This window comes from Pseudomonas sp. P4_B4, from assembly GCF_056402255.1.
In genome coordinates, this window is record NZ_JBFUHS010000009.1 from 114236 (window position 1) to 171088 (window position 56853).

General features: G+C 60.2%; 52 protein-coding genes (2 of these 52 only partly in view). 24 read left to right on the forward strand and 28 right to left on the reverse strand.

Annotation, left to right across the window (positions count from 1 at the left end):
- Positions 1 to 800 carry the 3' portion of a LysR family transcriptional regulator gene (locus tag AC1DVE_RS12610; protein WP_223536046.1) on the forward strand. Its footprint begins 88 nt before the window's first position, so only the last 800 of its 888 coding nucleotides appear in the window; its start codon lies off the left edge, out of view; it ends in the stop codon at positions 798 to 800.
- A 29-nt stretch (positions 801 to 829) separates the two neighbouring features.
- On the opposite strand, the gene AC1DVE_RS12615 is transcribed toward AC1DVE_RS12610, so the two are convergent.
- The 3 genes from AC1DVE_RS12615 to AC1DVE_RS12625 all read right to left on the reverse strand — a co-directional run bounded on the left by AC1DVE_RS12615 (position 830) and on the right by AC1DVE_RS12625 (position 3129).
- A complete protein-coding gene (locus AC1DVE_RS12615) occupies positions 830 to 1696 on the reverse strand; it encodes a carboxylate/amino acid/amine transporter (protein WP_223456363.1) in 867 nt (288 codons plus the stop codon).
- 354 nt (positions 1697 to 2050) lie between these two features.
- On the reverse strand, positions 2051 to 2650 hold the full coding sequence (locus tag AC1DVE_RS12620) for an FMN-dependent NADH-azoreductase (RefSeq protein WP_046043697.1): 600 nt from the start codon (positions 2648 to 2650) through the stop codon (positions 2051 to 2053).
- 164 nt (positions 2651 to 2814) lie between these two features.
- Entirely contained in the window at positions 2815 to 3129 is a 315-nt protein-coding gene (locus AC1DVE_RS12625; RefSeq protein WP_223456364.1) for a 3-phosphoglycerate kinase, read from the reverse strand.
- Positions 3130 to 3178: 49 nt separating this feature from the next.
- Between AC1DVE_RS12625 and AC1DVE_RS12630 the strand changes: the two genes are divergently transcribed.
- From AC1DVE_RS12630 to aqpZ, 5 genes are all read left to right on the forward strand, one after another.
- Positions 3179 to 4102, forward strand: coding sequence for a PA3225 family LysR-type transcriptional regulator (locus AC1DVE_RS12630; RefSeq protein ID WP_095058943.1), 924 nt, complete (start codon positions 3179 to 3181; stop codon positions 4100 to 4102).
- 14 nt (positions 4103 to 4116) lie between these two features.
- Positions 4117 to 4920: an alpha/beta fold hydrolase gene (locus AC1DVE_RS12635; RefSeq protein ID WP_223456365.1), complete on the forward strand. Its 804-nt coding sequence runs from the start codon at positions 4117 to 4119 to the stop codon at positions 4918 to 4920.
- Between the two features lie 3 nt (positions 4921 to 4923).
- Positions 4924 to 5481 carry a peptidylprolyl isomerase gene (locus AC1DVE_RS12640; RefSeq protein WP_477783956.1) on the forward strand — a complete coding sequence of 186 codons (558 nt, stop codon included), beginning with the start codon at positions 4924 to 4926 and terminating at the stop codon, positions 5479 to 5481.
- Positions 5482 to 5575: 94 nt separating this feature from the next.
- Positions 5576 to 7408, forward strand: a complete 1833-nt coding sequence (locus tag AC1DVE_RS12645; RefSeq protein ID WP_223456367.1) for an ABC transporter ATP-binding protein — start codon at positions 5576 to 5578, stop codon at positions 7406 to 7408.
- A gap of 203 nt (positions 7409 to 7611) precedes the next feature.
- Positions 7612 to 8310 (forward strand): aquaporin Z, encoded by a 699-nt coding sequence (gene aqpZ / locus AC1DVE_RS12650; RefSeq protein ID WP_223456368.1) that lies wholly within the window; start codon positions 7612 to 7614, stop codon positions 8308 to 8310.
- A gap of 20 nt (positions 8311 to 8330) precedes the next feature.
- Here the strand turns inward: aqpZ and AC1DVE_RS12655 are convergent, their stop codons facing one another.
- Positions 8331 to 9455, reverse strand: coding sequence for a GNAT family N-acetyltransferase (locus AC1DVE_RS12655; RefSeq protein ID WP_223542962.1), 1125 nt, complete (start codon positions 9453 to 9455; stop codon positions 8331 to 8333).
- A gap of 281 nt (positions 9456 to 9736) precedes the next feature.
- On the opposite strand from AC1DVE_RS12655, the gene AC1DVE_RS12660 reads away from it, so the two are divergent.
- A complete protein-coding gene (locus AC1DVE_RS12660) occupies positions 9737 to 11068 on the forward strand; it encodes a putative porin (RefSeq protein ID WP_223456370.1) in 1332 nt (443 codons plus the stop codon).
- 337 nt (positions 11069 to 11405) lie between these two features.
- Here the strand turns inward: AC1DVE_RS12660 and AC1DVE_RS12665 are convergent, their stop codons facing one another.
- The 3 genes from AC1DVE_RS12665 to aceK all read right to left on the reverse strand — a co-directional run bounded on the left by AC1DVE_RS12665 (position 11406) and on the right by aceK (position 18572).
- Positions 11406 to 12527: a beta-ketoacyl-ACP synthase III gene (locus AC1DVE_RS12665; RefSeq protein WP_223456371.1), complete on the reverse strand. Its 1122-nt coding sequence runs from the start codon at positions 12525 to 12527 to the stop codon at positions 11406 to 11408.
- A gap of 277 nt (positions 12528 to 12804) precedes the next feature.
- Positions 12805 to 16716, reverse strand: a complete 3912-nt coding sequence (hrpA, locus tag AC1DVE_RS12670; protein WP_477783957.1) for an ATP-dependent RNA helicase HrpA — start codon at positions 16714 to 16716, stop codon at positions 12805 to 12807.
- 137 nt (positions 16717 to 16853) lie between these two features.
- A complete protein-coding gene (gene aceK, locus AC1DVE_RS12675) occupies positions 16854 to 18572 on the reverse strand; it encodes a bifunctional isocitrate dehydrogenase kinase/phosphatase (protein ID WP_223456373.1) in 1719 nt (572 codons plus the stop codon).
- Between the two features lie 159 nt (positions 18573 to 18731).
- Between aceK and AC1DVE_RS12680 the strand changes: the two genes are divergently transcribed.
- Positions 18732 to 19625: a DMT family transporter gene (locus tag AC1DVE_RS12680; protein ID WP_223456374.1), complete on the forward strand. Its 894-nt coding sequence runs from the start codon at positions 18732 to 18734 to the stop codon at positions 19623 to 19625.
- 78 nt (positions 19626 to 19703) lie between these two features.
- Here AC1DVE_RS12680 and AC1DVE_RS12685 read toward each other — a convergent pair whose 3' ends face one another.
- The 5 genes from AC1DVE_RS12685 to AC1DVE_RS12705 form a co-directional block, all read right to left on the reverse strand.
- Complete coding sequence (locus AC1DVE_RS12685; protein ID WP_223456375.1) at positions 19704 to 20567, reverse strand: DMT family transporter; 864 nt, start codon at positions 20565 to 20567, stop codon at positions 19704 to 19706.
- 478 nt (positions 20568 to 21045) lie between these two features.
- Positions 21046 to 21984 carry an aspartyl/asparaginyl beta-hydroxylase domain-containing protein gene (locus tag AC1DVE_RS12690; RefSeq protein ID WP_223456376.1) on the reverse strand — a complete coding sequence of 313 codons (939 nt, stop codon included), beginning with the start codon at positions 21982 to 21984 and terminating at the stop codon, positions 21046 to 21048.
- A 266-nt stretch (positions 21985 to 22250) separates the two neighbouring features.
- The gene (gene cysK / locus AC1DVE_RS12695; protein WP_150724362.1) at positions 22251 to 23225 is read right to left on the reverse strand and encodes a cysteine synthase A; all 975 of its coding nucleotides are present in this window, start codon (positions 23223 to 23225) and stop codon (positions 22251 to 22253) included.
- A 223-nt stretch (positions 23226 to 23448) separates the two neighbouring features.
- Entirely contained in the window at positions 23449 to 23949 is a 501-nt protein-coding gene (locus AC1DVE_RS12700; protein WP_223456377.1) for a DUF2442 domain-containing protein, read from the reverse strand.
- Positions 23937 to 24167: a DUF4160 domain-containing protein gene (locus tag AC1DVE_RS12705; protein WP_218432173.1), complete on the reverse strand. Its 231-nt coding sequence runs from the start codon at positions 24165 to 24167 to the stop codon at positions 23937 to 23939. The genes AC1DVE_RS12700 and AC1DVE_RS12705 overlap by 13 nt, the downstream gene beginning before the upstream one ends.
- Before the next feature lie 205 nt (positions 24168 to 24372).
- Between AC1DVE_RS12705 and AC1DVE_RS12710 the strand changes: the two genes are divergently transcribed.
- Entirely contained in the window at positions 24373 to 25218 is an 846-nt protein-coding gene (locus AC1DVE_RS12710) for an AAA family ATPase (RefSeq protein ID WP_007984829.1), read from the forward strand.
- A gap of 12 nt (positions 25219 to 25230) precedes the next feature.
- Entirely contained in the window at positions 25231 to 26409 is a 1179-nt protein-coding gene (locus AC1DVE_RS12715) for a vWA domain-containing protein (protein WP_056721361.1), read from the forward strand.
- A 117-nt stretch (positions 26410 to 26526) separates the two neighbouring features.
- On the opposite strand, the gene AC1DVE_RS12720 is transcribed toward AC1DVE_RS12715, so the two are convergent.
- The 4 genes from AC1DVE_RS12720 to AC1DVE_RS12735 all read right to left on the reverse strand — a co-directional run bounded on the left by AC1DVE_RS12720 (position 26527) and on the right by AC1DVE_RS12735 (position 30263).
- Positions 26527 to 27453: a 5-oxoprolinase subunit C family protein gene (locus AC1DVE_RS12720; protein WP_223536053.1), complete on the reverse strand. Its 927-nt coding sequence runs from the start codon at positions 27451 to 27453 to the stop codon at positions 26527 to 26529.
- On the reverse strand, positions 27450 to 28154 hold the full coding sequence (locus AC1DVE_RS12725) for a 5-oxoprolinase subunit B family protein (protein WP_477783958.1): 705 nt from the start codon (positions 28152 to 28154) through the stop codon (positions 27450 to 27452). The genes AC1DVE_RS12720 and AC1DVE_RS12725 overlap by 4 nt, the downstream gene beginning before the upstream one ends.
- The gene (locus tag AC1DVE_RS12730; RefSeq protein WP_223456380.1) at positions 28151 to 28903 is read right to left on the reverse strand and encodes a 5-oxoprolinase subunit PxpA; all 753 of its coding nucleotides are present in this window, start codon (positions 28901 to 28903) and stop codon (positions 28151 to 28153) included. The genes AC1DVE_RS12725 and AC1DVE_RS12730 overlap by 4 nt, the downstream gene beginning before the upstream one ends.
- Positions 28904 to 28976: 73 nt before the next feature.
- Positions 28977 to 30263, reverse strand: a complete 1287-nt coding sequence (locus AC1DVE_RS12735) for an MFS transporter (protein ID WP_223536055.1) — start codon at positions 30261 to 30263, stop codon at positions 28977 to 28979.
- Between the two features lie 146 nt (positions 30264 to 30409).
- Here AC1DVE_RS12735 and AC1DVE_RS12740 point away from each other — a divergent pair, with 146 nt between their 5' ends.
- From AC1DVE_RS12740 to AC1DVE_RS12755, 4 genes are all read left to right on the forward strand, one after another.
- Complete coding sequence (locus tag AC1DVE_RS12740; RefSeq protein WP_477783959.1) at positions 30410 to 31339, forward strand: LysR family transcriptional regulator; 930 nt, start codon at positions 30410 to 30412, stop codon at positions 31337 to 31339.
- 112 nt (positions 31340 to 31451) lie between these two features.
- Positions 31452 to 33374, forward strand: a complete 1923-nt coding sequence (locus AC1DVE_RS12745) for an IucA/IucC family protein (RefSeq protein ID WP_477783960.1) — start codon at positions 31452 to 31454, stop codon at positions 33372 to 33374.
- Positions 33364 to 34575, forward strand: coding sequence for an MFS transporter (locus tag AC1DVE_RS12750; protein ID WP_223456384.1), 1212 nt, complete (start codon positions 33364 to 33366; stop codon positions 34573 to 34575). The genes AC1DVE_RS12745 and AC1DVE_RS12750 overlap by 11 nt, the downstream gene beginning before the upstream one ends.
- Before the next feature lie 15 nt (positions 34576 to 34590).
- Positions 34591 to 36702 (forward strand): TonB-dependent receptor, encoded by a 2112-nt coding sequence (locus AC1DVE_RS12755; protein WP_223456385.1) that lies wholly within the window; start codon positions 34591 to 34593, stop codon positions 36700 to 36702.
- 44 nt (positions 36703 to 36746) lie between these two features.
- On the opposite strand, the gene AC1DVE_RS12760 is transcribed toward AC1DVE_RS12755, so the two are convergent.
- Genes AC1DVE_RS12760 through AC1DVE_RS12770 form a run of 3 tightly spaced genes read right to left on the reverse strand, consistent with a single transcriptional unit; the run spans position 36747 to position 38610 of the window.
- A complete protein-coding gene (locus AC1DVE_RS12760) occupies positions 36747 to 37289 on the reverse strand; it encodes a DUF2937 family protein (RefSeq protein WP_223456386.1) in 543 nt (180 codons plus the stop codon).
- Positions 37290 to 37303: 14 nt separating this feature from the next.
- Entirely contained in the window at positions 37304 to 38080 is a 777-nt protein-coding gene (locus AC1DVE_RS12765) for a class II glutamine amidotransferase (protein ID WP_223456387.1), read from the reverse strand.
- 32 nt (positions 38081 to 38112) lie between these two features.
- The gene (locus AC1DVE_RS12770; RefSeq protein ID WP_007993791.1) at positions 38113 to 38610 is read right to left on the reverse strand and encodes a hypothetical protein; all 498 of its coding nucleotides are present in this window, start codon (positions 38608 to 38610) and stop codon (positions 38113 to 38115) included.
- A 124-nt stretch (positions 38611 to 38734) separates the two neighbouring features.
- Between AC1DVE_RS12770 and AC1DVE_RS12775 the strand changes: the two genes are divergently transcribed.
- Together AC1DVE_RS12775 and AC1DVE_RS12780 are read left to right on the forward strand one after the other, a co-directional pair.
- On the forward strand, positions 38735 to 40789 hold the full coding sequence (locus AC1DVE_RS12775; protein WP_223456389.1) for a S9 family peptidase: 2055 nt from the start codon (positions 38735 to 38737) through the stop codon (positions 40787 to 40789).
- A 208-nt stretch (positions 40790 to 40997) separates the two neighbouring features.
- Entirely contained in the window at positions 40998 to 41471 is a 474-nt protein-coding gene (locus AC1DVE_RS12780) for a cyclic nucleotide-binding domain-containing protein (protein WP_223456390.1), read from the forward strand.
- Here the strand turns inward: AC1DVE_RS12780 and AC1DVE_RS12785 are convergent.
- Positions 41468 to 41758 (reverse strand): hypothetical protein, encoded by a 291-nt coding sequence (locus AC1DVE_RS12785; RefSeq protein ID WP_223456391.1) that lies wholly within the window; start codon positions 41756 to 41758, stop codon positions 41468 to 41470. The genes AC1DVE_RS12780 and AC1DVE_RS12785 overlap by 4 nt on opposite strands.
- Before the next feature lie 95 nt (positions 41759 to 41853).
- On the opposite strand from AC1DVE_RS12785, the gene AC1DVE_RS12790 reads away from it, so the two are divergent.
- From AC1DVE_RS12790 to AC1DVE_RS12805, 4 genes are all read left to right on the forward strand, one after another.
- Complete coding sequence (locus tag AC1DVE_RS12790; RefSeq protein WP_046043858.1) at positions 41854 to 42540, forward strand: spermidine synthase; 687 nt, start codon at positions 41854 to 41856, stop codon at positions 42538 to 42540.
- Positions 42541 to 42589: 49 nt separating this feature from the next.
- Complete coding sequence (locus AC1DVE_RS12795; RefSeq protein WP_007898702.1) at positions 42590 to 42961, forward strand: YajD family HNH nuclease; 372 nt, start codon at positions 42590 to 42592, stop codon at positions 42959 to 42961.
- A gap of 221 nt (positions 42962 to 43182) precedes the next feature.
- Complete coding sequence (locus tag AC1DVE_RS12800; protein WP_007993783.1) at positions 43183 to 43653, forward strand: RNA methyltransferase; 471 nt, start codon at positions 43183 to 43185, stop codon at positions 43651 to 43653.
- 82 nt (positions 43654 to 43735) lie between these two features.
- Positions 43736 to 44113, forward strand: coding sequence for a YgaP family membrane protein (locus tag AC1DVE_RS12805; protein ID WP_223456392.1), 378 nt, complete (start codon positions 43736 to 43738; stop codon positions 44111 to 44113).
- 113 nt (positions 44114 to 44226) lie between these two features.
- On the opposite strand, the gene AC1DVE_RS12810 is transcribed toward AC1DVE_RS12805, so the two are convergent.
- Complete coding sequence (locus AC1DVE_RS12810; protein ID WP_223456393.1) at positions 44227 to 45456, reverse strand: hypothetical protein; 1230 nt, start codon at positions 45454 to 45456, stop codon at positions 44227 to 44229.
- A 35-nt stretch (positions 45457 to 45491) separates the two neighbouring features.
- Positions 45492 to 45941 carry a YcgN family cysteine cluster protein gene (locus AC1DVE_RS12815; protein WP_095945369.1) on the reverse strand — a complete coding sequence of 150 codons (450 nt, stop codon included), beginning with the start codon at positions 45939 to 45941 and terminating at the stop codon, positions 45492 to 45494.
- Between the two features lie 164 nt (positions 45942 to 46105).
- On the opposite strand from AC1DVE_RS12815, the gene AC1DVE_RS12820 reads away from it, so the two are divergent.
- On the forward strand, positions 46106 to 46699 hold the full coding sequence (locus tag AC1DVE_RS12820; protein ID WP_007984791.1) for a nitroreductase family protein: 594 nt from the start codon (positions 46106 to 46108) through the stop codon (positions 46697 to 46699).
- Positions 46700 to 46723: 24 nt separating this feature from the next.
- Here AC1DVE_RS12820 and AC1DVE_RS12825 read toward each other — a convergent pair whose 3' ends face one another.
- From AC1DVE_RS12825 to AC1DVE_RS12850, 6 genes are all read right to left on the reverse strand, one after another.
- Positions 46724 to 47656: a D-2-hydroxyacid dehydrogenase gene (locus AC1DVE_RS12825; RefSeq protein WP_477783961.1), complete on the reverse strand. Its 933-nt coding sequence runs from the start codon at positions 47654 to 47656 to the stop codon at positions 46724 to 46726.
- Between the two features lie 119 nt (positions 47657 to 47775).
- On the reverse strand, positions 47776 to 48069 hold the full coding sequence (locus AC1DVE_RS12830) for a YcgL domain-containing protein (RefSeq protein ID WP_046043850.1): 294 nt from the start codon (positions 48067 to 48069) through the stop codon (positions 47776 to 47778).
- Positions 48066 to 49199, reverse strand: coding sequence for a ribonuclease D (rnd, locus tag AC1DVE_RS12835; protein WP_223456395.1), 1134 nt, complete (start codon positions 49197 to 49199; stop codon positions 48066 to 48068). Before rnd ends, AC1DVE_RS12830 begins: the two co-directional genes overlap by 4 nt.
- A 123-nt stretch (positions 49200 to 49322) precedes the next feature.
- Positions 49323 to 49973 carry a class I SAM-dependent methyltransferase gene (locus tag AC1DVE_RS12840; protein WP_223456396.1) on the reverse strand — a complete coding sequence of 217 codons (651 nt, stop codon included), beginning with the start codon at positions 49971 to 49973 and terminating at the stop codon, positions 49323 to 49325.
- Between the two features lie 72 nt (positions 49974 to 50045).
- Positions 50046 to 51695: a phosphoethanolamine transferase gene (locus tag AC1DVE_RS12845; protein ID WP_223456397.1), complete on the reverse strand. Its 1650-nt coding sequence runs from the start codon at positions 51693 to 51695 to the stop codon at positions 50046 to 50048.
- A 189-nt stretch (positions 51696 to 51884) separates the two neighbouring features.
- Positions 51885 to 53267: a glutamine synthetase family protein gene (locus AC1DVE_RS12850; RefSeq protein WP_223456398.1), complete on the reverse strand. Its 1383-nt coding sequence runs from the start codon at positions 53265 to 53267 to the stop codon at positions 51885 to 51887.
- A 472-nt stretch (positions 53268 to 53739) separates the two neighbouring features.
- On the opposite strand from AC1DVE_RS12850, the gene AC1DVE_RS12855 reads away from it, so the two are divergent.
- The 3 genes from AC1DVE_RS12855 to AC1DVE_RS12865 form a co-directional block, all read left to right on the forward strand.
- Positions 53740 to 54924, forward strand: coding sequence for a cyanate transporter (locus tag AC1DVE_RS12855; protein WP_223456399.1), 1185 nt, complete (start codon positions 53740 to 53742; stop codon positions 54922 to 54924).
- Positions 54925 to 54937: 13 nt separating this feature from the next.
- Positions 54938 to 55855 (forward strand): DMT family transporter, encoded by a 918-nt coding sequence (locus AC1DVE_RS12860; RefSeq protein ID WP_223456400.1) that lies wholly within the window; start codon positions 54938 to 54940, stop codon positions 55853 to 55855.
- Between the two features lie 114 nt (positions 55856 to 55969).
- Positions 55970 to 56853, forward strand: partial view of a LysR family transcriptional regulator gene (locus tag AC1DVE_RS12865; protein ID WP_223536057.1) — the 5' portion only. It continues 55 nt past the right edge of the window; only the first 884 of its 939 coding nucleotides appear in the window; it begins with the start codon at positions 55970 to 55972; its stop codon lies beyond the right edge, outside the window.

Sequence of the window (56853 nt, forward strand, 5' to 3'; positions counted from 1 at the left end):
GCTCGAAAGTCAGCAAACAGATTCAGGCGCTGGAAGAAGCCATCGGCGTGCAATTGCTGCAACGCACCACCCGCAGCCTGCACCTGACCGAGGCCGGGGCCGAGTATTTCGATGCAGCACGGGAGGTGTTGGCGGCACTGGACGAGGCCGAGCAACGCGCCCGTGACGGCATCGGCGAGTTACGCGGTGTGTTGCGGGTCAATGCGCCGATGTCGTTCGGTCTTCGGCGGCTGGGGCCGTTGATTCCGCTGTTTCATGAACAGCACCCGAACATCGAACTGCAACTGGTGCTCAGCGACCAGCAGGTCGACCCGGTGCGGGGCGGCTTTGACGTGACCATCCGCATCGCCAGCATGCCTGACTCGACGATGATCGCCCGGCAACTGGCGCCCGCGCCGCGCATCATGGTGGCATCCCCGGCTTATCTCGAGCGTGCGGGTGTTCCGCAGACTCCGCAGGATCTGCGCGCCCATCAATGTCTGAACTACGGGTATCTACAGAGTGGTGTCAGCCTGCAACTGTGCAATGGCAAGGAAACCCAGCGGGTGAATGTCACCGGGCCGTTGCACGCCAACAACGGTGATTTGCTGGCCCAGGCTGCAGAGGCCGGCATGGGCATCGCCCTGCTGCCCGACTTTATCGTCGAGGATGCATTGGCGGCCGGGCGACTGATGCCGGTGCTGTGCGAATGGCAGGCCCCGGCGATCACCATCAACGCGGTGTATTCGTCAGCCCGGCGGGTGCCGCAGAAGACCCGGGCGTTTATCGAGTTTCTGGTGGGGCAGTTAGCCCCGAAGTAACAGTAAGGCATCACACAATCCCACAGGGTTCAGCGTGCCACTATCGGCTTGCGTATACCCAACCGACTGATCCACACCGCCAGCAAAATCACCGAACCGCCGAGCAACAACCGCCCCAGTTCCTCATGCTGGTTCCAGATCAGCAGGTTGATCAGCAACCCCACTGGCACATGCAGGTTGTTCATCACCGCCAGCGTCCCGCCATTGACCAGGCACGCGCCCTTGTTCCACCAGTAGAGCCCCAAAGCGGTCGAGACCAGGCCGAGGAACAGCAGCACGCCCCATTGCAACGGCGCTTCAGGCAGGAAGTTCTGCTTGCCGAACAACAAAAACGCCGGCAACGCCACCGCCAGTGCGCCGAGGTAGAAGTAGCCGAAGCGACGGTAATGCGGCAGATCGCTCGGGTGGCGGGCGACCAGGTGTTTATAGAGCACCTGACCGGCGGCGTAGGTGAAGTTGGCCAGTTGCAGCAACAGGAACCCCATGAAGAAGTCCGGGTTGATCCGGTCAAAGCGAATCACCGCCGCCCCCGCCACCGCCACCAGCGCCGCGACCAGGGCCCAGGGATTGAAACGGCGATTGAGCGCATCTTCGATCAGGGTCACGTGCAGCGGCGTGAGGATGGTGAACAGCAGCACTTCCGGCACCGTCAGTACGCGAAAGCTCAGGTACAGGCAGACGTAGGTCACGCCGAACTGCAACGCACCGATCAGCAGCATGCCGCGCATGAACGCCGGTTCCACCGAGCGCCAGCGGGTCAGTGGAATGAACACCAGCCCCGCCAGTAGCACACGTACCAAGACTGCGAAATAACTGTCGACATGACCGGCCAGATACTCGCCGATCAAACTGAAGGAAAACGCCTGGATCAGCGTGACAAAAAGTAGATAGCCCATGCTCGCCTCATTTCGAATGGCGGCGACGATAGCGGTTTTCGCTTTGAATCGCGATCCCCGAAAGCTGTCGGAAAACACGCAAAACCTTGTGGGAGCGGGCTTGCTCGCGAAAGCGGTGTGTCAGGCAACAATAGTATCGACTGACACGACGCCTTCGCGAGCAAGCCCGCTCCCACAGGGTTTTGTAGGTGTTTGTCAGATCGCAGGCAAAAAAAAGCCCGATCTCGCTAAAGCGTTCAATCGGGCCAGGGCACTCAGGAGCAACCAGTGCGAAGGGAGGTTCGATGCGCGTACAGCCTTGAAGGGTTGCGCCAGGTCACTAGACCATCCAGCGATTATCTGGCGATTAACCGGTCAGGCCACTTGCGAGAGCTTGGCGTTCGCCTGGTTCAGGCCTTTCTCCTGGAAGTCACCGCCCAGGTTCATGCCTTCGGCGTGGATGAACGTCACGTCGTGGATGCCGATGAAGCCCATGACCTGACGCAGGTACGGTTCCTGGTGATCGGCGGTGCTGCCGGCATAGATGCCGCCGCGAGCCGTCAGCACATAGGCGCGCTTGCCGCTGAGCAGGCCTTGCGGACCGGTTTCGGTGTACTTGAAGGTCACGCCGGCACGCAGCACATGGTCGAGCCAGGCTTTCAGGGTGCTGGGGATCGCAAAGTTGTACATGGGCGCGGCCATGACCAGTACATCGGCGGCGAGCAATTCATCGGTCAACTGGTTGGAGCGTTCCAAGGACGCCTGTTCGATGTCGCTGCGCTGCTCGGCGGGTTTCATCCAGCCACCCAGCAGGTTGATGTCCAGGTGCGGCACCGGCTTGACGGCCAGGTCGCGGACGGTGATCTGGTCATTCGGGTGAGCGGCTTTCCACTGGCTGATGAAGGTCTGGGTCAGTTGGCGGGAAACCGAGTCTTGCTGACGGGCACTGCTTTCGATGATCAGAACGCGGGACATGGGATGTAGCCTCCATCTGAGAATGCGGTAGGTCGATGGAGTGAAGGTTAAACAGAGTCATATCGATGAAAAAGCGCAAATAACTGCTATAACCCATCAATAAATTCGTTTATAAGCAACCCATGCCTCTGTGGGAGCGGGCTTGCTCCCACAGGAGATCGCTGTCATTTCGGGGTGCAGGTCAGCTCGATGCGCAGCTTGATGATGCTGCGGGTGAACTTGACGGTGGCATTTTTGTGTTTGCCGGCCGATACGTCGATCTTGCGGGTACGCGGTGCTTCCGGGCCATTGATGAAAACGGCCTTGCAGCTGGCATCGACGTCGCCGTAGTTGGCCACCTGAATGGAGCCGATGTCGCTATCCGTGTCGTAGGTCTGGTAATCGATCTTCATGCCGTTGAGGTCTTTTTTCACATCGATCGGGTAAGCCATCGCCGTCAGCGGCAGCAGCGCCAGCAGCACACAACAGAATTTTTTCATTCAGCAGCCTCCAATAAGGGCTGCCAGCTTAGGACAAGAGGAGCTCAACATGAAAGCGCCCCGCGTGACCCTTGATCAATGGCGAACGCTGCAGGCCGTGGTCGATCACGGTGGTTTCGCCCAGGCCGCCGAGGCGCTGCATCGCTCGCAATCGTCAGTCAGCTACACCGTGGCCCGCATGCAGGATCAGCTCGGCGTGCCGTTGCTGCGCATCGACGGACGCAAAGCCGTGCTGACCGAAGCCGGCGGCGTGCTGTTACGCCGTTCCCGGCAATTGGTGAAACAGGCCAGTCAACTCGAAGACCTGGCCCATCACATGGAGCAGGGCTGGGAAGCCGAAGTGCGCCTGGTGGTCGATGCCGCTTACCCAAGCGCCCGCCTCGTCCGCGCCTTGACCGCGTTCATGCCGCAAAGCCGTGGCTGCCGGGTGCGGCTGCGTGAGGAAGTGCTGTCGGGCGTGGAGGAGGTCCTGCTCGAAGGCGTGGCCGACCTGGCCATCACCGGGTTCAGTATTCCCGGTTACCTGGGCGCGGAGTTGAGCGACGTCGAGTTCGTCGCGGTCGCCCATCCGGAGCATCCCCTGCACCGCCTCAACCGCGAACTGAACTTCCAGGACCTGGAAAGCCAGATGCAAGTGGTGATCCGCGACTCGGGCCGCCAGCAGCCACGGGACGTTGGCTGGCTCGGTGCCGAACAGCGCTGGACCGTCGGCAGCCTGGCCACCGCCGCGACCTTCGTCAGCAGCGGTCTGGGGTTTGCCTGGCTGCCCAGGCACATGATCGAACGGGAACTCAAGGAAGGTACGCTCAAGCTGCTACCGTTGGATCAGGGCGGTAGCCGTAACCCGAGCTTTTACCTGTATTCGAACAAGGACAAACCGCTCGGGCCGGCCACGCAGATTCTCATCGAACTGCTGCGTACGTTTGACACCGCACCACTGGACGCACCGTTCGCCGCCCCCGAACAAGCCTGACACGGAGTGTATGCATGGCCTATTTCGAACACGAAGGTTGCAACCTGCACTATGAGGAATATGGCCACGGCACGCCGTTGCTGCTGGTCCACGGTCTGGGCTCAAGCACCCTGGACTGGGAAAAACAGATCCCGGCACTTGCCACCCGCTACCGGGTGATCGTCCCGGATGTCCGCGGTCACGGCCGTTCGGACAAACCCCGGGAGCGCTACAGCATTGCTGGATTCAGCGCTGACCTGATTGCACTGATCGAGCACCTCAATCTCGGTCCGGCACATTATGTCGGCCTGTCGATGGGCGGCATGATCGGCTTCCAACTGGGCGTGGATCAGCCGCAACTGCTCAAGAGCCTGTGCATCGTCAACAGCGCGCCCGAGGTCAAACTGCGCAGCCGCGATGACTACTGGCAGTGGTTCAAGCGCTGGAGCCTGATGCGCGCCCTTAGCCTGGGCGCCATCGGCAAGGCGCTGGGCGACAAGTTGTTTCCGAAGCCCGAGCAGGCCGACTTGCGACAAAAGATGGCCAAACGCTGGGCAACAAACGACAAACATGCTTATCTCGCCAGCTTCAATGCCATTGTCGGCTGGGGGGTTCAGGAACGACTTTCGAAGGTCACCTGTCCAACCCTCATCGTCAGCGCCGACCGTGACTACACACCGGTGGCGCTGAAGGAAAACTACGTAAAACTGCTGCCCGACGCGCGGCTGGTGGTGATCGCCGATTCACGCCATGCCACGCCGCTGGACCAACCGGAACACTTCAACCAAACACTGCTGGAGTTTCTGACCGCAGTCGACACCACCACTCAGGATCACTGACCCATGCTGAAAAAAATCGCCCTCGCCGCAGGCTCCGTACTGTTTGCCGCCAACCTGATGGCCGCGACGCCGGAAAAGGCCCCCCATGTGCTGCTGGACACCACCAACGGCCGGATCGAAATCGAACTGGACCCGGTCAAGGCCCCGATCAGTACCAAGAACTTCCTTGAGTACGTCGACAGTGGCTTCTACAACAACACGATTTTCCACCGGGTGATCCCGGGTTTCATGGTCCAGGGCGGTGGTTTCACCCAGGCCATGCAGCAAAAAGACACCAAGGCACCGATCAAGAACGAGCACCAGAACGGCCTGGTCAACGTTCGTGGCACTTTGTCCATGGCCCGTACTTCGGTGCCTGACTCGGCCACCAGCCAGTTCTTCATCAACGTCAAGGACAACGACTTCCTTGACCAGGGCGACGGTTACGCGGTGTTCGGCAAAGTCGTCAAAGGCATGGACGTGGTCGACATCATCGTCAATTCGCCAACCACCGTTCGTGGCGGCATGAAAGACGTTCCGGCCGATCCGGTGTTCATCAAGTCGGCCAAGCGCATCGACTGAGACTAAGCTGGACAAGGATGTCCGAGCCGTTGCCGGTGTTTGCCGGCAACGCTCAAACCGTTAAAAGGAGAGCCCGCTCGCGGGCGAATAACCAATGCTTTATCGCCGCTTTGAAAAACTGATCGATGTTTTCCGTGAAGCACCGACGGCGTCTCCGCCGGACCGGGTTTTTCCTTTTTATACCTATTACCTCAAGCAGGTCTGGCCAAGCTTCGCCGCCCTGCTGATCGTCGGCCTGATTGGTGCATTGATCGAGGTGGCGCTGTTCAGCTACCTGAGCCGCATCATCGACCTGGCCCAAGGCACGCCGAACGTCAGTCTGTTCCAGGATCACGCCCTCGAACTGACCTGGATGGTGGTGGTTGCGCTGGTGCTGCGCCCGATCTTTGTCGGCCTGCATGACCTGCTGGTGCATCAGACCCTGAGCCCCAGCATGACCAGCATGATCCGCTGGCAGAACCACAGCTACGTGCTCAAGCAGAGCCTGAATTTCTTCCAGAACGACTTCGCCGGGCGCATCGCCCAACGCATCATGCAAACCGGCAACTCACTGCGCGATTCCGCCGTGCAGGCCGTGGATGCGTTGTGGCATGTGCTGATCTACGCCATCAGCTCCCTGGTGCTGTTCGCCGAAGCCGACTGGCGCCTGATAATCCCGCTGTTGACATGGATCTTCGCCTTCATCGGCGCCCTCTGTTACTTCGTGCCACTGGTCAAGGATCGCTCGGTGGTGGCCTCCGATGCGCGCTCCAAACTCATGGGGCGGATTGTCGACGGCTACACCAATATCACTACCCTGAAATTGTTCGCCCACACCAACTTCGAACAACAATACGCCCGCGAAGCCATCAAGGAACAGACCGAGAAGGCGCAACTGGCCGGCCGCGTGGTCACCAGCATGGACGTGGTCATCACCAGCATGAACGGCTTGCTGATCGTCTGCACCACCGGTCTGGCCCTGTGGTTGTGGACGCAGTCGTTGATCAGCGTGGGGGCGATTGCCCTGGCCACCGGCCTGGTGATCCGCATCGTCAACATGTCCGGCTGGATCATGTGGGTGGTGACCGGCATCTTCGAAAACATCGGCATGGTCCAGGACGGTCTGCAGACCATCTCGCAACCAGTCTCCGTCACCGACCGCGACCAGGCCAAACCCCTGGCGGTGGCCCGTGGCGAAGTGCGCTTCGAACAGGTGGATTTCCACTACGGCAAGCAGAGCGGGATCATCGGCGACCTCAACCTGACCATCAAGGCTGGCGAGAAAATCGGCCTGATCGGCCCGTCCGGTGCCGGCAAGTCGACCCTGGTGAACCTGCTGCTGCGCCTGTACGACGTGGAAGGCGGACGCATCCTGATCGACGGCCAGAACATCGCCGACGTCAGCCAGGAAAGCCTGCGCGAACGCATCGGCATGATCACCCAGGACACGTCGCTGCTGCACCGTTCGATCCGTGACAACTTGCTGTATGGCAAGCCCGACGCCACCGACGCCCAACTCTGGGAAACGGTACACAAGGCCCGGGCTGACGGTTTCATTCCGTCGCTGTCGGACGCTGAAGGCCGCACCGGTTTCGATGCCCACGTCGGTGAGCGCGGGGTGAAACTCTCCGGCGGCCAGCGCCAGCGCATCGCCATTGCCCGTGTACTGCTCAAGGACGCGCCGATCCTGATCATGGACGAGGCCACGTCGGCACTGGATTCGGAAGTCGAAGCGGCGATCCAGGAAAGTCTCGAAACCCTGATGCAGGGCAAAACCGTGATCGCCATCGCTCACCGGCTTTCGACCATCGCCCGGATGGACCGGCTGGTGGTGCTGGAAAACGGCAAGATCGCCGAAACCGGGACCCATGCCGAACTGCTCGCCCATGGCGGTTTGTATGCGCGGTTGTGGCAACACCAGACCGGTGGGTTTGTCGGGATCGATTGAGTATTGCGGCGGCCACAAGGATTGGCGCGACCGATAGCCCCCAAAAAACCGCCAGAGCCTGTCAACAACGGGTCCTGGCGGTTTTTTATGCCTGCTGGAATTCTGAAAAAACCGTGCTGTACTCACTTCAATGTTCTGGAGGTGGTTCTGCAGTCCATCGGCTGGATGCTAAAGGCAGCATAATCTCGAAAGGGCTCACTCTCATGTCTCTGTTAAAACGTTCGGCTACAGAGTTGGTAGGTACGTTCTGGCTGGTGTTGGGTGGTTGCGGCAGTGCGGTGCTGGCGGCGGCTTTTCCGGATGTGGGGATCGGTCTGCTCGGGGTGTCCTTCGCGTTTGGCCTGACAGTGCTGACCATGGCTTTCGCCATCGGCCATATTTCCGGCTGCCATCTCAACCCTGCGGTATCCCTCGGCCTGGTGGTGGGTGGGCGGTTTCCGGCCAATGAATTGCCGGCCTACATCATTGCCCAGGTCATTGGCGGCGTGATTGCAGCCGCCCTGCTGTATTTCATTGCCAGCGGCAAACCCGGTTTCGAACTGGCGGGGGGCCTTGCGTCCAACGGCTACGGCGAACACTCGCCTGGCGGCTATTCGATGGCGGCGGGATTTGTCTGTGAACTGGTGATGACCGCGATGTTCATCCTGATCATCCTCGGCGCCACCGACAAACGTGCACCGGCAGGCCTGGCACCGATTGCCATCGGCCTGGGGCTGACGCTGATCCACCTGATCTCGATCCCGGTCACCAACACCTCGGTCAACCCGGCTCGCAGCACCGGCCCGGCGCTGATCGTTGGCGGCTGGGCGATTCAACAACTGTGGATGTTCTGGGTCGCACCGCTACTCGGTGCAGTGGTCGGCGGCGTGCTGTATCGCTGGCTGGGCAAAGAAGAAAACTGACACGCTGCACGGTGTGAATGTCAGCCTTGTCGATAAGGCAAGGCTGACTTCGCATCCTCTGCATAAGCCAGCACCCCCAACCGCTCCTGCTCCAGAAAGTCTTTCACCGCAGCTTTCAACCCCGGATGCCGCAAGTAGTGCCAGGAATGGGTGATCACCGGCTCGAACCCGCGAATCAACTTGTGCTCGCCCTGTGCCCCGGCATCGAAACGCTGGAAACCGTTGGCAATGGCATAGTCCATACCCTGGTAGAAACAGGTCTCGAAATGCAGGCGATCAAACTCCGCCAGGCATCCCCAGTAACGGCCATAAAAGCTGTCGCCCCCCACCAGACTGAACGCCATCGCCACCGGCCGTGAACCCTGTTTGGCCAGCACCACGCGAATCGATTCCGGCATGCGTTCGGCCAGCAGGCTGAAAAACTCCCGCGTCAGATACGGCGCTTGCCGGCGCACCGCGTACGTATTGGCGTAGCAGGCATAGACGAAATCCCATTGCGCCTGACTCAGATCCCGCCCCTCCAGCCATTCAAACTCGAAGCCCTGCCCCGCCACCTGCTCGCGCTCCTTGCGCATCTGTTTGCGCTTGCGCGAACTGAGCACGTCGAGGAAGTCCTGGAAATCCCGGTAGCCGCGATTCTGCCAGTGGTATTGACAGCCAACGCGCTGCAGCCAGCCGGGCTGCTCACTCAATGCCGCGTCAGTGAACGGATCGGTGAAGTTGATGTGCGCGCTGGAGAGCCCTTCAAGCTCAAGGTAGCCCGGCAGGCTTTTCAATAACTCGAAGCCGTCTTCGACCGTGGCCGCCAACAGCCGCGGCCCGGTGACCGGACTAAACGGCACCGCGGTCAACAGCTTAGGGTAGTAGTCGATGCCGGCACGCTCACAGGCATCGGCCCAGGCGTGATCGAACACGTACTCGCCGTAGGAATGCCACTTGCGATAACCGGGCAGCGCGGCGATCAGTCGATCGCCTTCGACGTGCAATAAATGCTCAGGCTGCCAGCCGGTATGGGGTCCGACGCTGCCGCTGTCTTCCAGTGCGCTCAAAAAAGCGTGACGCAGAAAAGGCTGAGTCTCGGGCACCAGTGCGTCCCACTGCTGCGGGGCGATTTCTGACAGTTTTTGCAGGCGTTGCAACGGCATCACCATCCTCACTCTTCATGGCGTGAAAGCCCCGCGAGTATCGCCTATCGCTCTGCAATGCACACGAGCAAAACGACGACAGTGCTCTAACTCAATAGTTCACGGCGGCTTTGTATCGTCACGGACATGACATCACATTGCCACTGCTCTGTCATAAACCATCGCGATACTGGCGCCTGTTTTTAGAGCGCCGGGTTATACCCGGTCACTGTTTTCCGCCACTAAATGGTCGGTTGTGTCCCGGATGGCTCTGTCATCCCCTCTCATCTTCGGAGATTGATATGCGTCTTGCTTCCACGAAAACTGCGGCGGCCTTGTGCGGCGGCCTGTTGCTGGCCATGAGTGTTCCGGCCAGTGCCGCAGTCGACGCCAAACTGCTCGACATGCTCAAGGCTAACGGCTCGATCACCAACGCGCAGTACAGCGAACTGCAAGCCGAGCTGGCCAGGGATCAGAAAGACCAACAGATCGCCCGTCAGGCTCAGCAAGAGACTAACGAGCAAATCGCGGCAACCGCGAAGAAAACCGACGCACTGAGCACTTTCGACCAGAAGCTGGCATGGGCCGCCAAGACCCAGTTCAAGGGTGACGTACGCTTCCGTGAAGAAACCGTGCACAACGATGGCGTGCCAAACAACAAGGACCAGGACCGTCAGCGCATTCGTGCCCGCCTGGGTGCCTACAGCGAAATCAACCCGCAGGTCGACACCGGTATCCGTATCGCCACCGGCAACAACGACGACGCTCGCTCGACCAACCAGGACCTGAACAACTACTTCGACAAGAAGCAGATCTGGCTGGACCAGGGTTACATCGACTACCACCCGGATGCGATCAAGAACCTGCACCTGGTTGGCGGCAAGATGCCGCAACAATGGGTGAGCATGGGCGACATCATCTGGGATAGCGACATCAACCCGGAAGGTGTGGCAGTCACCTACAAGTACCCGCTGAGCGGCAGCACCGAGCTGTTCGGTAGCGCCGGTCACTACACCCTCAAGGACAACGTCGACGGTGAAGGCGTGCAGTTCAAACACGACCTGCGCCTATACGCTGGCCAGTTGGGTGGTCGCTTCGCCATCACCGACAGCATGAAAATGACGTTGGGCGGCAGTATCTACTCCTACGACAACGACAGCAGCAGTGCCTGCCCTACCTCCGGTACCGTCACCACGCCATGCGCACTGGCCGTCAACGGCAACAGCCCGGGCGAAACCTTCAAACTGTACGAAGGCTTTGGTCAGCTCGACTTCTCCAACCTGCCAGTTCCGCTGTCGATCTACGGTCAGTACGTCAACAACACCGATGCCAGCAACGACCAGGACACTGGCTGGTTGGCTGGTGTGAAGTCCAAGGTCTACGGCTTCAACCTGGACTACAACTACCGCGACGTGCAGCGTAACGCTGTGGTGGGTGCCTTCACCGACTCCGACTTCGCCAACGGCTTCACCGGTTCGCGCGGCAGCAAGATGAAAGTGAGCTACGATCTGGACAAGAACTTTGCCTTGGGCGCGACCTACTTCATGGCGACTTCGGACCAGACCAACGCCAACATCAAGAAAACCGATTCGGACATCAACACCCTGCAACTGGATGCCGAAGCGAAGTTCTGATTCACCCCGCTACACGACTCGGGCAAGGAAGCCCGGGTTCCTTTTACAGCCTGGCGTTGGTGTGTCGGCCCCCATCATCCTCCGATGCATCAACGCGAGACTGTTTTCTCTCCCCTCCCCATCGAATCAGCTTCATGTGGCGAGCGAGCTTGCTCGCGCTGGACTGCGAAGCGGTCCCAGAACCAGTCACCTCGATTTGCCAGACATGCCGCATCAGCCTGTTTTACGACGACTTCGTCGCCGAACGGGAGCAAGCTCCCTCGCCACAAAAGCCCCGCAAAAAAAATCGCAGCTTTCGGCTGCGATCTTTTCATCTGTTGCGACAGTTAATTCAAACTCAGCGCTTGCGCAGCAACACGCTACCAATCGAATAACCGGCGCCGAACGAACTGAGCACGGCCAGCGAACCGGCGGCCAGGTCGTCCTGGTTCTTGTGGAACGCAATCACCGAACCTGCGGAACTGGTGTTGGCGTAGGTGTCGAGAATCACCGGCGCTTCCTGTTCGGTGGCGTCGCGACCCAGCAGTTTCTTGACGATCAGGTGGTTCATGCTGAGGTTGGCCTGGTGCAGCCAGAAGCGCTTCACGTCGCTGACGTTGAGCTGGTTCTCTTGCAGATGCTCACTGATCAGCTCGGCAACCAGCGGGCAGACTTCCTTGAACACCTTACGGCCTTCCTGCACGAACAGTTTGTCCCTGGCGCCGATGCCCTCTTGCGCCGCGCGGTTGAGGAAGCCGAAGTTGTTGCGGATGTTGTTGGAGAACTTGGTCAGTAGCTTGGTGCTGACGATGTCGAACTGGTACTTGGACGTCGCCAGGTCAGCACGTTCGATGATCACCGCAGTGGCGGCATCGCCGAAGATGAAGTGGCTGTCGCGGTCACGGAAGTTCAGGTGGCCGGTGCAGACTTCCGGATTGACTATCAGGACCGCCCGGGCCTGGCCCAGTTGCACGCTGTTGGCGGCGGTCTGGATACCGAAGGTCGCCGAGGAGCACGCCACGTTCATGTCGAAACCGAAACCCTGGATGCCCAGCGCTTCCTGGACTTCGATGGCAATGGCCGGGTAAGCACGTTGCAGGTTGGAACAGGCGACGATCACGCCGTCGATGTCCGCGGCGGTCTTGCCGGCGCGCTGCAAGGCTTGTTCGGCCGCGCCGATGGCCATCTGGCAAAGCACCGACCACTCGTCGTTGGAACGCTCCGGCAGGCGTGGAGCCATGCGCTGCGGGTCGAGGATGCCTTCCTTGTCCATGACAAAGCGGCTCTTGATGCCGGAAGCTTTTTCGATGAAGGCTGCGCTGGATTCGGTCAACGCTTCGACTTCACCGCGCGCAATGGAGTCGGCGTTGTCGGCGTTGAATTGCGCCACATAAGTATTGAAAGACTGCACCAGCTCTTCGTTGGAGATGCTGTTGGCCGGGGTGTACAGGCCGGTGCCGCTGATGACGACGTTATGCATGGTCGTGTCTCTAATCTGTTCAGGCAGAAAGCATTGGCACAGTCGTACCAATACACAAAGGGTCTATTCCCGTCCGGGGGACGAAAACCTGGCATCGCTTTATTCCGACCTGCCCGAGACCGTGAAGGCTCAAAACCGCGGGGCCGGCGTTTATAGGCGCGAAGTTTGCCATAAACGTGGGCATTTCGCCCCTTTTGCTGGATCAAACTCCCACTGACACACCACCTGACCTGTGGGAGCGGGCTTGCTCCCACAGGGTATTGCACCAGCCTCCGGCCTACGGCTCGACTTGCGACCACTGCTTGTTCAGGCGCTTGTCGGAGATCGGCACCTTGGTTCCCAACTGCTGCGCAAACAGCGAAACCCGGTATTCCTCCAGCCACCAGCGATACAACTCCAGTTGCGGATCGCGCTTGCCTTCCTGGGCATGTTTGTTGGCGCGGGTCTGGTATTGCGCCCACAGTCCGCTCAATTCGCCACTCCAGACCCGGTCGCGCTGCACCTGGGCACCGATTTTTTCAAAGCGCTGTTCGATCGCCTTGAGGTAACGCGGCAACTCCTTGAGCCACTGCATCGGCGTTTCCCGGACAAACCCCGGATAGACCAAGTGGCTGAGCTGCTGCTTGATGTCGTTCAGGGCCACGGCTTGCGCCAGATCAATCTTGCCCTTGAAGCGCTTTTGCAGGCCATGCCAAAGCTTGAGGATTTCCAGGGTCAGCTTCGCCACACGCTCAGCGTGCTCGGTCCAGGCGCCACGCTTGCGCTCCGCCAGCGACGCCAATCCGGCACCATCGCGCGGCAACGGGTCCTCGCCCTCAAGAATGCAGCTGTCGAGGCTGGCCAGCAGAATGTCTTCCACCAACGCATCGACGCGCCCCATGTCGCGGTACAGCAGGCCCAGTTCGGTCAGGCCCGGCAATTTGCCACGGAGGAATTTGGCAGGTTCGGCCAGTTGCTGCATCAGCAAGCGTTGCAGGGCACGGCGATGCTGGAACTCGGCCTCGGCCGGGGTCGAGAAGCGCCCTTCCTTGACCATCCCGGTCTCCTCCACCAGCGCCGGGTAGACCGTCATCGACAGCCCGGCGATCTTCTGCTGGGTTTTCTCGGCCACGGCGGCGAATACTTTCGGCTCCACCGGCTGCTGGCTCTTCGCGGTTTGCGGCACCGCCAATGCTGCCTGGCTGGCCTCGGCGAAACGTGCGGTCAGTTCGGCCAGATCGCGACCCTCACCGAGGAACTTGCCCTGGGCGTCGACGATTTCCAGGTTCATCCGCAAATGGCTTTCGACCTGCTGCGCCGCCTCGGCCCAGGCTTCATCACTGACCCGCGCACCGGTCATGCGCAGCAGCTCGCGACCCAAGGCCTGAGGCAGCGAGCCCTCGGCAAAGGTCATGCGCTGCAAGGCCGCCTTGACGAAGTCCGGCACTGGCACGAAGTTCTTGCGCAAGGCCTTGGGCAGGTTGCGCACCAGGGCAATGCACTTGGCTTCGATGACGCCCGGCACCAGCCATTCCAGGCGTTCCGGCGGCAACATCGGCAACAGCGGTGCCGGCACGCGCAGGGTCACGCCGTCCCGTGGGTGATTCGGTTCGAAGTGGTAGCTGAGGGCCAATTCCAGATCGCCGATGTGCAGCGTATCCGGGTAATACTGGGCGGTGACTTCACTGGCTTCGCGGGCCAGCACGTCCTCTTCGCGCATGATCAGCAATTGCGGGTCTTTCTGGCTGTTGATCCGGTACCAGCTGTCGAAGGTCGCGGTCTGGTGGATCTCCGCCGGCAGCCGTGCGTCGTAGAAGGCGTACAGGGTTTCTTCGTCGGCGAGGATGTCGCGACGACGGGCCTTGGCTTCCAGTTCGTCGAGCTGTTCCAGCAACTGCGCGTTGGCCGACAAACACTTGGCCTTGGACTGAATCTCGCCGCGCACCAGCGCTTCACGGATGAACAATTCGCGGGACACCACCGGGTCGACCGGGCCGTAATGCACCGGCCGGCGCCCGACCACGATCAGCCCGAACAGGGTGATCTGCTCGAACGCCACGACCTGGCCGCGCTTCTTCTCCCAATGGGGCTCGAAGTGGTTTTTCTTGATCAGGTGCCCGGCCAGCGGCTCGATCCAGTCGGCATCGATCTTGGCGACCATACGCGCGTAAAGCTTGGTGGTTTCCACCAGTTCGGCGGTCATCAGCCATTGCGGGCGCTTCTTGCCGATGCCCGACGACGGATGAATCCAGAACCGCCGCTGACGCGCGCCGAGGTAGTCGCCGTCTTCGGTTTTCTGGCCGATCTGGCTCAGCAGTCCCACCAGCACCGCTTTGTGCAGTTTCGGATAATCGGCCGGCTCTTTATTGAGGCTCAGCTGCATGTCGCGGCAGATCAGGCTCAACTGGCGATGGGAGTCGCGCCACTCGCGCAGGCGCAGGTAATTGAGGAAATTCTTGCGGCACCAGTTACGCAGCGGACTGGCAGTCAGCGCCTGGCGCTGCTCTTCGAAACCGCGCCACAGATTGACCAGCCCGGCGAAGTCCGAGTCAGCGTCTTTCCACTGGGCGTGGGCCTGATCCGCCGCTTGCTGACGCTCCGGCGGACGCTCGCGCGGGTCCTGGATCGACATGGCGCTGGCGACGATCAGCACTTCCTGCAAGCTGCCGAGCTTCGCCGCTTCGAGCAGCATGCGGCCCATTCGCGGGTCCACCGGCAAGCGTGCAAGTTGGCGACCGAGAKGGGTCAGCTGACTGTTGCGGTCCACCGCCGAGAGCTCCTGCAGCAGGTTGTAACCGTCGCTGATCGCTTTGCCGTCAGGCGGCTCGATGAACGGGAACGCGCTGACTTCGCCGAGACGCAGATGCAGCATCTGCAAGATGACCGCCGCGAGGTTGGTGCGCAGGATTTCCGGATCGGTAAATTCCGGACGTCCGATGAAATCTTCTTCGCTGTACAGGCGCACGCAGATGCCCGGCTCAACCCGCCCGCATCGACCCTTGCGCTGGTTGGCGCTGGCCTGGGAAATGGCTTCAATCGGCAGACGCTGGACCTTGGCCCGGTAGCTGTAGCGGCTGATGCGCGCCGTACCGCTGTCAATCACATAGCGAATGCCCGGCACGGTCAGCGAGGTTTCCGCGACGTTGGTCGCCAGTACCACGCGACGGCCCGGGTGCGACTGGAAAATCCGCTGCTGCTCGGCCGGCGACAAGCGCGCGTACAACGGCAGGATTTCAGTGTGTTTGAGCTGGGCTTTGCGCAGCATGTCGGCGGCGTCGCGAATCTCGCGCTCACCGGGCAGGAACACCAGCACGTCACCGGGACTGCGGCGTTCACTGCGCTCATAGGCGGCGATTTCGTCGAGGGTGGCGAGGATCGCCTGATCCACCGTCAGGTCGTCCTCGACGCGGTTGCCCTCTTCGTCCTGCTCAAGTGTTAGCGGACGATACCAGGTGTCCACCGGGAAGGTGCGGCCGGACACCTCGACAATCGGCGCGTCATCGAAGTGCTTGGAGAAACGCTCCAGGTCGATGGTCGCCGAGGTGATGATGACTTTCAGGTCGGGACGGCGCGGCAGCAGGGTTTTCAGGTAGCCGAGCAGGAAGTCGATGTTGAGACTGCGTTCGTGGGCTTCGTCGACGATGATCGTGTCGTAGCGTTCCAGGTAGCGGTCGTTCTGTGTTTCCGCCAGCAGGATGCCGTCGGTCATCAGCTTGATCAGGGTGCTGGAATCGCTCTGATCTTCAAAACGCACCTGATAGCCGACCAGCGCGCCCAGCGGCGTGCCGAGTTCTTCGGCGACCCGGCTGGCGACGCTGCGCGCAGCGATCCGGCGCGGCTGGGTGTGGCCGATCAGGCCATGCTGGCCGCGACCGATTTCCAGGCAGATTTTCGGCAACTGGGTGGTTTTACCCGAGCCGGTCTCACCTGCGATGATCAGCACCTGATGCTTTTCCAGCGCCTTTTTTATTTCGTCGCGTTTGGCGGCAATCGGCAGGCTGTCGTCGTAACGAATCACCGGCAGGCTGGCCTTGCGCGCCAGCACCTGCTCACAGGACGCCTGCATCCGCGTCACCCACTGGCCCAGTCTGGCCTCGTCGGGTTTCTTGCGCAGCTCAAGCAACTGCCGCCGCAGCCGGTGGCGGTCGGCGAGCATGGCGTGATCGAGGTTTTTCAGCAGTTTGTCGATGGAGGGCGATTCGTCGGTCATCGGGTACGCAATTCAGTCGTCTAGTGGCGCAAGGGTGCGGATTGTCGCAGAAAAGCAGCTTCAAGCGGCAAGCTACAAGCCGCAAGTTAAAAGCGGCTTCTAACTTGCCGCTTGTAGCTTGCCGCTTGCAACTGTTCCTATTCGTTATCCAGCCCTTTACGCCGATACGGAAACACATCAATCACCTTCCCCGCCCGGATCGCTTCCTGCAGGCTTTTCCAGTAATCGGCGTTGTACAACTCGCCATGCAGCTGATCGAACAACTTGCGTTGCCCGAAATCGGCAAACAGGAACGGTGGAAACTCTTCCGGGAACACGTCCAGTGGTCCGATCGAGTACCACGGTTCGGACGCCATTTCATCTTCCGGGGTGCGGGGTTGCGGGATATGGCGAAAGTTGGCCTCGGTGAGGAAGCAGATCTCGTCGTAGTCGTAGAACACCACCCGACCGTGACGGGTCACCCCGAAGTTCTTCAGCAGCATGTCGCCGGGAAAGATGTTCGCCGCCGCCAGTTGCTTGATCGCCAGCCCGTAGTCTTCCAGGGCCTCGCGCACCTGCGCCTCGTTGGCGTTTTCCAGATACAGGTTCAGCGGAGTCATGCGGCGTTCGGTCCAGCAGTGGCGGATCAGCACCGTGTCGCCTTCCACCGACACCGTGGACGGCGCAACTTCCAGCAATTCCTCCAGGCACGCCGGATCGAACTTGCTCAGCGGGAAACGGAAATCGGCGAACTCCTGGGTATCGGCCATGCGCCCGACGCGGTCGACGCTTTTCACCAGGCGGTACTTTTCGATCACCGTGGCGCGGTCGACGTTTTTCGACGGTGAGAAACGGTCCTTGATGATTTTGAACACGGTGTTGAAACCCGGCAGGGTGAACACGCTCATCACCATGCCGCGCACGCCGGGGGCCATGATGAACTGGTCGTCGGTGTTGGCCAGGTGATTGATCAGCGCCCGGTAGAACTCCGACTTGCCGTGCTTGTAGAAGCCAATCGAGGTGTACAGCTCGGCAATGTGCTTGCCCGGCAGGATACGCCGCAGGAAGCCGATGAACTCCGCCGGCACCGGCACATCCACCATGAAGTACGAACGGGTGAACGAGAAGATGATCGACACGTCCGCCTCATCGGTGATCAGCGCATCGATCTGGATGCCGCGACCTTCCAGGTGCAGCAAGGGAATTGCCAGCGGCCATTGCTCGTCGGTGGTGTAGATGCGCCCCACCAGGTACGCGCCTTTATTGCGGTACAGCACCGAGGAAAACAGCTCGACGCTCAGCTCCGGGTCCTTGCACACCCAATCCGGCAGGTTCTCGCGCAACTGCGCTTCGAGGCGCTTCAGGTCACCGGACAGGTCGGCGTAATCCTCGCTGAAGCGGTAGTCGGCGAAGATGCTGGCGAGCATCGCCGACAATTGGCCTTGCGGCTTGTAGGTGCGGGTTTGCGCGGCCCGGGCACGGCGCAGGCTCGGCCGGGTGGTGTGGATGAACATGCAGCCGTCGCTGATCAGGTCATGGCTGAACAGCCCGCAGAAGATCGAGTTGTACCAGGTCTCGGACAGTTCATCGTCGAAGCGCAGGTCGATCAGGCTGATGTAGGCGCTTTTGACCAGCGGCCAGCAGCTGACGTCCAGGGTGTCGGTGTCAAACGCGGTGCGCAGTCGCGCCACCGTTTCACCGACCTTGTCTTCGTACAGATTGATCCGCGCCGCCGACGCCGACTGCGTCTCTTGCCACCGGGCCTGTTCGAAGCGAGCCCGGGCGCCGTCGGTGATCTGGCGAAAATGCTCGCGGTAATCGTCAAAGCCATCGAGGATCAAGCGGGCGATGTCGGCGGCTGGCCATTGCTGCGGCATGGTGAGACCTCTGCGGGAATTCGGGAGGCTTGAGCTTAGCCAGTGAACCGGGGGCAGGAGAAGCGTAATTTTCCGGACGAATTAAATGCCCGGTTTTCGGTTGCCATCGATCACACACTCAGCAACACTTTCGCCCCTCCCCCAAGGAAGGACCGCGCTGTGAACCCCGTCGATATTTTCCGTTTACTGTCACTGGCGGCCATTTGGGGTGCGAGTTTTCTGTTCATGCGCATCATCGCCCCGGTGATCGGCACGATTCCCACGGCGTTTTTCCGCGTGTCGATTGCCGCTGTCGGGCTGCTGGTAATTCTCGGCCTGATGCGCATCAGTTGGGATTTCAAGGGAAAACTCAAGACCGTGATGCTGCTCGGGGTGATCAACTCCGGCATCCCGGCGACGCTCTACTCGGTCGCGGCGCAAGTCTTGCCGGCCGGTTACTCGGCGATCTTCAACGCCACCACGCCGCTGATGGGCGTGCTGATCGGCGGCTTGTTCTTCCATGAAAGACTCAGCGCCGCCAAGCTCGGCGGGGTTTTCCTCGGGTTGCTTGGCGTCGGCGTCCTGACCCGCGCCGGTCCGGTGGCGTTCGACATGCAACTGCTGATGGGCGCCCTCGCCTGCCTGCTCGCTACCACCTGCTACGGTTTCGCCGGATTTCTCGCCCGACGCTGGCTCGATCAGGCCGGTGGGCTCGACAGTCGCCTGTCAGCGCTGGGCAGCATGCTCGGAGCGACCCTGTTCATGTTGCCGTTGTTCGGCTACAGCGTGATCAGCCAGCCACCGGCGAGTTGGGGGGGATGGAAGGTCTGGTTGTCGCTGCTGGGATTGGGGCTGGCGTGTACTGCGTTTGCCTACATCATTTACTTCCGGTTGCTCAGTTCGATCGGCCCGGTAAAGTCGTCGACCGTGACCTTCATGATCCCGCCGTTCGGGGTGCTGTGGGGGGCGATGTTTCTCGATGAGCCGCTGTCGATGGCGCATATCTATGGCGGGTTGTTGATTTCGCTGGCGTTGTGGTTGGTGTTGAAGCCGGGCTTGGTGGCTGACCGGTAGCATTGTTGCGTTGCGGATGACGCCAAAAATCACAAAGACCCGGAGCATTGCTCCAGGCCTTATCGGGTTTCCTCGCAATTACGCGGTTTTACGGAAGACGAATACCAGACCAAGGATGATCAACAGCATGCCGAACAGGCTCAACATCGCCAGGCGATTGCCGAAGATCAGATAGTCCATCACCGACGTTACCGCCGGCACCAGGTAAAACAGGCTGGTGACATTCACCAGATTGCCCCGGGCGATCAAGCGGTACAGCAACAGCGTCGCCAGCACCGATACCACCAGCCCCATCCATAGTACCGGCAAGATGAAACCGCTGTTGTGCTCGAAGTGAAACGGCTGGAAGGGTACGAAAATCCCGCACAACAGCAGTCCGGCCAGATACTGCACCGGCAATGTGCCGAGGGGATTGTCGGTGATGCGTTTCTGCATGATCGAACCGAACGTCATGCTCGCCAGCGCCAGCAACCCGTACAGCATCCCAGCCAACGACATCCCGGCCAGACCGATGCCCTGATAGACCACCATGATCAACCCGGTCAGCCCCAGGGCCAGACCGAACATTCGGCTCCAGGAACGCTGGCGCTCCATCACCACCACGGTGAGTATCGGCTGCACGCCCATGATGGTCGCCATCACCCCGGGCGTGACTTTAAAGTCCAGGGCCAGCAGATAGAAAATCTGATAAGCCCCCAACAACACCACACCGGTGGCCATCGCATACAGCATCGGTTTGCCGCCCTTGGGCAACTTCAGCTTGAGCAACGGCACCAGCAACACCAGGCCGCATAGGGCGATGACGAAACGAAACATCAGGAAGGCAAAGGGCGACGCGTGAGCCAGCCCCCATTTGGAGAAAATCGCCCCGCTGCTCCACAGCAGAACGAACAGGCTCGTGGACGCCGCCGCGAGCGCGGACTTTTTCGAAAGGACAAACATGAATACCACCTGTAGTCAGGCAAAAAGCCAACTCAGCAAAAAGCTGAAATCCAGTAGTTTTTCAGGCAGGCATGGGGAACAGCAGAAGGCAGCTGATCAGCCCGAAATGCCAACGCCTGGCGGTGATGCGACTGCGCACACCGACGTGCTACTGACAGGTGGGGGGTAATGACTGATCTGCCCGGGCTGCTGATTCCCGCACAGCACGACACCAGCGTTGACCGCTGAATCGACTACCGCGTTGATGAGGGATGCAGGCATTGGGCTGATCTTTGCTCGAGGGATAAAAAGGTGAGTCCAAAACTCACCGTGCGCCGACTATAACCAGCGTTTGACATGGATTGCAACGACTCGGCCAAAAGGCCAGTAATGACAGCTGACACAGAATCAGCATTGTGCGGTTGGAGGGGTTGCCCGGGACTCCCCGGAAATAAAAAAACCGCTCGCAACGAGCGGTTTTTCTGTTCTGTATCCGGCTTCAGCCAAACAACCAATACCCCAGTAACGTCAGCACCACCACCGCCAGTACCGGGCGCAGTACCCGATAGGCCTTGGGATTGCGCCGCTTCCATTGCTTGACCACGCCACTGAATTTATCGCTGGAGTTCTTGCTCCAGGCATAGGCCCGGTTGATCCCGCCCACACGCTCGTCGTCCAGGTTCTGAGGGGCGGTGGCGCGACCCAGCCAGGCGCTGATACTGCGATTGATGCGGGTCATGAAGCGATTGCTCAGTGGACGCTCGATATCGCAGAACAGGATGACACGGGTCTTTTGCGTTTCATTCTTGACCCAGTGCACGTAGGTTTCGTCGAACATCACGTCCTCACCATCGCGCCAGGCGTACACCTGACCGTCGACAAAGATGCGGCAATCATCGGAATTGGGGGTGGACAGGCCCAAGTGATAACGCAGGGAACCGGCAAACGGATCGCGATGCGGGTTGAGGTGGCTGCCGCCTGGCAGCAGCGCGAACATGGCGCCTTTGACGTTGGGAATGCTGCTGACAAGTTCCACGGTTTTCGGGCACAAGGCTTCGGCGGAAGGCAGCGGTTCGTCATACCACTTGAGATAGAAACGCTTCCAGCCCTTCTTGAAGAACGAGCCAAAACCGGCGTCGTTGTTCTTTGCCGCTGCGCGGATATACCCCTCGTCGAACAAGTGCATCGCTTCGTCGCGAATTACCTCCCAGTTGTCCTTGAGCACATCCAGTTCAGGGAACTTGCTGCGATCCAGATACGGTTTCGAAGGCACACCGGAAAACAGGTACATCAAGGCGTTATAGGGTGCGAACAGTGCCGAATGGTTCACGAACTGGCGCAAAACCGGCAAGCGCGCCTTACCGCGTAAATGCACATAGAGGGTGCTGCCGAGAAACAGCAGCAACAACGAGGCCTTCGCGGCAAACGATAAGGTCATCAACAACTCCTTTGAAGATAAACGACACTGCGCCAAGTCCATTGCCCGACATGGCTGCCAGCATGATAAACACTACCGACCCGGTGAAAAACCTGCACTTTTTAACATTCAATGTTAATGAATGTGCAACAAAGTATTTCTTAACATAAGGCGCCTGAACGCTGGCTGATGCAAATCCATCATCAACCAGACCACATCAATAGATCGCAACCCGCGACAACGCCTCAGCCATCACCGCCAGCCACGATCCGCCAATGGTTTAATGCTTACTGCTGATTCTCCTGTTCGGTAAACAGATCACTGAACAGCATGCTCGACAGATAACGTTCACCGGAATCCGGCAGGATCACGACGATGGTCTTGCCCTGCATTTCCGGGGTCTCGGCCAGCCGAACGGCCACTGCCATGGCGGCGCCGCAGGAAATCCCGCACAAAATTCCTTCTTCCTGCATCAAGCGCAAGGCCATGGCCTTGGACTCTTCGTCACTGACCAACTCCACTCGATCGACGATCGACAAATCGAGGTTCTTCGGCACAAAACCGGCACCGATGCCCTGGATCTTGTGCGGGCTCGGCTTGATTTCTTCACCGGCCAGGGCCTGGGTGATCACCGGCGACACCGCCGGCTCCACCGCTACCGAAAGTATCGGCTTGCCCTGGGTATTCTTGATATACCGTGAAACCCCGGTGATGGTTCCACCGGTTCCGACGCCTGCCACCAGCACGTCGACCGCGCCGTCGGTATCGTTCCAGATTTCCGGGCCGGTGGTTTTTTCGTGGATGGCCGGGTTGGCCGGGTTGTCGAATTGCGCCGGCATGAAGTACTTAGACGGGTCGCCGGCAACGATTTCACCGGCTTTCTCGATAGCGCCTTTCATGCCTTTGGCCGGCTCGGTCAACACCAGTTCGGCACCCAGTGCCTTGAGCACCTTGCGGCGTTCGATACTCATGGACGCCGGCATGGTCAGCATCAGTTTGTAGCCACGGGCGGCGGCCACGAAGGCCAGGCCGATGCCAGTATTGCCGGAGGTGGGTTCGACGATGGTCATGCCCGGCTTGAGTTTGCCGCTGCCCTCGGCATCCCAGATCATGTTCGCGCCGATCCGGCACTTGACCGAGTAACCGGGGTTGCGCCCTTCGATCTTGGCCAGGATGGTCACACCACGCGGCGCAATGCGATTGATCTGCACCAGCGGCGTGTTGCCGATGGAGTGGGCGTTGTCAGCGAAAATGCGGCTCATGGCTGGGTCCTTAACGACAGCATTGAAATAGGGCATCAAGGTAAGCCTCTTGCCCGCAGGCGTCCAGTCGGGTCGAACGTCCGCTTATCAGTGCAGTCAATGGCTTTGGATCGTCAGAGATTTGCCACCATGAAACGTCGATACAGTTGGCCCCTGCGGACCCTCATCGGCCTGATTGTGCTGCTGATAACTCCACACATCGCCTTGCCAAGCCGCAAGCCGGTTAACTTTTACGAGTGACGGTGTAGCGGCCTGTTTCTTCGGCCGCCCGTGGAACGTTCGCTTGCAACTGCAAGTAGTCCCAGCCCAGGCAGGCCAATGCCAAAGACCGGGGCACCGCTTCCCTGCCACCGCTGTAACGACTGATGCTGCGGGTACTGACCCCCAGCGCCTCGGCGGCCTGCGTGAGTGTCAGCCCGGTGCGAGCGCGCCAGTCGATGAAGATCCGGGTATTTTCGTCGGAGGCATTTTGTGCGATCGCATCCAGGTACAACGTGTCTGCACCAATCTGGATGTCCTGCTCAGACCACTCGACGCACCAGCCATCATCACCTAGAGCCGCGCCATCGAACGCGCGTCCCTGCAATGGCTGCAAGCCCGGAAAGGTCAGCAGGTCACGACTCAGATCCAGAGTCAGTTGCTGACCGTCAATAAAGGTCAGCTGCAGGCGATATTCCGGTAGTGCCTGTACGGCCAGCAGCCGTGGTCGTTTCATGGGTAGCATCGTTTCCAATCCTCCAGCAATTGCGCCTGATGAGCCCTGACCCATTCCAGCGCCTCCTTGATAATCAGCGGCGGTGCCTTGCCTACCATCACTTCGACGGTTTCCAGGCTAAGCATTACATCCAGCCCGCCACCGGTCAGATGAACATGGGGCGGTGGATGATCCTTCTCTCGCAACTGAATGCGATACGTATCTCGAAATCGGTATTTAGTAGACATGCCCGGCAAGCTATCGCCAAAATGGCGATAGCTCAATACTGGCCAGCAGCCGAGACTGAGTCAAGATGTGACGCCCCATTCAGAGACTGAATAAGCCGTCTGCGTTCACAGTCGACCGGGCACCGCGTTATAGTCGGGGCTGACTCTTTTATTGCCCCCCCGCCCTGCCTCGTACAGGTCGGCGTTACCGTTCGAGGATTAGCAGATGAAGTTCGAAGGCACCCAGGCCTACGTCGCCACCGATGACCTGAAGCTGGCGGTCAACGCCGCCATCACCCTGGAGCGGCCGTTGCTGGTCAAGGGCGAACCGGGCACCGGCAAGACCATGCTCGCCGAGCAACTGGCCGAATCCTTTGGCGCCAAGCTGATCACCTGGCACATCAAGTCCACCACCAAGGCCCACCAAGGCCTGTACGAGTACGACGCGGTCAGCCGCCTGCGCGACTCGCAACTGGGCACGGAAAAGGTTCACGACGTTCGCAACTACCTGAAAAAGGGCAAGCTCTGGGAAGCTTTCGAGTCCGAAGAGCGGGTCATCCTGCTGATCGACGAAATCGACAAGGCCGACATCGAATTCCCCAACGACCTGCTGCAAGAACTCGACAAAATGGAGTTCTACGTTTACGAAATCGACGAGACCATCAAGGCCAAGAAGCGCCCGATCATCATCATTACCTCCAACAACGAGAAAGAGCTGCCGGACGCCTTCCTGCGCCGCTGCTTCTTCCACTACATCGCCTTCCCGGACCGTGTCACGATGCAGCGGATCGTCGACGTGCATTACCCGGACATCAAGAAAGACCTGGTCAGCGAAGCGCTGGACGTGTTCTTCGACGTGCGCAAGGTGCCGGGCCTGAAAAAGAAGCCTTCGACCTCCGAACTGGTGGACTGGCTGAAACTGCTGATGGCCGACAACATCGGCGAAGCGGTGCTGCGCGAGCGCGATCCGACCAAGGCCATTCCGCCGCTGGCCGGTGCTTTGGTAAAGAACGAACAGGACGTGCAACTGCTGGAGCGTCTGGCGTTCATGAGCCGTCGCGGCACCCGCTAAGAGGCTGATGCCATGCTGCTCAACCTGTTCAATGAAATGCGCGCAGCCAAGGTGCCGGTCTCGGTGCGTGAGCTGCTGGACCTGATCAACGCGCTGAAACAGCGCGTGACCTTCGCCGACATGGACGAGTTCTATTACCTGTCCCGGGCGATCCTGGTGAAGGACGAGCGGCATTTCGACAAGTTCGACCGGGCGTTCGGTGCCTACTTCAACGGCCTGGAAAAACTCGACGACCACCTGCAGGCGCTGATTCCCGAAGACTGGCTGCGCAAGGAGTTCGAACGCTCGCTGACCGATGAAGAGCGGGCGGCGATCCAGTCCCTCGGCGGCCTGGACAAGCTGATCGAAGAGTTCAAGAAACGCCTCGAGGAACAGAAGGAACGCCACGCCGGTGGCAACAAGTGGATCGGCACTGGGGGCACCAGCCCGTTCGGTTCCGGCGGCTTCAACCCGGAAGGCATTCGGGTCGGCGATGCCGGAAAGCGCCAGGGCAAGGCGGCCAAGGTCTGGGACCAGCGCGAATACAAGAACCTCGACGATTCGGTCGAGCTGGGCACCCGCAACATCAAGGTCGCCCTGCGCCGCCTGCGCAAGTTTGCCCGTCAGGGGGCAGCGGAGGAACTGGACATCGATGGCACCATCGACCACACCGCCAAGGATGCCGGCCTGCTGAACATCCAGATGCGGCCGGAGCGGCGCAACACCGTCAAGCTGTTGCTGCTGTTTGATATCGGCGGTTCGATGGATGCGCACGTGAAGATCTGCGAAGAGTTGTTCTCGGCCTGCAAGACCGAGTTCAAGCATCTGGAGTACTTCTACTTCCACAACTTCATTTATGAATCGGTGTGGAAGAACAACATGCGCCGCACCTCCGAGCGCACCTCGACCATGGACCTGCTGCACAAGTACGGTGCCGACTACAAAGTGATCTTCATCGGCGACGCCGCCATGGCACCCTACGAAATCACCCAGGCGGGCGGCAGCGTCGAGCACTGGAACGAAGAAGCCGGTTACGTGTGGATGCAGCGTTTCAAGGAGAAGTACAAGAAGCTCATCTGGATCAACCCGTATCCGAAGGACACCTGGGGCTATACCTCTTCGACCAACATTGTGCGGGATTTGATCGAGGACCAGATGTATCCGCTGACCCTTCGCGGGCTGGAGGAAGGGATGCGGTTTCTTTCCAAGTAAAAATTCGTCGCCTGTGAAGGCCTCTTCGCGAGCAAGCCCGCTCCCACATTGGATCTGTGTCGCACACAAAACCAATGTGGGAGCGGGCTTGCTCCGGGCGGCGATCCGACGAAGCTTTTAGCGGTCTGTAAGACTACGTAAATACTGGACTTGCTCGCGGTGCGCCACATCCTGCACCACCGGCCGCAACCGCACCCGCGCCCCCGGCAAGCATTGCGCCAATCGCGCCAGCGCCAACGGCGTCAACGCTCCCAGACGCGGATAACCACCAATGGTCTGCCGATCATTGAGCAACACAATCGGCTGCCCGTCGGGCGGCACCTGGACCGCACCCAACGGTATACCTTCGGAAATCATCGGTTTGCCCTGGTACTGCAGCGCCGTACCCAACAGGCGAATGCCCATCCGGTCGGCTCGGCTGTCGAGGCTCCACACGCTGTTGAACGCATCGAACAGGCTCTGCCCGCTGAACTCGCCGATCTGCGCACCAAGCACCAGATCCAGCAATGGCTCGCCGGTGAAATCCGGCACGTATTCGTTCGGCAACTCCCGCAGCAATACCAGCGAGTTCCCCGAGTAGCTCAATGACGCGCCTTTACCCAGCGCATGGCCCATTCCGTCCAGGCCACCAAGTTCCTCGCGGACCACCGTCGCGCTGCTGCCCAGCACTTTCGGTGCATCAAACCCACCCGGCGCCGCCAGATAGGCCCGGGCACCGAGCAACGGCCGGGTGAATTGCAGACGCTGGCCTTTGTGCAGCCTGAAACTGCGCCATGGCGCCAGCGCTTCGCCGTCCACCTGCGCACCAAGATCCGCTCCGGCCAAGGCCAGCACGCAATCATCCTCGGCAACGACGGTGAATCCGCCGAGGGTGATTTCGATTACCGGCGCATCCAGCCCGTTGCCCAACAGCCAGTTGGCCCAAGCCATCGAACGCCAATCGGCGGCTCCGCCCTGGGTCACGCCCAGATGCCGTACGCCGAATCGACCGGCATCCTGCAACAGGCACAGCGGCGTACTCGCTTCAATCATCAGACGGCTCATGCCTGGGCCTCCAGTGGCGTATCGTCACCGCCCAGGCTAATGAATTCGGCATGGCCGACCGCTTCGAACCGTACGGTGTCACCGGGTTGCATCAGGCTGTAGCCGTCACGGTGGCGATCGAACAATTTGGCCGGCGTGCGGCCAATCAGGTTCCAGCCCCCCGGCGACACCACCGGGTAGGCCGCCGTCTGCCGTTCGGCGATACCGACACTGCCGGCCGCGACTTTCTTGCGTGGCGTGTTCAGACGCGGCGCGGCGAGCACCTCTTCTACCAGCCCCATGAAAGCGAAGCCCGGTGCAAAACCCAGGGCAAACACCTGATATTCACGCTCGCAGTGACGACGGATCACCTCCTCCACCGCCAATCCGCTGCGCTGCGACAACAGGCTCAGCTCCGGACCGACGCTCAAGTCGTACCACACCGGCAACACATGACAGGTGCCGCGCGTACGCGCATTGGGCGACAGATCGATCAGTGCCTGGGCAATCAACTCCCGGGCCTGGGCGGGACTCAGCGCGGTCAAGTCGTAATGCACCATCAAGGTGGTGTAGGACGGCACCAGATCGATCAGATGCCCGGCGAATGCCGTGCGCAGACTTTCACTGGCCGCCAGCATCCACGGCATGTTGGTTTCGGCAATTTCATCGAACAGGCGCACCATCAGGCAATCCAGCGCCACCACTTCCACCCGCAGCTTCATGACGCGCTCTGCCGGTTCAAGGCTTCACGGATGCGTTGCACAGCAGCGACCGAACTGGCGTTGTCGCCGTGCACGCAGAGGGTGTTGGCCTGCAAATGCAGGGCACTGCCGTCACTGGCGGTGAGCGGATCGCCACGGGCGATGGTCAGCGCCTGTTCGATGATTGTTTCCGGGTCGTGATGCACCGCTCCCGGCAGCTGTCGCGACACCAGCCTGCCGGCGCTGTCATAAGCACGATCGGCAAAGGCCTCGAACCACAGGATCACACCGTATTCATCGCCCAGTTGTTGGGCGGCGCTGTTGTCGCGGGTGGCCATCAACATCAATGGCAGATTTCGGTCATAGGACGCTACCGCTTGCAGCACAGCGCGCAGTTGCGCCGGGTTGGCCATCATGTCGTTGTACATCGCACCATGGGGTTTGACGTAACTGACTCGCCCACCCTGGGCCCGGCAGATGCCGTCGAGGGCGCCGATCTGGTAATGCAGAATGTCTTGAAGTTCCTGGGTGGCATAGGCCATGGAGCGGCGGCCGAATCCCACCAGGTCCTGATAGGCCGGATGCGCGCCAACTTGCACACCGTGGCTGAGGGCCAGGCTGACGGTCTTGCGCATGATGCTCGGGTCACCGGCGTGAAAACCGCAGGCGATGTTGGCGCAATCGATGTAGGGCATGATTTCCGCGTCCAGACCCATGGTCCAGCTGCCGAAACTCTCGCCGATGTCGCAGTTCAATAGCAGGCGGCTCACGCTGAACACTCCTGTAGGCTTTTTTCTTTTTAGCTGCGGGACATATCTATAAGACAGCCCCGCAGATTATCAGTTACTGGGCGTCGAGTTGCTTGCCACGGGTTTCCGGCAGGCTCAGGGCCGCGAGGATCACCACGCCGTAGGAAACCGCCGCAAAGGCACCGATGCCTACACTCAGCGGCACGGTCTGGCTGAGCAGGCCGATCAGCAGCGGGAACAACGCCGCCAGCGCCCGGCCGATGTTGTAGCAAAAACCCTGGCCCGAACCGCGAATGCGTGTAGGGAACAACTCGGTCAGGAATGCGCCCATTCCACTGAAAATCCCCGAGGCGAAGAAGCCCAGCGGAAAGCCCAGCCACAGCATCACGCCGTTGCTGACCTGCAGTTGGGTGTACAGCAACACAATGGTGAACGAGCCCACGGCGAACAGGATGAAGTTCTTTTTACGTCCGAGGATGTCGGTCAAATAGGCGCTGATGACATAACCCACGTAGGACCCGATGATCACCATCGCCAGATAACCGCTGGTATTGAGTACGCTCAGACCGCGCTCGTTTTTCAGAAACGTCGGTAGCCAGGACGTGATCGCGTAGTAGCCGCCCAGCGCGCCGGTAGTCAGCAACGAAGCGCGTATCGTGGTGAAGAGCATGCCGGGGGCGAAGATCTCGTAGAACTTCGACGGATTGCTCGGTTCCTGTTTGGCTTTGGCTTCACGATAGATTTCCGGGTCCTTGACCAGACGGCGGACGAATATCACGAAAATCGCTGGCACGATGCCGAGGATGAACAACGCGCGCCAGGCGTCTTCCGGTGGCAACACCGAGAACAGCAGCGCATACAGAATCGCCGTCAGCCCCCAACCCAGCGCCCAGCCGGATTGCACCATGCCAACAGCCTTGCCACGGTCCTGGGCACGAATCACCTCGCCGATCAGCACCGCGCCGGCCGTCCACTCGCCGCCGAAACCGAAGCCCATCAACGTGCGGGCAATCAGCAGTTGCTCGTAGCTCTGGGCAAAGCCGCAGAGGAAGGTGAAGAAGGCAAACCACAGCACGGTCAGTTGCAGCGTGCGCACACGACCAATACGGTCGGACAGAATCCCCGCCACCCAACCACCGATGGCCGAAGCGATCAGCGTGCTGGTGTGAATCAGCCCGGCCTGGCCGGTGGTGATGCCCCACATGGCAATCAGGGTCGGCACCACGAAGCTGAGCATCTGGGTGTCCATGCCGTCCAGGCCATAGCCGATCTTGCAGCTCCAGAAGGTGCGGCGTTCCTGCTGATTGATGTTGCGATACCAGTCGAAAGGTCCCGGACGGGCCGAGGCTTTCGCAATGGAGGTGGTGTCGGGCGCACTCATGGCAAATCTCCGCGCTGATTTTATTGGTATTGTTCTGAGCCCCGACGACGCCTATCGTGGGAACCGGATGCGTCGATTTTTGGACGCGCGCCCCTGCTGCGTCCAACTAATAAAAACCCGCCTTAGACATAAGAAATCTTTATCCCATGAACCTGAAGTTTCTCGAGACCTTCGTCTGGGTCGCCCGACTCAAGAGTTTTCGCCTGACCGCCGACAAGCTCTTCACCACCCAGGCGTCGATTTCCAGCCGAATTGCAGTGCTTGAAGGCGAGCTCGGAGTAAAGCTGTTTCTGCGGGATTCGCGCGGCGTGAGCCTGACGCCCGAAGGCCTGAAAGTGCTCGATTACGCCGAGCAGATGATGGACACCATGCAGGCACTCAAGCAGTCGATCGAGAGCCGTTCGAGCAAGGCCGGACGGGTGCGCATCGGCGTGATGGACACGGTAATCCACACCTGGCTCAGCCCGTTGGTGGCGCAGATGACCGATCACTACCCGCTGGTGGAAATCGAACTGGTGGCTGATACCTCGCTCAACCTCTGCGATCAGCTGCAAAAAGGCTTTCTCGACGTGATCCTGCAAACCGACCTGCTGCGCCAGGAAAGCGTGCGCAGCCTGGAACTGGCCAGCCACCCCATGGGCTGGATTGTCGCCAGCAATTCCCTGTACAACCGTGAGTATTCAGGCGTCGCCGATCTGGCGAAAGAGCGGATCATTACCTACTCGAAAAACTCTCACCCGCATCAGGAAGTGCTGGCGCTGATGCAGGCCAATGGCGTGACGGCGCCACGTCTGAACTGCGTGAACTCGGTGTCGGCGATTACCCGGCTGCTGCGCGACGGCTTTGGCATCGGCGCATTGCCGCCGGTGCTGGTGGCCGAGGAACTGGCGCGCGGTGAATTGACCTTGCTGGACATCGATCAACGACCACCGAACTTGCAGGTGGTGGTGTCGTGGCGGGTGGGCGTTGAGTGGGTCGAGGAGATTGTGGCCTTGTGTCAGCAGGTGTTGGAGGAGTATGCGCGGAAGGTGGGCGAGCGCTACATGGTCTTGAGCAAACCCCTGGCCAGCCTCTGAAAAGGAGTTCTCCATACTACAAGTAGGAATTACTATCATTTGCATTATAATTTGAAAAATGTATTCTCTGCGCGCATTCAGCTAAACCACTGTCCAGAAGGAGTCGGACTCGATGCGCGCTTACACGCAAAAACAGCAGCAATTGCTCTCAAACTGGAGCGAAGCCCTCGGCACTCCGGCCTTCCAGTCCCACCGCATCACCCTCGACCATTTGAGCAATGCCCTGGAGCCCGCCGCCCAGCGCTGCTTCCAACGCCTGATCCAGGCGCTGTTTCGCGAAGGTCTGATCAACCCCGACGCCTGCGAATACGACGACAACAATCGTTGCTGGCTGCCGCTTGGCGACGGTGCGCAGCTTTGCTTCGATCACCTGACGGGCGGAAGAATGAACAGCTGGGACGTGCGTGGCAGCATCGTCCTGCACACCCCCGACAGCCTGCCCCACAAAATCCAGTTGCCCAGCGAACTGCTCGCTCACCTCAGCACTCAGCTCAACCCGCCCGCCTCCCCGCAGGTACTGGAACGTCTGGCCCGCGAGCTGGACGATAGCTACAGCAACGACACCCTGTGCCTGGCGTTCCACCATGGATGGACCGAGCGCCTGAGAGAGCAGATCGACACCGAGCACAACGACAATCTGTTCGCCTGGCTCAAAGCCAGCCCCGACCACCAGAACCCGACGTCACTGCTCGAGCAGTGGGGCACGCTCGGCCACCCCTGGCATCCGAACTACAAGACCAAACTGGGCTTGAGCACTGCGCAGGTCATCGCTTTCTCACCAGAATTCGAAGCGAGTTTTCCGATTGTGCTGTGCGCCCTGCACCGTCAGTACGCACACGTCGAGTCACTGGCCGGCACCGCCGATTACTGGGACTGGTGGCAGGGCCACTTCCCGCAGGTCACCGAACAATTGCAGCGCCATTTGCAGCAACGGGGCCTGGAGGCAGCGGACTACCTCCCGCTGCCGTCGCACCCATGGCAAGCCAATGAAGAACTGCCCAATTCGTTCGCCAGCGAGATCGCCGACAACCTGCTGATCGTCACCGACATCGTTGCCTTCACTGGTCACCCGACCATGTCCTTCCGCACGGTCGTACCTGAGGCCAGCCGCGTTGCGCCGATGGTCAAACTGCCGGTGGCCTTGCGCCTGACCAGCGTGCAGCGCACCGTGTCGCCGCGCTCGGCCCGGATGGGTCCGCGCATCAGCCAACTGATATTGCAGATTCTCGATCATGAATCGCAGATTCAGCGCCTGCTGAACATCGTGCCGGAGCGCATCGGCGTGCACTACGCGCCACAACCGGCCAATGACGAACGGTCCCGACATGCCGCCGTGCTGTACCGCGACAACCCGCTGACCCTGCTGCAAGAAGGCGAACTGGCCGTGCCGGTCGGCAGCCTGTTCGCCGTCAACGAATTCGAACAACCGTTGCTGCGTGACTGGGTGCAACTGGCTCAGGGCCGTGACGACAGCGAGGCCATGCTGGCGTTCTTCGATGATTACCTGTCGATTGCCGTCCCGAGCCTGCTGGGCATCTACCTGATGTATGGCGTGGCGTTCGAAGCGCACCAGCAAAACAGCTTCATGGTGATGGGCGCTGACGGGCAGTTGAATCGGCTGCTGCTGCGTGACTTCGGCGACATTCGCATTGATCGCAAAACCCTGCACGCCAAGGGCCTGGATATCCAGTTGCACGATCCGAAAATGACCCTGTACGACGACGCCGGTTTTGTCCGCGACAAGCTCCTGCACACCACGTTCATGTGCCACCTCGGTGAGTTGACGTTGCTCTGCGCCCGCCACTGGAATGTGCCGGAAAATAGCCTTTGGGAGCGCTTGGCTACGCACGTTCAACAGTGCTTCGAGAGCGTGCGCGAGCACGTCGAACCGGCACGCTGGGAAAGCGAGCGTCAGGCCCTGCTGGAACAGGATTGGCCGGCCAAATCGTTCATGCGCATGCGCTTGCACGACAGCCACGCCGACATCGTCGGACGCCTGAGTAATCCGCTGCGAACCAACGCCGATGCTCGCTGATAGCCGTGCGTTGCGACTGCTGATCGTCATCCAGTTTGTCTCCATGGGTGCCATGGAAATGAGCGGCCCGTTCTGGCCCTTGCAGATCCAGCATCTGCTTGGGCCAGAGGGTGCCGGCTACACCGCGCTGCTTTCGGCGCTGGTGTATGCCGGCCCGATGCTGGCGGCCATGCTGCTGACGCCCGCGTGGGGGCGGTTGGGTGATCGCACCGGGCACAAGCCGATGATCGTTCGGGCGTTGCTGGCACTTGCGCTGTGCCAAGGGCTGGCGGCGATTACCCTCGACCCGTGGCTGCTGGTGGGCATTCGCGTGATGCAAGGCGCATTGGCCGGATTTCTCGCCGCCGCGCAAGCCTATGCCCTGGCCTGTTGCGACAGTTCCCGGCGCGGTCACACCCTGGCCCGTCTGCAATCGGCGACCGCCGTCGGCTCGTTGATCGGCCCGGTACTGGGCGGCTGGCTGATGGACATCTCGGGGTTTGCCTTGCTCTGTTATGGCGCGTCGGCGATTTGCCTGCTGTGTGCACTGGGGAGCTTTTTCCTGCCGGCCGACAAGGCGCGAGCCTCGACGAAGAAACCGGTTGCGCCGGTGGCCCTGCCTAAAGGCTGGCTCGGTGGAATCCTGTTGGTGATCGTGTTGATTCAAGCCGCGAAGATGATGCCGCAACCCTTCTACGCGCTGTACGTCGCCGACATTCTGCACGCACCGGGCTGGCTGATCGGCGCTACTTACGCGGCGAGTGCAGCGACCCTGGCCATCTCCGCCCCGCTGTGGGGGCGTCTGTTCGACCGCTGGCAGCCGGCTTACACCTTGCGTGTCATCGAAGGCGTTGCCTGGCTCTGCGCCCTGACGCTCGCGGCCACGGCACTGGCTAACGAATGGCTGGGTTTTCTCGTCAGCCGGTTGGTCTGGGGCATCTGGCAAGGCGCACTGCTCCCCGTCGCCTATGCGCTGATCGCCAACACCGTGTCTTCAAGCCAGCAGGGCTTTGCCCTCGGCCTGGGCAACAGCGCGGCCAAGGCTGGCGCTCTGCTCGGTGCCGTCCTCGGCGGGATCGGCATGGGGCTGGTCGGGCTGGCCCACAGTTTCTGGCTGGTGGCGCTGACCTATGCACTGGCCGCCATCGGGATCCGTTGGGTGCGCTCATTCACCTCCACCCCTGCCCCCGCAATCTTGTCTACCCACACTTATCACGACTAAAAAAAAGACTAACTCATGACCCGAACCAAACTTTCTTTGATGATTCCGCTACTCGGCTCCTTCAGCGCCCAGGCCTGGGCCGAGGACACCGACCAGCAACCCGGCACATTGAACATGCAGGCCACCGTCGTTTCCGCGACGCGCAGCGAAGCGACCATTGCCTCGATTCCAGGCTCGGTCCAAGTGATCGACGAACAACAGATCCGCCAACAGAGTGGCGCCGGGCGTCGGGTCTCCGACATTCTGGGGCAACTGGTTCCCGGTCTGGCGCCGTCCAGCGGCGGGATGAGCAACTTCGGCCAGACCCTGCGCGGGCGCAACATGCTGGTGTTGATCGACGGCGTGTCGCAGAACGCCACGCGGGACAACTTCCGCCAGCTCAACAGCATCGCACCGGCCAGTATCGAACGCATCGAGGTGGTTTCCGGCGCCAGCAGCATTTATGGCGCCGGCGCTTCGGGCGGCATCATCAACATCATCACCAAGCGCAACCAGGGTCAGGACCTTGCCTACAGCAGCAAACTGGGCCTGACCACCGGCAACAACCTCAACAGCAAGGGTTTCGCCTACGAGGCCTTTCAGAGTGCGACCGGGCGCAAGGATGCCCTGGACTGGTACGTGTCCGCCGACCTGACCCAGCGCAACGATCAGTACGACGGCAACGGCAATCGCATCCCTCAGGACACATCCCAGGGCAGCAACATGGACACCGACACCTATGACCTGCAAGGTCGTTTCGGTTACGAACTGGATGCCGATAAAAAACTCAGCCTGTCGCTGCAGGACTACAAGGACCAGCAGGACACTGACTTCACAAAAGACCCGAAAAACCTGCAAGAGGCCGTGGCGGTCAAAGGACTGAAACTCGACGACCAGCCCTACACCCATAACCAGGCGGCCAACCTCAACTACACCGACAACGACTTCTACGGCCAGGGCCTGCAACTGGAAAGCTACTGGCGCCGGGCCGATGCGCTGTTCTTCCCGGACCTGTCGCGGGGCAAGGCCGGGATCGCCGACAACAACAGCGTGCAGGATGTTTACGGCCTGCGTGCGGCCATCGACACGCCGTTGCCGGCCATCGGCAGCGCCACGGGCAACCTGGTCTGGGGCGCCGACTATGATCACGAACGCTCCCGCCAGCGCGGTGACCAATACACCCTCAAAGGGCTGACCTACACCAAGACTGGCACCACTTACGAGATGGGCCCGGATATCGAAACCACCACCAAGGCACTGTTCGGGCAGATGTCCTGGGACATCGGAGACTGGACCTTGCGTGGCGGTGTGCGCCGCGAATGGATCGAAAGCGAGGTCTCCGACAGCATCGCTTACGGTCAGATCGTCCAGACCGGCGTACGCGCCATCCTGCCCGGTGACACCCTCAAGTACGATGCAACGCTCTATAACCTGGGCGCGGTCTATCACCTGAGTGAACATCAGGACGTCTTCGCCAATTACAGCCAGGGGTTTTCGCTGCCGGACATCCAGCGCTTTTTGCGTGACGTGAACAGCACCTTCGACATCCAGAGCCTCAACGCCCAGGCCATCAAGGTCGACAGCTACGAGCTGGGCTGGCGCGGTGACTGGGACCGATGGCAGGCCGACGTCACCGTCTATGAAAACACCTCGGACGTGACTCAGTTCTACGATGCCAATAACCGTGTCTTGCGTCTGATCAACCAGAAGGAGCGGGTTCGCGGCATCGAAAACAGCCTGACCTACCTCGCGACCGATCACTGGTCGGTGGGTGGCACCTATGCCTGGGCCAAAGGCGAGACCGAGCAGAACGGGAAATGGATCGATCTGCCGGCGACACGCATTTCACCGGCCAAAACCACGCTGTTCGTCGGCTACGCCGAAGACGACTACACCCTGCGCCTGCAAGGCATGCACCTGGCCAGTTACGACGCTGCCGCCAAGGACAACAACGGGCGCGACATCGAAGGCTATACGCTGGTGGACCTGCTCGGCTCCGTGTACTTGCCGGTCGGTCGTCTGGAAGGCGGGGTGTACAACCTGACCAACCGCACGTACGTCAACCTGTTCGCCCAGGCCAACGCCAGAGCGCCATTCCCCAACGCCGAAGGCCGTACCTTGAGCATGACCTATTCGATTGATTGGTAATCAAGCAAGGAGCCGGCTTGCCGGCTCCTTGACGTTCGACGGTGTTACAAGCCGCGCAAATCCCGCTCTTCGATCGGCCGGCTCTGGCGCAGACGCTTGCCGCCCAACACCACCCAGTCGATCAGACGGAACAGGCACTCGATCCCGAACGACAGCAGCAACGCGCCGCTCATGCCCCAAACCATCGCTTCGGGCGTCAACAGGATCTGGTAGCTGTAGCCATTCCAGGTTTCCTTGCGGATGTCCGGATCAGCAGCCAGCACCACTTGCAGGAAGCGGATGTACCACGGGCCTTGCATTGCCTGAAACTGCTTGTCCAACGCCACCTGGCGGGTCAGCAGGTTACTCAGGCTGTCGGCATCGCTGCGAAAGATCGGGTCTTCGCTGGCGCGGTAGTGGGCCACCAGAGCTTGCATGTCACCCTTGAAGAACTGATTGGCGGTGTTCTGGAACCCGCTCAACCCGGCTTGCGCCTCGATCAGATGCGCCTCGACCCGCTTGGCGTAATCGCTGATGAAGCCCGACACCTGGACACCGATCAACAGGCCCGCCGCAAACAACACCAGCCGTAGATAACTGAGCAACATGGGGGGTTGAATCCTTATGAGGTCTGGCCCTGGCTGACGCATTCGCCGCGTCGCCACAGGCTCCATTGACCCGGTTCGTAACGGGTCCAGGTTTCGTTTTCGGTCAGGGGTTCGGTGGCGATGACGGTCACCACATCGTTCGGTGTGGTTTCGGCCTGAAAGTCGACGATCACGTCGACATCTTTCAAGCGCGCCGGGCCAAACGGTGCGCGACGGGTAATTTGCGCCAGTTTGGTCGAGCAATAGCAGAACAGCCAGTCGCCGTCGCTGAGCAGGCAGTTGAATACGCCTTTGCTGCGGTATTCGGCACAAGCGGCCACCAGATCCGGCAGCAACACTTCGACCTCGACTGGCTCGGGGAACGCCGCACGCACGCGGTTGAGCAAATCGCAGAACGCCGCTTCGCTGTCGGTGTCGCCGACCGGGCGATAGAAACTGGCCGCAGGCTGGAAATCCGCCAACTGGCCGTTATGGGCGAAACACCAGTTGCGCCCCCACAGCTCACGAACGAACGGATGCGTGTTGGACAGGCAGACCTTGCCGACGTTGGCCTGACGGATGTGCCCGATCACCACTTCGCTCTTGATCGGATAGCGCTGCACCAGGTTCGCGACTTCCGACTCGCAGCTCGCCGCCGGGTCCTGGAACAGCCGCAGTCCACGGCCTTCATAGAAGGCAATGCCCCAGCCATCGCGGTGCGGGCCGGTGCGTCCGCCGCGCTGCATCAGACCGGTGAAGCTGAACACGATATCGGTCGGGACATTGGCGCTCATGCCCAATAACTCACACATGCTCGGACTCTCGCTCAATCGCAGGGGCAAGGTTACAGACGGGGTTCGACTCGCATCCGCTGAGGATTGCTCGGCACGGGAGGACGACCGTAACGATCATCGCCGGCACCGCCGAACGGTTGATCATCCTCAGGCTCGTCAGCGCGGACGGCAGCTTTGGTGGCAGCCTCACGTTCCTTGCGGGCGTTGGAGGCGCGTTCGATGGGGAAACGGATCGCCACCAGCACCAGATAGAGGCCGAACGCGATCATGCCGTACATGAACAGATCGGAAATCGCCCGCCAGGCGTTGTTGCCGACCTTGAACAACAGGTCGAGCGCGGTAATGGCGACAGCCGGTGCGACTTTGTCCTTCACCGGGTCGATGATGGTCGGGCTGAACAGCAGCACGGCCATCGCCAGACGTAGCGGCTCGCGTAGCCAACGCCACATCCAGCGGGTCAAGCGCATCCACACCAACAGGCAGCCCAAAGCGGCGAAGGCGTAGAGGCCCCAAGCGATCAGATAGTCGTTCTCGGTCATGGTGTCCATGGCAAGGCAGGCAAAGAGGCGCTTATGATAACGGCTTTTCGCCCATCAGGCTGCATCAATGCCTGACTGTTGGGCGCTATCCATGTTACCAGCCCCTATTCCGTACACTGTTCGAGAGCCCTTCATGCCCCTATCCGCCAACACTCACGACGCTCCGATTGCCCGCATGGCTGATGGCTCCGACCCGTATGCCTGGCTGCAAGAGCGCGACACCGAAGCAGTGCTCGACTACCTGAAAGCCGAAAACAGATATCAGGAAGCGCAAACCGCCGACCAGGCCGGGATGCGTGAAACCCTGTTCGAAGAGATCAAGGGGCGGATTCTCGAGACCGATCTGTCCCTGCCCTCACCGTGGGGACCGTATCTGTATTACACCCGCACCACGGCGGGCGATGAGTACGCCCGGCACTACCGCTGCCCGCGCCCGGCCGATGACAGCCTGACCCTCGACGAAAGCCGCGAACAACTGCTGCTGGACCCGAACGAACTGGCCAACGGCGGTTTCTTTTCCCTGGGTGCGTTCAGCATCAGCCCGGACCACCAGCGCCTGGCCTACAGCATCGACTCCAGCGGCGACGAGATTTACGCGCTGTTCGTGAAGGAATTGTCGGACGGACGTGTCAGCGAACTGGAATTCCAAGACTGCGACGGCAGCATGACCTGGGCCAACGACAGCCTGACGCTGTTCTTTGGCGAACTGGATGACACCCATCGCCCGCACAAGCTGTATCGCTATCGCCTGGACGGCACGGCGGCCGAAGAAGTGTTCCATGAGCCGGACGGGCGCTTCTTCATGCATTGCTACCGTTCAAGCTCCGAGCAGCAATTGCTGCTGTCCGTGGGCAGCAAGACCACCAGCGAAGCCTGGGTCCTCGACGCCAACCAGCCGCAGCAAGCCTTTACCTGCATCGCGCCACGGGTCGAGGAGCATGAGTACGACGTTGATCACGGCGTACTCGACGGTCAATGGACCTGGTTCATTCGCAGCAACCGTGACGGCATCAATTTCGCCTTGTGCACCGCTGTCGATACCGGCGCCGCGCCGACCGAAGCCGACTGGCAGAACCTGATCCCCCACAGCGACACGGTGATGATCGACGGCATCAGCCTGAACACCCGGGCCATGACTCTCAGCCTGCGGGTCGGCGGCTTGCCGGTCATCGAAGTTCACCCACAAGGCCTGGCGCCTTATCGCGTGCAACTGCCAGACGCAGCCTATAGCCTGCACGTACAAAACAGCCTGGAATTCGAAAGCGACCGGATTCGCCTGCGCTACGAAGCGTTGAACCGTCCGGCGCAAATCCGCCAGCTTGAACTGGCGACCGGCGAGCAGAAAGTCCTCAAGCAAACCCCGGTGCTCGGCCCGTTCGATGCCGACGCCTACGTCAGCCAGCGCCTGTGGGCCACCGCGCCGGACGGCACGCAAGTGCCCATCAGCCTGGTGATCAAACGCGCAGACCTGGGCAAACCCGTGCCGCTGTACCTCTACGGCTATGGCGCCTATGGCGAAAGCCTCGACCCGTGGTTTTCCCATGCGCGCCTGAGCCTGCTGGATCGCGGCATGGCATTTGCCATTGCCCACGTGCGTGGCGGCGGCGAACTGGGGGAAGCCTGGTATCGCGCCGGCAAGCAGGAGCACAAGCACAACACCTTCAGCGACTTTATCGCCTGCGCCGAACACCTGATCGCCCTGGGCTTCACCACTGCACCGCAGTTGGCGATCAGTGGCGGCAGCGCCGGTGGCTTGCTGATCGGCGCGGTGCTCAATCAACGGCCAGAGTTGTTTGGCGCCGCCATCGCCGAAGTACCGTTCGTCGACGTACTCAACACCATGCTCGACCCTGACCTGCCATTGACCGTCACGGAATACGACGAGTGGGGCAACCCTGAAGAACCGGACGTCCATGATCGGATCAAGGCCTACGCCCCGTACGAAAACGTCACCGCACAAGCTTATCCGGCGACCCTGGTGATCGCCGGCTACAACGATAGCCGCGTGCAGTATTGGGAGGCGGCCAAGTGGGTGGCGAAATTGCGCGCGACCAAGACCGACAGCAATCCCCTGCTGCTCAAGACCGAACTGGGTGCCGGGCATGGAGGGATGAGCGGTCGATATCAGGGATTGCGTGACGTAGCACTCGAATATGCATTTTTGTTCAAGGTATTGGGTATTGCCTGAGGAACCTGGCGCGGTGTGCCTGTCTTAATTGCGCACACCGCTAGCCGATACAACACAATACCCATGTGGGAGCGGGCTTGCTCGCGAAGGGGCCGTAACATTCAGCAGAGATGTTGACTGACACACCGCCTTCGCGAGCAAGCCAGCTCCCACAGGGGATTTGCGGTGAATTCGAGTCAGCAACAATCCCAAAAAAGACCGTGACGACATGTCTGAATCAACCTTTCTGAACAACGAAATTCGCGACTGGCTGATGGATTGCGGCCTGTTCAATCAACTGCTGCCGGCGGACTTCGCCGCGGCTTCGGGCTACTTCAGCATCAGCACTGTTGCCCAGGGCGAGGAGATCTTCCAGGAGGGCGATGCGGGCAGTTTCATGTGCATCATCCACACCGGTCAGGTGGCGGTGCAGAAAACCACCGCTGACGGGCAACGAGTCACCATCGCCACGTTGCGCAGCGGCCGCTCGTTCGGCGAAATGGCCGTGCTTGATGGCGAACGACGCTCGGCAAGTTGCGTGGCCGCAAGCAATTGCCAGTTGCTCAACCTGGGCAAGGATTCGCTGGAAAAGATGCTCAACGACGCACCGAAAATCGCCGCCAAGATCATCCGCGCCCTCGCCGTATCCCTTTCCAAACGCCTGCGCATGGCCGACGGCCAACTGCTCTCGCAGCAGGTCTAGCCGCCCGGCGACTTGGGTTTCGGCGGATTGGGCTCCAGCCCCGGCACGGGCTGGTCCTTGGTCGGCGGGCTCGGCATTTCAATCGGCACCAACGGCGGACCGCTACTGCCGGGGCCGACTTTAGGCAAAGGCGCCGGGCTGATCTGCGGGTACGGTGTGGGCGTCGCCGTGCCGGGCGAGCCGGGCATCGGCGCGGGGCTGACGGGAATCGATTGCAGCTGTTGAGCCTGCACTGCAGTTATCGAGAGCGCGGCCAGGGCAATGACCGTTAGAATGGTGCGCTTCATCAATGGCTCCGTTGGCCTTGTCGTCATAAACAGGCTACTCCCAACTGCGTCTGTTTGCCCTCCCGAGTTCTGCCAATTTTCTTCAAGTGAGCCCCATGAAACGTTTCGTTCTGCTGGACACCACCCCCATTCCTGAAAACGGCGGTGCCCTGTGCCTGTTCGAATACGGCGAGGATTTCGTCATCAAGATCCAGGGTGGCGATGGCGGACAATTGATGAACACGCGCATGCACGGTTCCGAAGATGCCCTGGCCGAGATCCCGTGTCGCAAGGTCGCCGGTCGGCCGAATTCGCGGGTACTCATCGGCGGCCTGGGCATGGGCTTCACCCTCGCTTCGGCGCTCAAGCACCTGGGCAAGACCGCCGAAGTGGTGGTTGCTGAATTAGTGCCTGGCGTTGTGGAATGGAATCGCGGGCCACTCGGCGAGAAAGCCGGAAACCCGCTTCAAGACCCGCGGACCGTGATTCGCATGGAAGACGTGGCCAAAGTCCTGCAAGCCGAACCCCAGGGTTTCGATGCGATCATGCTCGACGTCGACAACGGCCCCGAAGGCCTGACCCAGAAAGCCAATAGCTGGCTGTACTCTGCCGGCGGCCTGAGCGCCTGCGCCAAGGCCCTGAGACCAAAAGGTGTGCTGGCCGTGTGGTCGGCCAGCGCTGACCGGCAGTTTTCCGACAAACTGAAGAAGGCTGGTTTCAAGGCCGAGGAAGTGCAGGTCTTCGCCCACGGCAACAAGGGCACCCGCCACACCATCTGGATTGCCGAGAAGCTCAAGGGCTGAGCTAAACTTCGCTTAATACCGTCATTAGTCATTTTACAAAGGTGAACCCATGAGTTCGTCCACCCCAACCAACACTTCGAAACTGGATCGCATCCTCGCCGACAACCAGCGCGACAAGGAAATGGGCTACCGCGACAAGGCCCTGAAGATGTACCCGCACGTCTGTGGCCGCTGCGCCCGTGAGTTCTCCGGCAAGCGCCTGAGCGAACTGACCGTGCACCACCGCGACCACAACCACGACAACAACCCGCAGGACGGCTCGAACTGGGAGCTGTTGTGCCTGTACTGCCACGATAACGAGCACTCGCGTTATACCGACCAGCAGTATTTCGACGAAGGCTCGCTGAGCACGCCGAAAATCGCCAAGGCCACGCACAACCCGTTTGCCGCATTGGCGGGGTTGATGAAAAAAGAAGATTAATAATCTTCAGTGCCTGAACCGGCCTCTTCGTCGGATCGCCGCCCGGACCAAGCCCGCTCCCACAGGTTCTCGGGTGTACACAAAATTTGTGTACGACAGAGACCTCTGTGGGAGCGGGCTTGCCCGCGATAGCAATCGCTCAGACACCACCAATCTCAAACCGAACACCCCCGCCCCAATCCCCGTATAATCGCGCTTTTTTCCCGAAAGGCACCCCGCTCGTGGCAGACAAACGGTACAGCTGCATTGGTTTGTATAACCCCAAATCACCGGAGAACGTCGGTTCGGTGATGCGCGCCGCTGGCTGTTACGGCGTGGCGTCGGTGTTCTACACCGGCAAGCGCTATGAGCGCGCCGCCGACTTCGTCACCGATACCAAGCGCGTGCACTACGACATCCCGCTGATCGGCATCGACGACCTGAAGAAAATCCTGCCCCTCAATTGTGTGCCCGTCGCCGTGGAACTGGTCGAGGGCGCTCGCCCGCTGCCGGAATACACCCACCCGGATCGCGCGCTCTACATCTTCGGCCCGGAAGACGGATCGCTGGATAAAGAGATTCGCGACTGGTGCGAAGACGTGGTCTACATTCCGACCACCGGTTGCATGAACCTGGCCGCCACGGTCAACGTCGTGCTCTACGATCGCATGTCCAAGGGGCTCAATACCCGCTCCGGGCCAAAATTCCGCTGAATCGCCGCACATCCGATTGAACAAGCTGCCCGCCCAGGCTGTCAGCTTGACTATCGATCACCGAAGCCTGGAGAGACAGACCATGAGCGAACTCAAACGCGTCGAGCGTATCGAATCCACCCCGTTCCAGAGCCCGTCCGAGCAGAACGTGCAGGGATGGGAACGTATTGGCTCCCTGGCCGGCGGCGTGGTGATGGTGGGCAAGGGGCTGCGGCGTGGCGGCATCTTTGGCCTGGTCCAGGTGGCCATCGGCGGCGTGGCCCTGGCCCGTGGTATTACCGGCCACAGCTCGGCGAAAAGCCTGCTGGAGAAAGGCCGTCAGGACATGAACAACGTGCGGGCGAAAATCCAGCGGGCGGGTGAGGAGCTGAGTCAGATGAAGGCCAATGCCGAGGCGGCGACCAAAACCGCCACCGTTACCGGCAATGATTCCTTGAAGTCGCCGAAAGCCGGGGTTTGAATCGGGATTTGCGCTGAAGCCACTGGCCTCTTCGCGAGCAAGCCCGCTCCCACATTGGTTTAGTGTCTGGCACAGATCAATTGTGGGAGCGGGCTTGCTCGCGAATGGCGGTATTACTGAATCAACTCGGTACTGAGCACTTTTGAAGAACCTCCGATCACGCTCTCGCTGAGCTGAACAAACGCCTGGGTATCGATATCCCCCAGCCGCATCGCCCCGCGCAACACGTCGTCCAGCGAACGCTTGTTGTGGGTTTTCAGGCGAATCTCGCGATCCAGTTCCTGTAGCAACACCACCGCCCTGGCCACCTGCGCCGGGCTGACCTGCTCACCGCGCAGCGTGGTGACTTTCTGGCTGTTCCTGACCAGTTTGCCGTGCAGGTTCTCGTAGCGCTCATCGCTCATGCCGCCCGCCCGACGCACCAGTTCGATGGCGTAATACTCGGCAAAGCCTTCGCTGATCCAGTCACTGCGCTGCTTGCCGTTGATCCGCCCGAACATCTGGGCCAACTCGCGGACCAGGGCACTGGTGCCGCTTTCGCTGACCAACGGCAGGCGACTGTTGAGGTAGATCGACTCGTGCGCCGACCGGCTGCCACGCCACATTGGGTCATTGGCCCCGACGATCAGCAGTTTGCCCGGGTGTCGCGGATACAGCGCCTGCACTTGCGGCCAGACGAAGGTCAGCAGCGTCAGCACATCCATACGGCGCATGCCCTGCCCCAGCGGCGAGGCTACGGTGACTTCGGTCTCGCCCAGACGAGTGCGGCGGCTGCCGAGCTGGCCAGCGAGCATCCAGCCCGTGGGCCGGTCGAACAGTCGGGAAGGATTATCGATACGGAATTTATTCGGGCCGATTCGTGGCCACGCGGTTTCAACGCTTTTCCAGCCACCGGGCAGCTCGAATTCGAGGCGTGCAATCAGCTCGATGCCGTCCTGCTGATCGAGTCTGGCAGACGGCACCAGATCGTCGCCGCGCATCAACGCCCAGTTTGGCGTCATGCGCGCGTCGAAGCTGCCGCTTTTGCGCCCGTGACTGATGTTCACCCGGTAGGTCAGGCTGGCCTTGTCGGCAGCCGGACGCCAGACACCGCGCGCCGCTTTGCCGGGGGTTAGTTGCCATTGGCCATCAGCCTTGAAATCGCTGTAGTGGCTGCCGTCGCCGAGGTCGAAATCCAGGCTGCGTACCGCCGAGCCCTGGGCGAGCGTCAGGCGTACTTCGGCCTGATCGCTCTGCGGCAGCAGGCGCACGTGGTAATCCAGATTGACCTTGTTCGCAGCCCATACGGGCGAATTCACGGCCAGTAATCCAACGATCCACGCCTGCCGCCATCCCACAGCCATACACACTCCTTCGTGAAATGCTGAACCTCAGGCCATCAGCCTGCGCGGAAAATCAGGTGATCTTCCCAGTCATCTTCCGGCACGCTGCCTTCGGCGAGCATGCGCCCGGACTGGGAAATCCGCTCGTGATGAACGGCATCGCGATCACCGCACACCAGGTGATGCCACAACGGCAGGTCCTTGCCTTCGCTGACCAGGCGATAGCCGCAAGTCGGTGGCAGCCATTTGAATTCGTCGGCCTTGCCCGGCGTGAGCTGGATACAGTCCGGCACGGAGTCACGACGGTTGGGATAGTCCTTGCACTGGCAGGTTTTCAGATCCAGCAACTTGCAGGCGATGCGCGTGTAATAGACGCTGTTGTCGTCTTCGTCTTCAAGCTTTTGCAGGCAGCACAATCCACAGCCGTCGCACAGCGACTCCCATTCCTCCTGATCGAGTTGATCGAGGGTTTTGCGTATCCAGAACGGTTCTACTTTGGCGGCCATGGTTCGAGCATCGACATCAGGTGGTGAAAAGGCCGCCAGTCTAGTGCCCGAAGCTCCTTGGGCCAAGCATTGGCGACTGTCGGTAGAACGGGCTTGTCAGTTTTTGCGCTGCCAAGTAGGGTTTTGCGTCGCTCCCACTTTCAAACGTAGCAAGGAATCTCTTGATGAGTGCCAACCCACGCGTTGCCGATTACGCCATTCACCCTCAGTTCACCGATCGCTGGTCGCCCCGCGCCTTCACTGGCGAAACGATTCCAGAGGAAACCCTGCTGAGCTTCTTCGAAGCCGCCCGCTGGGCACCCTCGGCCTACAACTCGCAACCCTGGCGCTTCCTTTACGCACGTCGCGACACGCCGAACTGGGAGCGTTACCTGGGCCTGCTGAACGAATTCAACCGCAGCTGGGCGCAACATGCGTCGGCCCTGGTGATCGTGATTTCGAAAACCACCTTCGCCGTGCCTGGCGCCACCGAAGAAACCCCGGCCCTGTGGCACACCTTCGACACAGGTTCCGCCTGGGGTCACCTGGCCTTGCAAGCGAGCCTGAGCGGCTGGCACACCCACGGCATGGCCGGCTTCGACCAGGAGCTGACCCGCAAGGAGCTGAACATTCCTGAAGGCTACGCCCTGCACGCCGCCGTCGCGGTGGGCAAGCTGGGGGACAAGGCAAGCCTGGCGGATTACCTGCAAGCCCGAGAAGAACCGAGCCCGCGTCGTCCATTGAGCGAGTTGGCGGCTGAAGGTGATTTCACCCTCTAAGCCACATTTTTGATTGGGGCGGTATCAATACCCGCGATCGAAATCCACTTCCCCACGCAACGCTTCTCCCACCTGATACGCCCGCAGGTTCTCGACAAACAGCTTCACCATCATCGAAGGCGAAGTCGGTGCCGAGCTGTGGCCGGTCAGCAGCAGGCCCCAGGCCGTCCAGAACGGATGACGCTGGGGCAAGGGTTCCTGACGGYACACGTCGATCACCGCGCCCGCCAGATGCCCTTCTTTCAAGGCTTCCACCAGATCCGCATCGACCACCGCCACACCGCGCCCGGCGTTGATGAACAACCCGGTCGGCTTGAAATGCTTGAACAGCGCCGCGTCGTAGATATCGTGGGTTTCCGGCGTGTTCGGCAGCAGATTGACCACGTAATCGACTTCACCGACCAGCCGCGGCAAATCCGCCAGTGAACCGACTTCGATAAACGGCGCCTGTTCCCGCGCACTGCTGGCAACGCCATACAACTCGACGCCGAACGGCACGAGGAACTGCGCGACACTTTGGCCGATATCACCTGTGCCGACGATCAGCACCTTACGCCCCGCCAGGCTCTGGCCATGGCGGCTGTCCCATTTGCGCTCGACCTGGCTGACCAGTCGCGCCAGCACTTCACGTTCGTGACCGAGCATGTACGTGAGCACGTACTCGGCCATGACCTGGCCGAAGATTCCGACCGCACGGGTCAGCCGATAGTGCCGCGGCAAGCCATCGGCCAGCAGCGGCGTAATACCGGCCCAGGTCGATTGAAGCCATTGCGGTTGATGGCCCTGGCGTAACAGGGTCGCCAGCAAATCAGGCTGGCCGAGCCACACCGGACAATCGGCGGCCTGGCTGGCCAGTTCGGCGGAATCACCACTGGTCAGCACCTCCAGTTCCGGTGCCGCCTCGCGCAACAGTTGGGCGTACACGGGATGGTCGTGTTCAGCAATCAGGACGCGCATGCTTCAAACCTTTCAAAAACGGTGCAGACGGCCGCCGACGGAGCAGTGCTCCGTCGATGCTGCCATCGCTAAAATCAATCAGTGTTTCATAACCACTCTGAACAGAGCCTGTCTGCCGCTCACATCGGATCGTTGCGACGCAACAGTTCTTCCGGCAAGTGCTCGATGTACTCGTCTTCGGCAGGTGGCATTTGCAGGTGATAACCCTGTTTTTCGAGGTTTTCCAGCACGACTGTGATGTCCTCGCGCGACAGTTTGCGCTCGGGGCTCAGCACCAGGTCGAACGCGTGGATGGCCTTGCCGAAGGCTGCCATCAGGGGATCCGGCACGCGTTCCAGAGCATCGCTCTTGAGCACATACAGGTACATTTCGTTTCTCTTCGAGCTGCGGTAGATGGAACAAATACGTTTCAAGGCTGTTCTCCGGCGGTGGCCAGGCTGTCGAGCAGCGCCTGGCCCATCAATTCGCGGCGCCAGCCACGCAGCGAATCAGGCAATTGGTAGGGACCATTGGGGAAGCCGCTCTTGAGCAGCGCTTCCAGGGTTTTCTTGCGCAGCATCAGTTCCGGCGCGATGTTCAGGCGCTCGGCTTCGGCCTGGCCGATGGCTTTCATCTGCTTGAGTAGAACGGCAGCGTCCACCGGCAACGGCTCCGGCACGGCTAGCGGCCATTGATCTGGCGACACACTGCCAGAGCGCTTGATCAGATCAAGCAGAAACTGGCCGTCCTGACGCACGGTACGCGGGTGCATGTCTTCGATTTTCGCCAGGGCGCCGAGGTTATCCGGTTGCGTACGCGCCAGCGGCCACAACGAATGCTCGCGGATAATCCGGTTGCGCGGCAGGTCGCGGACCCGGGCTTCCTTTTCACGCCAGGCGCAGAGCTCACGCAAAACGGCGAGTTGAGCGCGGGACAGCTTCCAGGCCAGCTTGGCATCGCGATAGACCTCGTACGGGTCGATCTCGCGGCGCAGGTTGGCCACCAGTTCGGCGCCGTCTTCCAGGACCCAGACGTATTTGTCGTCAGACAGCTTTGGACGCAGCTTTACGAAGACCTCAGCCAAATGCACGGCATCTTCGGCGGCATAGCTGATCTGGGTTTCGGAAAGCGGACGTTGCAGCCAGTCGGAACGGGTTTCACCCTTGGGCAGGTCGATGCCGAGCACTTCCTGCACCAGCCGCGAATAACCCATGGAAAAACCGAGGTTCAGGTAAGCGGCAGCCAATTGCGTATCGAACAGTGGCGCCGGCAGGCTGCCGGTCAGGCGTAGCAGGACTTCGAGGTCTTCGCTGCACGCGTGGACAACTTTGAGCACCGCCGGGTTTTCCAGCAACGCGGCCAATGGCTGCCAGTTGTCGATGGTCAGCGGGTCGATCAGATAGGCGCGAACGCCATCACCGATCTGCAGCAGGCCGGCGATTGGGTAGAAGGTGTCGACCCGCATGAATTCGGTGTCGAGGGCAACGAATGGCAACTGTTGCCACTCGGCGCACAACCGTCCGAGGCTATCGTTGTCGCGAATCCAGTGAATATCGATGGCCACACGGCTCTCCCTTGAAGAATGGCGCGCAGTATATATCGCCCCCGGCGATTTCCGCGCATCCACTGAACAAGAGCGTTAGCGAAAATTACTGCGTGACATACAGAATAGTCCTACAAAGTCGGGCTAGCTGGTCTTACCCAGCACATAGACCCGCATCCGCGCACAACCGGGGAAAAAGTCCTGATGGCTGAGCAAACGGAAACCCGCCTGCCTGAATTCGCTTTCCACCTCGGTCTTGCTCGGTAACGGCCCTTCCACACCCGAGCGCGCGGCCTTGAAAAGACCGTCGAGGCGCACCGCGACAATCACCGTATCGCGACTGACCCGGTAAAACTCGCCAAGCATCGCCAGACGATGTTCCGGGTTGGTGAGGTGCTGAAACAGTTGCATGCAAAAAATGCAGTCAACCGCGTTCTCCGACAAGCCAATCGAGAACGCAGAGCTTTGAAAGGTTTTGACCCGCTTCAACAAACTCTGCGGGTGATGTGTACGGGAATGATCGAGGATGTCTTGGGACGGATCCGTCGCGAGAATCACCCGATTGGCATGTTCGGCCAGCACCGACCAGAAACGCCCCACACCGCAGGCCACGTCGAGGATCAGCCCCGGCTCGCCGGCGACCTTGAGTGCCTTGCGCACCAGCCGCTCCTCACGCCAGAGCGCCAGACGCCCGACCAGACCCGGCGCTTGCGGCTGAAGGCAGACGCGCGCGTGCTCCCGGTCGTAGCGCCGGGCGATCTCAAGCTCGATGGCGGATGGGGGCTGAGCGGACATGTGCAATGGCTCTTGATAAAAGTTCTACAGGCCGCAGGTCGGCGGCCGCCGCGTGAAACAAAATCGAAGCACTCAATCTTTGGCCAACACGCCGTTGGCCACTGGACCACGACATCCGGCAAACATGTCCAGGTCCTGGTTGTAGACCTTGCTGTTGACCTCCAGCAGCCCAAGCATCGAATGGAACAGGTTGTCCTGGCTCAGGGGTTTTTCACGACTCTGTTGCAGGCAGTGGGTATCTACCGCAAACGACTTTTTATAGCTGTTGGAGAACCAGGCAAACATGGCTACATGCTTTTGCTGCTCCGGTGCCAGCATGTATGGCGTGCCGTGGAGGAACAAGTTGTATTCACCCAGGGACTCGCCGTGGTCCGACAGATACAGCATCGCGGTATCCACTTTTTCCTGATTACTGCGCAACAGATCGATCAATGTCGACAGCACATGGTCGGTATATACCAAGGTGTTGTCGTAGCCGTTGACGATACTTTCGCGACTGCAATTGTTCAGGGCATTACTCTCGCAAACCGGGGTGAAGCGTTCGAACTCTTTCGGATAACGCTTGAAGTACTCCGGACCGTGGCTGCCCATCTGGTGCAATACCAATACCGTGTCCTTGTCCAGGGTATCGATGAAATGTTGCAGTCCTTGCAGCAGGATTTCGTCGCGGCATTCGCTATTGGCGCACAGCGCCGGGTCCTTCAGATTGCTGACGTCCTGAATGGTGACGCGATCGCATGTACCTTTACAGCCTGACTGGTTGTCACGCCAGATCACGTCGATACCCGCATGCTTGAGCACATCCAGCAGGCCTTCTTCGTTCTTTGCCTTGCTGGCGTTGTAGTCCTTGCGCCCCATATTGGAGAACATGCAAGGCACCGACACGGCGGTTTCAGTACCGCAGGAATGCACATCGGTGAAGGCGATCAGGCCGTCTTCCTTACTCAGTTTCGGCGTGGTGTCACGGCTATAGCCAAGGATGCCGAAGTTCTCCGCCCGGGCACTTTCACCCACGACAAGAACCGTCAGGGATTTACGCCCGTGTGTTTGCCAGACCGGATTGCGCTGGGCATCTTCACCGATTTTGACAAAGGGTTGCCGTGCAGTTGCTACTTTCTCGCGCAAGAAACCAGCCGAGGCACCAATGTAGTTGCTTGGTACCACCATCAGGCGCAACTCGTGGTGATTGCGAAACAGCGAAGACAGGCCTTGATAGTTAACCAGTGCAACACCACCAATGACCGCTGCCGAGGCAAAAGTCACCAGAACTTTACTGAGTAGCTCACGGTGCCAGCGACGATAATAAACCGGTGTCTTCCACAACAGCCAAGACGGTAAAACGCCGAGCAGCACAATAAATACAAACAACTTAGGCGACAGTAAGTCGCGCACTTCCGTAGCATTGGTCTCAGCGAAATTACGCAACATGCCGGTGTCGATCAGAACACCATACTGGCTCATGAAATACGCCACGCCCGCACTGATCATGAACAGCAGGGTCAGGACCGGCTTGAGCACCGGCCGGAACGCCAGCAGGGTCAGCACAATGTTGAACGCCGCGAAGATCATCGCCCCGAAGGCCACGCGCATGACGATGCCTTTGCCATCGGACGCGGTGATTTCGAACAGGTGCTGCCAGAGTACAAAATTGAAGCCAACTAACAAAAATGCGCTGGCAATCAGTGTCACCCATTCGGGGCGCACGGCTTTAATCTTAAGCATGAGATTCGGCGGGTCCTGAAAAAAGTGTCTTCGGCAAATGTGAAAATTTCATTTACCGAGACAGCTCTAATTTTAGATAGCCAACCATCAATTTTTTGTGAAAAAGAAGCCAACGATTAGTTAGCTTATAAAACCAACCTGATACTTCCAGACTATTTGAGAATGGTTCAGCTCCGGTGCAGCTTCGACTCAAGCCTGATGCAAATACCAGCGCCAGTCCTGCTCACCGACCTCCCCCATGAATTGACGATATTCGGCGCGTTTCACCGCCAGGTAGACGCCGAGGAATTCCCCGCCGAACGCTTCTTTGGCCCAACTCGAACCTTCCAGCGATCGCAATGTGGTCAGCCAGTCTGTCGGCAACAGTCTCGCAGCTTGGGCGTAGCCATTGCCTTCCACCGGCGTACCAGGGTCGAGTTGTTCGCGGATACCGCGATGAATACCGGCCAGAATCGCCGCAGCCGCCAGATAAGGATTGGCATCTGCGCCACAGATTCGATGCTCGATGTGCCGGGAATATGCCGGCCCGCCCGGTACGCGCAAACTCACGGTGCGATTGTCCACGCCCCAGGTGGCCGCCAGTGGCGCATAGCTGTTGGCCTGGAATCGACGGTAGGAGTTGGCGTTGGGGCAAAACAGCAACAGCGAATCGAGCAAGGTACTGAGCATGCCTGCGACCGCCTGCTTGAGCAGTGGCGTCCCATCCGGGGCTTCGCTGGCGAAAAGGTTGTTGCCATCCTTGTCCGCCAGGCTCACGTGCATGTGCATCCCGGTGCCGGCCAGGTCATCGAATGGCTTGGCCATGAAACAGGCTGTCATGCCGTGCTTGTGCGCCACCCCCTTGACCAGACGCTTGTAGCGCACCGCTTCATCCATCGCCTGTAGCGCGTCGGAGCGGTGTTCGAGGGTGATTTCCACTTGCCCCGGCGCGTATTCGGAAATGGCCGTGCGCGCCGGAATCCCCTGGAGCTTGCAGGCGCTATAGAGATCGGCCAGGAACGGCTCGATCTGTTCAAGCTCGCGCAAACCATAGACCTGGGTGCCGTGCGGCCGCCCGCCATCGACATCCCGTGCCGGTTGCGGTCGGCCATTGCTGTCGCGTTGCTGATCCAGCAAATAGAACTCCAATTCCGCCGCCATGACCGGGTAATAACCGTCAGCCTGTAAGCCTTCGATGACTTTCGCCAGCAAATGACGAGGATCGGCAATGGTGGCGGGCATTCCCTCCGTCGGATGCATGCTGACCTGCACGGCTGCGGTCGGTATCAGACGCCATGGCATACGCGTGAGGCTGCCGCTGATCGGGTAGGCCCGACAGTCGATATCACCGACATCCCAGACCAGCCCGGAGTTCTCCACGTCATCACCGTTGATGGTCAGGCCGAGGATGGTGCTCGGCAATGGTCGCCCGCTTTCATACACCGCCAGCAACTCGTCACGATGCAGCAGCTTGCCCCGCGGCACACCGTTGTTGTCGAGGATGAACAGCTCGAACATTTCAATATCCGGGTTCTGCTCCAGAAAGGTCAGGGCTTCTTGCTTGGAGGCAAACGAGGTCGTGGCACTACTCATGGGAACTCTCTTTTTCCGTGTCAGGCGGGTACGCAAAAGCACCCGCACTTTAATCCCGCCATCAAGCGGAATATGTAGGAACAATCAGCGGAAAAAGCAGGAATCCGGCGGGCGCGCATGGCGGCAATGCCACAGCGCCCAGAAGGCCAGTTCAGAAGGAAGTGCAGAGAGGTTTGGCGCGGTGGCGGGCGTGAATCGACGAAGAAGGCTCGACGCTCGAGCGTCGATGGATGCCTTGAAGTGGATTGCGACTGGCCAACCGTCCATAGAGAGAACCGCAGAAAACAGATGGCCTGCAGCGTCACACGATGGGTTAAGTCGTTAAATCAGGATTTGAAGAACCTTGGATATCGTCTGGCTAAACATTTGGCTGCGACTTGTATTTAATTTCTAAATACTTCGCCGGAATTTCTGATTTGCCGCCTCCAGGCCTCGTGCGCCTAATCGGAACCCTATTGTTCAAGGTCCGATCATGGAAAACACCCGAGCCACTTCCCGCCCTGCCCTCTGGTTCATGTTCAGCATTGTCCTGGTTGCCCTGAACCTGCGACCTTCCATGGCCGCTGTCGGGCCTCTGCTCTCGGCGATTCGCGACGACATTGCGCTGAGCTTCAGCCAGGCTTCACTGCTGACAATGTTGCCGGTGACGGCCATGGGACTGGCGATGTTTGTCGGCCTGCGCGTCAGCCAGCGATTCGGCGAGCAGCGCACGGTGGTGTTCTCATTGCTGATCATCGGCGTGGCCACGATTTCGCGGTTGCTCCTTGATTCAGCCGCGGAGTTGCTTCTCAGCGCGGTGCTGGCAGGCATCGGGATCGCCCTGATCCAGGCCCTGATGCCAGCGCTGATCAAATCGCGCTTCAGCGACCACGTTGCCCTGTGCATGGGGCTCTACGTCACGTCGATCATGGGCGGTGCCGCCATGGGTGCTTCCTTTGCGCCGCTGGTGATGGAGCGTACCGGCAGCTGGCGTATGGGCCTGGCAATCTGGGCCGTTCTCGCCGTGCTGGCATTGCTTTTCTGGCGCAGCCAAAGCGCGGGGATGCCAACACTGGATTCGAGGACATTCAGTAGAGGTTCGTACTTCGCCAATTCCCGCGCGTGGTTGCTCGCGATTTTCTTTGGCCTGGGCACTGCGTCCTACACCTGTGTCCTGGCCTGGCTGGCGCCGTACTACGTGGAAAAGGGCTGGAGCGAACAACACGCCGGATTGCTGCTCGGATTTCTGACCGCCATGGAAGTGCTGTCGGGCCTGCTGACGCCCGTCATCGCCAATCGCAGCCGCGACCGCCGCGTCGTGCTGATGGTATTGCTGACACTGATCATCGCCGGTTTCTGCGGACTGATTCTGAGCCCACAGCATTTGAGCCTGATGTGGCCCTGCCTGCTGGGGCTGGGCATTGGCGGCCTGTTCCCGATGAGCCTGATCGTATCGCTGGATCACCTGGACAATCCATTGCGCGCCGGTGGCCTGACCGCATTCGTTCAAGGCATCGGCTACTTGATCGCCGGCCTTTCACCGCTGCTGGCGGGGATCATCCGCGACCAGCTCGGCAGCTTTGAATGGGCCTGGTGGTCACTGACAGCGGTCATGGCGCTGATGATGTTGATGGTCCTGCGCTTCAACCCAAGGCACTACACCCGCCACATCCATTGACCCGGAGCCTGCCATGAAAACCACCGGTTTCGCCGTCGCTCACGCCAGCATGCTGCTTTGGGCCTTATTGATCGCTGCGTCGTTTTCCGCGGCGGCGCAAGTCAGCCAGGCCATCGACCCGATCCTGCTGACCGGTTTGCGCCTGTTGTTTTGTGCCGTGGTGTTTCTGCCGCTATTGCTGCTTAAAGGCGATGCCGTCATGACCTCCCGTGGGCTGCTCGGCCACGCTGTGCTCGGCATGCTGCTGGCGCTGTACTTCGGCTCGCTGTTCGAAGCATTGCGCTACACCTCGGCCGTCAACACCGGGACGATGTTCACGCTGGTGCCGCTGCTGACCCTGGGTTTCGAAGCCGTGTTGACACCTGACGGCCGCCTGAAACAACGGATTATGCCGATGCTGCTCGCCGCTGCCGGGGCAGTCTTGCTGATCATGAAAGGCACCGATCCCGGCGAGTTGCCATCGTCGTATGCATTGGCGGTGTACGGCATCGGTTGCCTGGCGATGGCACTCTACGCCCCTCTCAGCCAACGCCTGAAAGCCGATAGCCTGAAGGGGCGCGGGCCGGTGCCTATGACGTTCTGGAACATGCTGTTTGGTGCGCTGTTTCTGCTGGTGTTCTGTGGATTCAGTGGCGGTTGGCGCTCAGCATCATTACTGACGCTCAACGATTTCTATTGGCTGATGTACCTGGCCGTGTTCGCAACGTTGGCGACGTTCTGGCTGTTGCATCGGGCCATCGGCGTGATCGCGCCGTCCTCGGTGATTTCCTACATCTACCTGAGCACACTGTTTATCACCTTGTTTCACTGGCTTTGGGGGCGCCAGATGCCGCTGCCGCAGGAAATGGCCGGCGCAGTGCTGGTGGGCCTCGGCATGTTCGCGCTATTGATGTCCAGCCGCCGCGCCGTGTCGGCGATGGTCCAGGGCTGACACGGTCTTGGGCGAAACGTCCTGCAAGGCATTCTCCCTGCTCGCCCATTCCGCTAGGATCATTCCCCCACCCTTGCGCACGGTCAGCGCAAGGGACGCAGCGAGACGCAATGGATGCTGAACAGTAATTCGCTTAGAAAACTCGACATGCAGGACCTCATGGTGTTCGTCGCCGTGTATGAGCAGAACAGCGTCACCGACGTATCCGAGACGCTTTGCGTCAGCCAGTCCACAGTGAGTTACTGCCTGAAAAAACTGCGCACCAGTTTCGAGGACGAACTGTTCATCAACACCCGTACCGGCGGCATGCAGCCCACCGGCAAGGCCAGCGCGATGTACCCTCACGTGCTGAAAATCCTCGAAAGCATCAACCTGTGTCACGCCGGCTTACCCACGTTCGACCCTGGCCTGCAACCCGTGACCTTCAACATCTGCGCCCCGGAATATTTCGAGCAACTGATCCTGCCGCGCCTGTTGAAAACCTTTGACCTCGCCGATCTTCCGGTGATGGTCAATGTGTTCAAACTCGAGGCCGATATCCCAGCCGAAGCGTTGCGCGAAGGCAGCCTCGACCTGGTGATGTGCTTCGGTCCGAACTTCCATCGCAGTCACGTCGATTTCAAATCGCAGACGCTACTCGAAGACGATCTGGTATGTGTTTTCGACAAGCGCGCCACACCAGCGGAACCACGCTTGAGCCTGCAAACCTATGTCGAACGTCGACACGTGTTCCCGACACCCTGGACGTCCGCCACCAACATGGTCGACGGCTGGCTTGCGCAGCAGGCACAACAGCGCCAGATCGTCGCACGCGCCAACAGCTACAGTGCAGCACTGAAGCTGATTACCGGTACCGACTATGCCCTGACCTTGCCCCGGCGCATCCAGCGACTGCTGGCCAGTGCAGACACCTTCAAACACTGTGAAGTGCCCGAAGGCTTGCCGGGTTTCACCCTCGACATGCAGTGGAACCAGGGTGTCGACCAGGACAGCGCCAA

What these genes read in the sequence shown, in the direction of transcription:
- AC1DVE_RS12615 (WP_223456363.1), bottom strand. Translation starts at nt 1,696, where the DNA reads ATGGGCTATCTACTTTTTGTCACGCTGATCCAGGCGTTTTCCTTCAGT.
- AC1DVE_RS12620 (WP_046043697.1), bottom strand. Translation starts at nt 2,650, where the DNA reads ATGTCCCGCGTTCTGATCATCGAAAGCAGTGCCCGTCAGCAAGACTCG.
- AC1DVE_RS12625 (WP_223456364.1), bottom strand. Translation starts at nt 3,129, where the DNA reads ATGAAAAAATTCTGTTGTGTGCTGCTGGCGCTGCTGCCGCTGACGGCG.
- AC1DVE_RS12630 (WP_095058943.1), top strand. Translation starts at nt 3,179, where the DNA reads ATGAAAGCGCCCCGCGTGACCCTTGATCAATGGCGAACGCTGCAGGCC.
- AC1DVE_RS12635 (WP_223456365.1), top strand. Translation starts at nt 4,117, where the DNA reads ATGGCCTATTTCGAACACGAAGGTTGCAACCTGCACTATGAGGAATAT.
- AC1DVE_RS12640 (WP_477783956.1), top strand. Translation starts at nt 4,924, where the DNA reads ATGCTGAAAAAAATCGCCCTCGCCGCAGGCTCCGTACTGTTTGCCGCC.
- AC1DVE_RS12645 (WP_223456367.1), top strand. Translation starts at nt 5,576, where the DNA reads ATGCTTTATCGCCGCTTTGAAAAACTGATCGATGTTTTCCGTGAAGCA.
- aqpZ (WP_223456368.1), top strand. Translation starts at nt 7,612, where the DNA reads ATGTCTCTGTTAAAACGTTCGGCTACAGAGTTGGTAGGTACGTTCTGG.
- AC1DVE_RS12655 (WP_223542962.1), bottom strand. Translation starts at nt 9,455, where the DNA reads ATGCCGTTGCAACGCCTGCAAAAACTGTCAGAAATCGCCCCGCAGCAG.
- AC1DVE_RS12660 (WP_223456370.1), top strand. Translation starts at nt 9,737, where the DNA reads ATGCGTCTTGCTTCCACGAAAACTGCGGCGGCCTTGTGCGGCGGCCTG.
- AC1DVE_RS12665 (WP_223456371.1), bottom strand. Translation starts at nt 12,527, where the DNA reads ATGCATAACGTCGTCATCAGCGGCACCGGCCTGTACACCCCGGCCAAC.
- aceK (WP_223456373.1), bottom strand. Translation starts at nt 18,572, where the DNA reads ATGCCGCAGCAATGGCCAGCCGCCGACATCGCCCGCTTGATCCTCGAT.
- AC1DVE_RS12685 (WP_223456375.1), bottom strand. Translation starts at nt 20,567, where the DNA reads ATGTTTGTCCTTTCGAAAAAGTCCGCGCTCGCGGCGGCGTCCACGAGC.
- AC1DVE_RS12690 (WP_223456376.1), bottom strand. Translation starts at nt 21,984, where the DNA reads ATGACCTTATCGTTTGCCGCGAAGGCCTCGTTGTTGCTGCTGTTTCTC.
- cysK (WP_150724362.1), bottom strand. Translation starts at nt 23,225, where the DNA reads ATGAGCCGCATTTTCGCTGACAACGCCCACTCCATCGGCAACACGCCG.
- AC1DVE_RS12700 (WP_223456377.1), bottom strand. Translation starts at nt 23,949, where the DNA reads ATGCTACCCATGAAACGACCACGGCTGCTGGCCGTACAGGCACTACCG.
- AC1DVE_RS12705 (WP_218432173.1), bottom strand. Translation starts at nt 24,167, where the DNA reads ATGTCTACTAAATACCGATTTCGAGATACGTATCGCATTCAGTTGCGA.
- AC1DVE_RS12710 (WP_007984829.1), top strand. Translation starts at nt 24,373, where the DNA reads ATGAAGTTCGAAGGCACCCAGGCCTACGTCGCCACCGATGACCTGAAG.
- AC1DVE_RS12715 (WP_056721361.1), top strand. Translation starts at nt 25,231, where the DNA reads ATGCTGCTCAACCTGTTCAATGAAATGCGCGCAGCCAAGGTGCCGGTC.
- AC1DVE_RS12720 (WP_223536053.1), bottom strand. Translation starts at nt 27,453, where the DNA reads ATGAGCCGTCTGATGATTGAAGCGAGTACGCCGCTGTGCCTGTTGCAG.
- AC1DVE_RS12725 (WP_477783958.1), bottom strand. Translation starts at nt 28,154, where the DNA reads ATGAAGCTGCGGGTGGAAGTGGTGGCGCTGGATTGCCTGATGGTGCGC.
- AC1DVE_RS12735 (WP_223536055.1), bottom strand. Translation starts at nt 30,263, where the DNA reads ATGAGTGCGCCCGACACCACCTCCATTGCGAAAGCCTCGGCCCGTCCG.
- AC1DVE_RS12740 (WP_477783959.1), top strand. Translation starts at nt 30,410, where the DNA reads ATGAACCTGAAGTTTCTCGAGACCTTCGTCTGGGTCGCCCGACTCAAG.
- AC1DVE_RS12745 (WP_477783960.1), top strand. Translation starts at nt 31,452, where the DNA reads ATGCGCGCTTACACGCAAAAACAGCAGCAATTGCTCTCAAACTGGAGC.
- AC1DVE_RS12750 (WP_223456384.1), top strand. Translation starts at nt 33,364, where the DNA reads ATGCTCGCTGATAGCCGTGCGTTGCGACTGCTGATCGTCATCCAGTTT.
- AC1DVE_RS12755 (WP_223456385.1), top strand. Translation starts at nt 34,591, where the DNA reads ATGACCCGAACCAAACTTTCTTTGATGATTCCGCTACTCGGCTCCTTC.
- AC1DVE_RS12760 (WP_223456386.1), bottom strand. Translation starts at nt 37,289, where the DNA reads ATGTTGCTCAGTTATCTACGGCTGGTGTTGTTTGCGGCGGGCCTGTTG.
- AC1DVE_RS12765 (WP_223456387.1), bottom strand. Translation starts at nt 38,080, where the DNA reads ATGTGTGAGTTATTGGGCATGAGCGCCAATGTCCCGACCGATATCGTG.
- AC1DVE_RS12770 (WP_007993791.1), bottom strand. Translation starts at nt 38,610, where the DNA reads ATGGACACCATGACCGAGAACGACTATCTGATCGCTTGGGGCCTCTAC.
- AC1DVE_RS12775 (WP_223456389.1), top strand. Translation starts at nt 38,735, where the DNA reads ATGCCCCTATCCGCCAACACTCACGACGCTCCGATTGCCCGCATGGCT.
- AC1DVE_RS12780 (WP_223456390.1), top strand. Translation starts at nt 40,998, where the DNA reads ATGTCTGAATCAACCTTTCTGAACAACGAAATTCGCGACTGGCTGATG.
- AC1DVE_RS12785 (WP_223456391.1), bottom strand. Translation starts at nt 41,758, where the DNA reads ATGAAGCGCACCATTCTAACGGTCATTGCCCTGGCCGCGCTCTCGATA.
- AC1DVE_RS12790 (WP_046043858.1), top strand. Translation starts at nt 41,854, where the DNA reads ATGAAACGTTTCGTTCTGCTGGACACCACCCCCATTCCTGAAAACGGC.
- AC1DVE_RS12795 (WP_007898702.1), top strand. Translation starts at nt 42,590, where the DNA reads ATGAGTTCGTCCACCCCAACCAACACTTCGAAACTGGATCGCATCCTC.
- AC1DVE_RS12805 (WP_223456392.1), top strand. Translation starts at nt 43,736, where the DNA reads ATGAGCGAACTCAAACGCGTCGAGCGTATCGAATCCACCCCGTTCCAG.
- AC1DVE_RS12810 (WP_223456393.1), bottom strand. Translation starts at nt 45,456, where the DNA reads ATGGCTGTGGGATGGCGGCAGGCGTGGATCGTTGGATTACTGGCCGTG.
- AC1DVE_RS12815 (WP_095945369.1), bottom strand. Translation starts at nt 45,941, where the DNA reads ATGGCCGCCAAAGTAGAACCGTTCTGGATACGCAAAACCCTCGATCAA.
- AC1DVE_RS12820 (WP_007984791.1), top strand. Translation starts at nt 46,106, where the DNA reads ATGAGTGCCAACCCACGCGTTGCCGATTACGCCATTCACCCTCAGTTC.
- AC1DVE_RS12840 (WP_223456396.1), bottom strand. Translation starts at nt 49,973, where the DNA reads ATGTCCGCTCAGCCCCCATCCGCCATCGAGCTTGAGATCGCCCGGCGC.
- AC1DVE_RS12845 (WP_223456397.1), bottom strand. Translation starts at nt 51,695, where the DNA reads ATGCTTAAGATTAAAGCCGTGCGCCCCGAATGGGTGACACTGATTGCC.
- AC1DVE_RS12850 (WP_223456398.1), bottom strand. Translation starts at nt 53,267, where the DNA reads ATGAGTAGTGCCACGACCTCGTTTGCCTCCAAGCAAGAAGCCCTGACC.
- AC1DVE_RS12855 (WP_223456399.1), top strand. Translation starts at nt 53,740, where the DNA reads ATGGAAAACACCCGAGCCACTTCCCGCCCTGCCCTCTGGTTCATGTTC.
- AC1DVE_RS12860 (WP_223456400.1), top strand. Translation starts at nt 54,938, where the DNA reads ATGAAAACCACCGGTTTCGCCGTCGCTCACGCCAGCATGCTGCTTTGG.